Genomic DNA, 56,914 nt, shown 5'->3' with positions numbered 1-56,914 from the left:
TCTCGGATATTTGTTTTAATTCTTCTAACATATCATGAATAGATAATACCTCAAATAAAATAATAGATTCACTTGAAAAATGGTGATGATAATGATTTGGTTTATAATCTTTTAAATCATTTTTATAACTCCAAGTTGGGATGTTAAAAAAATCACAAACTAACACTGTAAGAAAAACTGCAATCCCAGTTTTAATCACTCTTCCTCCAACGATATTCCATTTTCTATCTTGATTCATTTTTTATATCCTTCATTCCTGTTTCATTTTATATACATATATTATATATTGTTAAAATAAAAAAACCTACTACTTGAATATTCAAGAGTAAGTTTTCTATCTCATTATAGGTAAATGCATTATTATTTGTTGGCCAATTGGTCCCATTCTTCTAAAACCTTTATCTTGGAAACCAACTTTTGCATATAAATTTTGTGCAGGAATATTTCTTTCATTCACAGCAAGTACAACTTCATTTTTTATTGGAAAATAACGTTTTACAAACTCTTGTAATAGTGACAGTGATTTTTTAGCATATCCCTTCCCTTGTCTATTGTGATTTATAGAAAATGAAGTTAAAAGTAAAGCATCCTCATTATCTGTGAACTCCTTTACTCTATCTCCCGTTTCCAATGCGAAAAGACCCACCGGTACCCCATTGCGATCTAAAATAACAATCACATTTTTTGTATGATCACTTTTTGCTTTCTCCAGTAATGCGCTTGGATCTGATGTAAACTGAACTTGTTCACTTGGTAAAGTAAATGTTTGTATAACTTCTTTATATTTCTCCTTATACGGAGCTAATTGAATTTCCCCTGTGTGTATGTTCATGCTAAACTCTCCCATTTTTTAGCTTATTAACTTATACCTTGCTGTGCTTTTGAATGCACTCTTCCATCTAAAAAGGTAATTTCAACAAATGAATTTGGATCGTTCCCTTTCCAAGCAAAAATTTGTTTAATTTGTGTAGAATGCTCTACCCCTTCTTCTATAAGTAAATCTCCTTCAAAACCAATTAAATCTTTCACTTCTGTATAAGTCATTCCTTCATTTATACTCGAGAAATGATTTATATTGATAGACTCTTTCTGTTGCCTTTCCATCACAGTAGAAGAAGTTGCTGTTTGGTTTTTCACTTCTTTTCTCTGTTCACACGCTGTCATACTGAAACCTAAGCATAAACTAAACAATATACATGCGCTTTTTTTCATCATAACAGTTGTCCCTCCCATCATAATTAAACCATATATTCCCTTAAAAATAAACTGAATATTTAATATTATATTTAAAAACCTCGTACAATTAAGTACGAGGCTAATTTCATTTATTCAAATGATTATTTGATTGATCATCCTGTTCTTTTCTTAACTCTTGTTCTTCATCTTTTGGTAATTGTTTATCATTATCTTTAATTGGATTCGTTTCTCTATTTTCTATCATATCATTTGGAACTTGTGGCATTACTCGGCCCACAATAGCGGCTAATTCATCTAGTATACCTTCACCTGTTTTTCCTTTTTTAATTTGCTTTCCGATTTGTTTGAGGCGTTCATACGTATCAACATCTGCTACAACGACTGCATTAGCACCGTCAGGGTCATTTTTTAAACTTTCTGCAACAGAGTACTTAATTGATTCAACTCGAGTTCGATCAAGTTTTGCTTTTACATCAATACCTACAATAGCATATTTTCCAACAACGACCGCTGTTGCATCATTCACACCTGGCACACTTGCTGCTAAAGATGCTAAATGATCTGCTGCTTTTTCATTTGGCTTATTTGATTTATTCGTATAATTAACATTTTTCATTGAAACATTTTTTTGTTCCGGCTTTTCGTTTGGATTGTCTTTTTTTCCAATACTGCATCCAGTTATAACGAAGCAAAGCATCAATATATATATTAGAGTTTTCATTATTTTCACCACTTCACTATTAAGGTTTAATCATAAATTTTTTCAACAGCTTGCATTTTCTTTACCTTTTCCTCAGCCCCGCTATTAGCATTAATGAATATTTGGTACGTATCTTTTCCTAAAGTGCCTACAAATTCATAGCAAAGTACTTCATTATGCAAATCATTGACTACTAAAGCTTTACGTTCTTCCATAACTTTTACATCCGGATTGATTTTCTTTCTTGCTTCTGCTGCAGTTAGCTTTGCCGATGGAACTGTTCGCTTTTGATGTGACGCTAAGTATTCTTTTGCGGAGAACCCAACGATAGAACCATCATCTAAAGCAATTTTCATTTGGATTGCTTCTGGATAAATTCGTACTCCATTTTCATTTACTACATACGTAAATACACCAACATTATCATATTGAGAGCTATCATAAAGCTCCATATTATTAAACTTATGGTCCTTTAAAAATTTCAAACCTTTACTACCTGCATCGTTTAAACTAACTTTCTGTTCTTTAATTTCGCGGTTATTCATAACCCAAATTGGATATCCGCCTTTTCCGGTAATATCCATATAGAACTCATTGTTCGTTGCTTCATCTTTAATTTTCACACTATAGAAGGATTCTTTCGCACCTTTTCCGCTTTTCTCAACATCTACTTTTTCATTTCCTTTTAAATTCAAAAACGATTTGGCAATTTTCGCCGCTTCATCTTTAGAAATTGCCTTTCCTTCCGCTTCAAATCCACCTTTTTTATTTTTTTGCGCACTTGTAAAGGTCGGTCCGAAGTTTGTAGAAGAATATGATGTTACGTTTTTCTCTACAGTTTTCAATCCATCAATAATTGTGTTATCTGCTGGATCGCGATTTGATGCAAGTGCCATTTCTACATCCATCCAGCGTAAATTATTTTTCAAAACAAGATGTTGTACTTTTCTTAGTTCATCTTGTATATTTCCTGCATTTGAATATAAAGTTTGTAGCGTTTTATATTCTTGCTCATTTAACGGCTCTTTTTCTAAATCACGAATGGCTGCACGGTAACTGAAATCACCGATATTCGCTAAAAATTCTTCCGTTTTATTAAATGGCATTAATGTTAAAGGTAGTTGTCCTACATCTGAGCGAGCTTCAGATGTTAAACGCCATACATCCGCTAATGCAGGTGATAAAGATGATCGTGAATTCATCGCAAGTGTTGTGCCAATTTTATCGTGTAATAAATCGACTTCGTATGCTAAATCATGGAATGCACGTTGATAGCTATTTTCCGCTCGAATTAAAACTGCATTTTTCTCTTGGTGCTCTTTATAGCCCCAATAGCCTGTTCCTACTACACCGACTGTTAATAATACAATGATAATACCTCGTAACATTGTCCCACCTCCGCTCTATTTACAGAAAATATGTTTACCGATTTTTTTAATTTGTGGACGAGTCCAAATCCATTTACTAGTCGCAGTATCTGGATTGAAATAATATAAAGCATTTCCTGTTGGATCCCATCCGTTAATCGCATCTAAAACTGCTTTTTTTGCTGTTTCATTTGGTGTTAAATATATTTGTCCATCGGCTACCGCTGTAAATGCTCTAGGTTCAAAGATTACACCTGAAACAGTATTTGGGAATGATGCACTTGTAACACGGTTCAAAATAACAGCAGCTACTGCAACTTGTCCTAAATACGGTTCACCACGTGATTCTCCGTATACTGCGTTTGCCATAAGCTGAATATCATTTTGAGAATAACCGTTCGGAACATTTGTCCCTTTATTTTGAGGTGGTTTATTCTCTTGTGCAGTTCCGCCGCTATTTCCTTTATTTGTTGTCGTCCCTTTATTAGCAGTTGACTTGTCATACTTCGTTGCCTTCACGAGCATTTGCTTCGTTTTAGCTCCAGCTAAACCATCAACGGGTAATCCGAATTTCTCTTGAAAATTCCGAAGTGCCCAATATGTACCCCATCCGAAAACACCATCCACTTTTCCCGTATAAAACCCGTTATATTTCAAACGAGATTGCAGTTCAATGACATCTTCGCCAGATGCTCCTCTTTGAATAACTTGATTAGAAAAAGCTTCTACATTCTTTAGTTGTATACTACTGACCATTAAAGACAGTCCTATGAACGCAAGTAAAACTGCTATTTTAAAAATAGCTTTTTGGCGCATAATTTTCCCTCCTTAATTACGGAAATGATTTCTTGGTTATGTTTTGTAAAAGCCTCGCTTTTATGTAAAGAAGACAAAAAAATCCAAACTAATATCGTTGAAAAAATATGTAAACAATATAAAAAAAGGATAAAAGGAGTTCATCATGAAGAAATCTTTAAAACACATCGCACTCGTCATTCTGTTCCTAACAACATGTTCAAATATATATACAGGCTCATCAATTGTTCATGCGCAGCCACCGTATGCCAAATGGGGTAAACTTGCCGTAGAAAAGACGAAAGAACAATACCCAAAAGCAGAAATTATTGACTATCTTCATATAGGTAGAAAACCAAAAACAGTTCAAATAACTGTTGAAAAATTTAAATTGTGGTTACGTGAGAACGGAAAAGAATACGGTGTTTTTGTTGATGTAGAATTTGAAACGAAGACGGAGAAATTTATAAAGCTGTCGTTTCAGAAGACGAGTAGATAAAGTGAAACTTTAATCAGTGGGGGTTTTGTTCATCTCCCACTGATTATCAGCCCTCACCAATCGGACTTTTACGGGCAGCCCGACAAATAGCTGGATAAAGTGAAACCCCCACTGTTAAAAACAGACACAGTGGGGGTTCTTGCATTTCTAAAATTCTTTTCTAAAGTTTCGATTCCCTAAAAATCTTACCAATATACAAATAGCACCAATTACAACTGCTATCCCTATACTGTATAAAAGTACTTTACCATATCCACCTATTCTCGGATCTAAAAACGGATATGGATACCAATTCACGATTGGACCACGTATTAAGCTATATACAACGTAAAAAAATGGGAATAAAAGCCAACTTGCAGCTTGTTTCCAAGTGATTTTCTTAATAGGTGGATTTAAAATCCAATCTAAAAGCATTGTAATCGGCATGATATAATGTAGCACAGTATTTACCCATGGTATTGCCGTTTGAAGTGATTCTTCTAACCCTCTTAATAATAAAAAATAAATGAGTCCAGTCGTAAGTATGTATACCGTTGCTGCACCACGAAGTATACCAAACTGTTCTGAGCGACCAAATGTAGCTGTTCCGATACTACTTAAAAGGAGAATACATGCAACTAAAATGTTACTTTCGATAGTGAAGAAACTAAAAAAGTTAACTGGGTTGAACGGTTTCACTTGTGCCCGTATTATAAATTGCGTAATGATTGTACTAAATGCTAGAAGGCTTAAACATAGTCTAAATAAAGATAAAATTTTTTCATCTTTCATACATTCCCTCCTTTTCTTATATATAATTAGAATTTCCCTGTACATGCTCAATAAATAATTTTAACGGAACGAGCCCACGTTTTGGCATATGACTACTTATAATAGCTACTACTTCTAATTGAGGAATGATAACGATGTATTGTCCGCCGTATCCCATAGCAAAATATATACAATACGGTATGTGAAATCTTTCGTTATGTAATACCCACCAGTGATACCCATATGCGCCGACATGTTCATATGTTTCAAATAGAGCCCTACTTGACTCTTCTAACCATTTCGCTGATACAATTTCTTTTTCATTCCAATATCCATTTTGTAAACATAATTTTCCTAATTTTAACAAATCGGTAGATTTCATTTTCATACCGAAGCCACCTACATATATACCCTGCGGATCTTGTTGCCACTCGTATTCGTTAATTTTTAATGGATCAAATAAATATTTCTTTGCAAACCGCTCTGTCGACATTCCAGTAGCTTCTTGAATAATATAGCTCAGTAAATGAGAAGAACCTGAATTATAATTCATTTTTGTAGCAGGTTCTTCAATTATTGGCTTCTCTAATATGTACTGTACCCAGTTCTCTGATTCTACAAAGTCATTTGGGAATACTACTCCATTCCCAAACTCTTTCCAGCCCTCACCAGTAGTCATTGTTAATAAGTGATATAGCGTTAAATCATGTTTTTCCCCAGGTACATTTTCAATCCACTCTGTAATTGATGTATGTATATCATTTATATAGCCCTTATCAATTGCAATACCAATTAATAAAGATACGATACTTTTTGTAATCGAATTTATTTTATATAAATTATTTGCACATTCGGGTGTTTTATAATACTCAGTTGTTAATTCCCCTTTTTGATAAACAAGAAATGTATTCACTTTTTTCTTTTCGAATTTATTTTCTAGTTGCTTGAAATCCAAAAACTTTACCTCCATTTAAATAGTTACTCCATTTATTATATCTTGTTCCTTCATTTTAAACATAATTGTGCTCAAATAAAAATAAACCTGTCAGCCATAATGAACTGACAGGTTTATTTTTATAATTTTGTACGAACATTCCAAAGCTCCGGGAAGAATTGTTGATCAAGTACTCGCTTTAAATAAGAAACACCGGAGGATCCACCTGTACCCATTTTATGTCCAATAATTCTTTCTACTGTTTTCATATGACGGAAACGCCATTGTTGTAGCCAGTCTTCAATATCAATCAATTTTTCAGCAAGCTGATATAAATTCCAATATTTTTTCACATCCGCATACACTTCCAACCATGCTGCTTCTACTGTTGCATCTTCTTCATAAGGCTGCGTAATATCACGGTTTAACACATCTTTATGAATAGGGAATCCTTCTTTTACTAATGCTTGAATCGCGACATCATATAGACTTGGTGCATGTAGCGCTTTATGAAGTCGTGCATGTAATTCTGGATCCTTTTCATAAATTTTTAATGCGTGTGGCGTTTTATAGCCAAGTGCATACTCAATCATACGATATTGATACGATTGAAAACCTGAAGCTTGACCGAGTGAGTCACGAAACTCAATATATTCTGATGGTGTTAATGTCGCAAGAATATCCCAAGATTGAATAATTTGAGACTGAATTTTTGATACACGTGCTAACATTTTAAAAGCTGGTTGTAATTTATCTTGTTTAATAGATTCAATCGCCGCATTTAGCTCATGTAAAATGAGCTTCATCCAAAGCTCACTTGCTTGGTGAATAACGATAAATAACATTTCATCATGATGGTCCGATAATCTTTTTTGAGAAGATAGTAAACTATCTAATTGTAAATACTCCCCATACGTCATATTCTCTTTAAAATCCGTATGAATCCCTTTTTCCATAATTACTTTTTCATTTTCTCTCATATTAGCCAAACGCCCCTTTTATATGATTCTACTTATATTGGTCTAATAACGGCTCGAACTGGACTTCCATCTGCATCAGTTAATGCAAGTGGTAATGCAATAAGTTCATAATCACCGTCTGCTACATGATCTAGTACGACATTTTCTAAAATATGAATTCCATGTTTAAATAATTGATGATGCGCTGCTAATTCTTTATCATCTAGCGGATCAACTGATGGTACATCTACTCCGATTAAACGAATACCTTTCTCTGAAAGAAACGACGCTATGTCTGCACGTAAATGAGGGATCACCTCTGGAAATTCTTCAGCTTTTCCATGTGAAGATGTACGTAATAATAATCGTTCTACACCTTCTAAATGAAAGCTTTCTAATTCCTTTTTCCCGATGCTTTCAAGATTAGAAACGTCAATAATCCGTGCTGGGCCAACATAAACTTGAACATCTAAATCCAATACTTTCTTTCCATCATTATCAAAATGAAATGGTGCATCAATATGAGTGCCTGTATGAATACTCATCGTTAACTTTCCGACATTTACTGAGCCACTTTCTTCTTTTGACCATGAAACTTCATACGAGAACGGTGTGTCTCCTGGCCACGTTGCAATATTATTATTTAGCGGTTGTGAAATATCAATCCACTCTGATGTTTTCATATTTATGCCACAACCTCTCGCTTATTTTCAAACTGCTTATACTCTTCATTTTTCATAATTTTCTTTAATATTTGTACAGATTTCCACACTTCTTCGTATGTGTTATATAAAGCGACCGGCGCAAGTCTCACCCCATTTGGCGCTCTAAAATCTGGGATTACTCCATTTGCTTTTAGTGCTTTACATATACGTGCTGCTTCTGCATGCTCTAAATAAATGTGCCCGCCTCGTTTTTCATCCTCTAATGGATTTCCAATTGTAAATTCGAAATCTTTTAATTCATGTCCAATTAAATTCAGCATGTATCTCGTAATATGTAAAGATTTCTCACGTAAACGTTCAATACCAGCATCTTTGAAAATTTCAAGTGAACCAATTAATGGTGCTGTACTTAATACGTGCGGTGTACCAATTTGATAAGCACCTGCATGATCAGCAGCTGTTAATGTATGCTCCATATCAAACTGTTTATCTTTTCTAGAACTAAACCATCCAGACAATCCTGGCAGTCTATTAAAATGTTTACTATTTACATAAAGGCCTGCAACACTACCCGGTCCTGCATTTAAATATTTATAATTGCACCAAACAGCAAAATCGACATCCCAATCTTTGAAATGATGCGGAATAGATCCTATTGAATGGCATAAATCAAATCCAATGTGAATGCCGCGTTTATGAGCTTCCGTTGTTAAACGTTTCATATCAAGAATTTGACCACTTCTATATAAAACAGAAGGTAATAAAATTAAAGCGATATCATCTTCCATCGCATGGATAATATCTTCTTCAGAAAGTGTTCTACCATCTCGGCTTTTCACTCTTACTAAATGCTCCTCTGGATCTAATCCTTTTAAACGAATTTGACTTTGAAGTGCATAAATATCTGATGGGAAAGTTAATTCATCCGCAAGTATTTTTGTACGTATTCCTTTTGGTTCGTAAAACGTCGCAATAACTTGGTGTATATTTGTAGTTGTAGAACCGGTTACAATAGTTTCTTCCGGTAAAGCACCAATAAGAGGGGCTGTAAGTTTACCTAATTTCTCTGAAAGGAAAAACCACGGGTGCTCACCTTCTGTCCAGCCGTCAATGCCATACTCTTTCCACGAATCTAGCAACGTAAGTAATGATTTCTCTGCTCTTTTTGAAAGTAGCCCTAATGAGTTTCCATCTAAATATATAGTACCTTCTTTTTTATAGAATTCAGTTTGAAAATCTTTCAGTTCATCATGTTTATCACATTCAAGCGCATACTCATAAGTTGGTTGAAATGGTTCTTTATACATGGTGTCACCTTCTCTTAATTTTCTTTTTATTCTAACTAGTTGAAATATATCACCTTAATTGATACAACGTCAATGATATTATGTCAGTTGACTTTATATATGAACTTCTTTTACAATACAGTTATATTTTCAGATATTTCAGTATAAAGAGGTGATTCTTTGAAAAACTCTACTCTTTCATCAAGAAAACACCGCTCCTTAGAAACGAAGAAGAAACTATTACACTCTGGTTACACTATTTTTATAAATAATGGATTTCAAAAAACGACAATTACACAAATTATTAAACATGCAGAAACTGGTTACGGAACAGCATATGTATACTTCAAAAACAAAGATGATCTCCTAATTAGTTTAATGGAAGATGTTATGAATCGTTTTTATAATATCGCTGAACGCTCTTTTTCTCCACAAACAAAAGAGGAAGCACGTATAATGATCCAAAATCAAGTTAGAGCATTCCTGCAATTAGCAAATGAAGAACGCGCTATTTTGCAAGTTGTAGAGGAAGCGATAGGATTATCAAGAGAAATACGGCAAAAATGGGATGAGATTCGGGAACGTTTTATAACAAGCATTAAACAGGATATTACTTACTCTCAAGAAAGTGGATTAGCACAACCTAATTTAAATAAAGAGATTGTAGCACGCGGTTGGTTCTCGATGAATGAATCGTTTCTTTGGACTATTACGCAAAATGACAAAAAGATTAACTTAGAGGAAATTGTGTATACGTTAACGGAGATGTATACGACCGGGTTATATAAATAGCACACCTTCAATAAGTAAGGTGTGTTATTTTACATCTATAAAAATATATTATCTGGGTATGGTAGTGCTAAAATTCAGATTTTCGGTTATATCGATGGCATTCCGACTTCTATAAATGATAATGTTTTAAAACAATATTTCCAAGGTAAGAAAAGAGAACAAATCATTACATCTTCTGAACTTAATTATTGGATAACAGAAAGATTTTGTGTTGATAAAGAAATATATGAAAGAGCTATTGAGATTTTCAATGAAAAATCTTCAAACAGTAAAAGCGTTACTCATGAGATTGAGTAACGCTTTTACCTTAATATATTTTTAATATTAATCTTCTTTATGATAAGCAGCTTCTACACATTCTGCTAGACGCTCCATTTGTTCCATAGTTAAACCTCGTGATATCCAGCCTGTTAACTTATACATCATTTTATAATAAAAATTACTAGGTTCATATTCTGAAATTAATGTTAGTGCTGTACCTTCCTCATCTTCTTCTAACATATAAGTCATTGCTGAATATCCTTGCTTCATTTCACTACCAAGTGAAATAATATGCGGTGCATCGTATTCAAGGATTTCTACTTCAGCCTCGAATATTTTCTTACCGACTTTTTGAACAGTAATATATTTATCTCCTACACGTGGATTCTCTTTATCCATATTTGAAGGATAGCGATTTTCTATTATAAACGTATTCCATTCTTTTATTTTTTCATCTTCTATTATATAGTCACATACAATATCCATTGGTGCTTTTATTACTATTTCAATTGCAAAACTCATTATACTGCCCCTCTCAAATACCCTATCCATTTCTATTTAACTAAATCATTATGCCATATTTTATATAGTGAAATACAAGTGGAATTTTAACTTTTATTGCGAGAATGTTTTTCGTAATAAGAAAATCATGAATAAATAATTTAAATACTTATTCATGCAAAATGTTTTACTAACAATACAACAATTAAATATAACGCAACGAGTAGTCAAGCGATGCCCATACTTTTATTTTCTTTATTTTTAAAATTTTGCACTCCTAAACTAACTAACATAATCCCTATAAGCGTTTGTAAAATTAGCATACTCTGTTCCGAAACATCATTCCAACTATAAATGGAATACCTCATTACAATAATTGCAAGTACAATCGTTAAGATCCTATTCATATGAAAATCCTTCCTATAAAAAAAGAAGCCACTAAGTTTCCTTAGTGGTTTTATTAACAATTTATATTTAGTAAAATTACTTTTTATGAGTTTGATATAAGTCAATAGAATTTCCTGGCCAATATAACTATGTATGTTAGCACACTTTTTCTTTATTCAGTCTACTTACAATTCCAACTATAAATTTATATTCAATCCTCTTCTTCTTAATCTTTTTAAATCCTTCTTTCGTATCAAAAATTAAACACGTTTTCCGAAACCACATTCGTACATATAGTGACTCAAAATAAATAGGTTTTATAATTCCTCGTTCTTCAAATTCAGTTCCATCTTTATTTTCGGTTTCTGTTCGAACGAACCACCTATTTCCGAAGCCAATTTCAATATACTTCACATAAGTCCCCCTTCCGGGAATTATTTTCTAACAATTCTATTATTTCCCCGGTAAGCGCACATTCCGACAGAACATGAGTCCACAAAGAAAAAGTAGATTACAAAAATCTACTTTATAGCTTATATTTCTGCATTCGTTTATAAAATGTACTTCGAGGAACATTTAACAGTTTTGCGGCTAACGAAACATTTCCGTTCGTCTTTTCTAACGCTTCAATCATGCTATCACGCTGTATTTTTTCGCGAAAATTCAATGTATGTTCTGTTTTATTTTCAACTTGTAACTCAAGTTGTTGTTGATTTCCCGTCATTGTTTGTATCAAAAAAGCGACTTGCTTTTCGCATATTTCCCGTCCTTGCGACAAAATGTAAATGCGTTCTAATACATTTACTAGTTCCCGAATATTTCCGGGCCATGTATGTTGTAAAAATTGATTGTATATACTCTTTGGAAATACAACATTCCAATTCTTCCGTTCGCAAAAGTGTTGTATAAAATATGGGATATCCTCTTTTCTTTCTATTAACGATGGAACATATAACGGATAAACGTGCAAACGATAATATAAATCTTGACGGAATTTCCCTTCTTCTACTAACCTTAGTAAATCTTTATGTGTGGCAGTAATAATACGAATATTTACTGGTACCTCTTTTGAACTTCCTATTGGAGTTATTGTGCGTTCTTGTAAAACACGCAATAAGGCTACTTGCATCTCTGGTGGTACTTCGCCAATTTCATCTAAAAACAGTGTTCCTCCATTCGCTTGTTCAAATTTCCCTTTATATCCTTGACGTCGCGCACCTGTAAACGCACCTTCAGCATAACCGAACAATTCACTTTCCATTAATTCTTTAGGCAAAGAACCGCAGTTAACAGCTATAAAGGGTCCGTCTTTTCTTGGACTATTTTCATGAATCGCTCTCGCGACATATTCCTTTCCTACTCCTGTCTCACCACATACATACACACTAGCATCAGTCGGTGAAACAAGCTTAATTTCTTCTAGTGTGTGTTGAAATGCTTTACTTGTCCCGGTAACTCCTGGAAAAGTAATTCCTTTTATAAATGTGAAAGCAGAATATGTATTCATTTGTTTGTTTTCCTTTAAATACATACATTTCCCGATCATTCTTTCATTACTATATACCGGTATCTCTAATTTAGTTTCCAATCCATGGTGCACTAAATCTTCAAGTTTCATTCTTGACCAATTAGTTACTCGTTCCCGAACGCTCTTACTCGCAGAAACGATAACATCACGATGATTACAAATAACTACTTGTTCATCACTATCAATGACATCTAAAAAACGATGGATTAAGTGTAATTCATTTTGATGAACTCTTATGCTACATTCACGTTCAATCGCATGTGCAATTGAAGTTACCATACCGAGCATATATGGATGCGAAAATTCAATTGGACAGGAGAAATCTAGAATACCAATTAATTTCCCGTCATCGTTATGAATGGGAGCAGCCGCACAACTCCAGCTATGAGATACCACGGAGTAATGTTCAGTACCACTTATCATAATAGCTTCTTCAATTTCTAGCGCTGTTCCTATTGCGTTTGTCCCCACAGCTGCTTCCGTCCATTTTACACCTTCAATAAAATTAATATGTTTCGCTCGCTTTAACGTTTGTTTATTTCCACTTAAGGATAGGACATAACCATCTGGATCGATTAATAATGCCATCATTTGTAGTTCATCAATGGTTTTTCTCATATTTTGTATTTGGGGTAATGCTATATCAAGGAAAATTTCACTCTTTTTCTTTTGTTCTCGAAAAATATTAGAAGACAAAACTTTCTGACCTTTATTCATATGAGGATTAACATTAGCCTGTTTACATCGATGCCACGATTCTGAAATTCTTTGATTTATGCGATTTGAATCAAGAACACCTTCATTAACAAACTTTTTCCATGTATGTAAGTAAAACGGTGAAGCTAACATTGTATCATCTCCCTTTTAATTGTTTTGGAGATTTATAAAACATACTTTTATTATAAAACTGAATAAAAGCGTTTTCAATACAACTAGCAATACGACACAAATATGTTAATAATTTGAATATCCTAATGCACTTCTTTATTCTTTTTTAGTAGCACTATATTTTGTATAATGGACGCAAAGAAAATACATAACCAAAACCACTTTTGTGGATTACCATTTATAAAGAAAACAATCACGGCTATTGCAAATAAAATAGCGGATGCTAAACTAAAATATAATTTTGTTTTAATTTCTATTATCCCTCACCCCTCTGTTACTTTACAGTACATACTAACTCTTCATTTTTCATCTCTACTATGTACTCCTGTAAAACATATTCTTTCCCGCCATGGTTTTCATACCATTCATGCATTCTTTTAATATGCCTCTCGTCACTTCTAATTTTCAATTCTATTTCATTATACTGTTCATAACTATCATATTCCCATATGGCAAATACTTCATACGTACCATTCTTATTATCTTTCATCCAGCGTCCTATTAGCCTAGAACCATGCTTTAATTGATTAGGTAAGTTCGTATTATTGAAATGATCATTAAATACTTCTATAAATTCATTTTTCACTACATAGTACTTCCTTCTGTAAAACATACTTCTTCACCTCTTTCATGAAAAGTATTAGTAAATCTTCCCATCACTACCGTATTATAATACTTTCCATCCGATAGTCTTTTGTCATTTTTCAAAATGCCTTCTACTTCAAAACCTAATTTTTTATAAAGATGAATAGCTTTCTCGTTTGTCTCTAATACTTGTAAAGATATTTTATTCACTGCATTTTCGTCAGCCCATTTAATAGATTGTTGTAATAGGCTCTTCCCCATTCTATATCCCCAAAACTCTTTTAAAATGCAAACGCCAAACTCCACTTTATGAGATAATCTCTTAAAATTTGATCCTTCACATCTTGAAAATCCAACGATTCGATTGTGCACTTCTGCAACTAAAAAGAGATTCTTAGTCTCTTCACTATCTGTTTTTATTATTTTTTGAAATCCTAGATTATCTATAAATCCCTCTCCAGCATCTCTATCCATATTTTCAGTTTCTCCATCAATCTGAACTCTAATTTTCGATAACTGCTCAGCATCTTTCTCAGCTGCAGAACGAATTGTATAAGTTAATCCATTTATATAAAACTCTTGCTCTTTTACAATCATGTCAAACTCCTTTCAAATGAATATAATGGCACTATTACAACTTGTTTACCTTGTTTCTCAAAGTCCTGAACAGTTTCTTTACTAGCCTCTTCGTCAGTTATAATAATGTCAATTTCTTTTAGAGACTCTCCTCTTATAAAACAATCTATTCCAAGTTTATTATGCGGAACTAAACAAATATTTCTTCTAGCAATTTCACTTACTCTTTTACTAAAATAAGCAACTTCAGGTGTTGCAGTACTAATACCTTGTAATGAAATGCCTCCACCTGTAGAGAAATAAAGATCAATAGAAAATCTACTTATCAATTCAGAGGCAAGTGTATCAGTAATATTCCCTGAAGGTTTTACTTTTCCGCCAATTAAATACGTATCAATATTCTTATATTCTCGTAGATAACCAGCTATTTCTATAGAATTCGTAATAACCGTAAATGATACTTCTGGTAAATATTTCAGCATCGCATTATGAACGGAAGCCCCACCAATAAAAATTGAATCACCTTCTTGTATATAAGATACCGCAACTCTTGCAATTGTGTCCTCATATATTGAGCTATCACTATAACGTTTAGCTGGTTCCGCGGCTAAATTTCTCACTCGCGTAAGTTCAATTGCACCTCCGTGCGTTCTTTTTAATAAACCATCCTTTTCCATAATAGACAAATCTCTTCTTATAGAATCAATAGACATATCAAATCTTTCCGCAAGATCCTTTGCGATTACTCTTCCATCTGTATTAAGTAGTTCTAAAATTTTCTCTCGACGCTCTTCAGTAAACATGTTATCACCACCGTTATTGAAGATTCAGAAACTTAAACTTTATTTTAATTATATGCATGCCTCTTCCATTTTACAATATTTTCAATTCTTATTTATTCCGTTTTATACAGTCTTCTCCCTCTTTCTATCCTGTTAACTTGACAACCAAATAAATATATATCTGTATATTACGCAAAAATACTTCCATTCACCTTCCTATTGATGTGAAATTATTCCTATATTTTACTTTTTAACACAGAAAGGGATTACTATGAAATCATTAATCAAAACGACATGTACAGCATTATTATTTACTGGAATATTGACAGGATTTAATAGCAATACTACATCAAAACAAGAAAAGAGCGCTCTCGAAAAGAATGCAATGCACTATGGAGAAATAGTTAAAAACGAATACTATAGAGCGACAGTTGAAAATGCAAAGTTTGAAAAAATAGACAAAGAGCGGCGCCTTACTACTCGTGTTATGATTAATAATGTTCGGGACGATGGACAAACTATTGATCTTTCGGAAATGAAATATTTCATACAAGATGAAAAAACTGGTCAGAAATATGAAGGTGAAGCTCATCCGATAGATGACGAGCACTATAAAAATGTTCCACACGAATTCTCTTTAACTACTGACGTTGTGTTTGAACTGAAAACTTCACCAAAAGATTTAAATAATATGTATTTATACATAGATAGCAAAGCAGCGCCGTTAACAGATACATATTGGAAGCTTGATAATTTAGTATCTAAATAGAAAGACCAGTCTTACATGACTGGTCTTTTACATTCATACATTTAACTTTCATTAACACTTATAATAATTTTCTAATAACAACTTGAATAACATCAGCTAAACCAGTGTGCCCTTTCCCTTCAATTCGCTCTTGTTCGCCATTAAAGAAATGAATTACCTTATGCTCTTCACACCAAGTAAGGATATCAATTGGATCATACAGCATATCAACATCTTTTGGTCCACCAGTACCATAGTTTATTTGTTTTTTTGAGTAAACTTCAAACATAATTAAACCACCAGGCTTTATCGTTTGTATCATTTTACCTAATATCATTTTTTTATAATCATCATGAAAATGTCCAAATACCATAATTGCTGCATCATATTCATTTTCTGGCAAACTATCAGCTAATAAATCTACTTTTTTTGTATGCACGTTTACGTTATGCTTCTCTGCCAATTTTTTTGTCTTCTCTAATCCATCTTCCGAATAATCAATAGCTGTTACTTCGTTCCCTTGTCTTGCTAGAAATACAGCATTTCTACCTTCTCCCTCCGCGAAAGCTATTACTTTATTGTGATTTGCTAAACGAAATGCTTGTTCTTTAATAAATGTATTAGGTTCTTCCCCGTAAAAATATTCATCTGATTTATATCGATCATTCCAAAATTTAGTCATCATCTTCTCTCCTTCTTCATATCATTTTCTAACTACAATTAAAGATATCAAAGAGTCTTTTTATCCTTAATTAATTTAAAAATAAAAGCAGATTAAAAATCCACTTTTATTTTTTTCGCAAGATCTACGATTTTTTGATTTCGTAACTCTTCTTCCATTTTCTCTTCTGCTGCAAGCATTACTTCATTAATTAAACATCCAGGTTTGTCATGTAAACAACATTCAAACAATGATGTTTTACCTTCAATTGCATGTATAATATCTAAAAATGAAATATCTTCCCAATTCTTACTAAGCGAGTAACCGCCCTTTGGACCAGATGATGAATGTATCATCCCTTCCTTCGTCAACTTAGTTAGTATTTTAGACAAGTACGTTGGTGAAACATTTTGCATTTCTGCTAATTGGTGAACATTAACTAACTTATTTGGTGTAGCCTTTGCCAGAAAAAGCATTGTATGAAGAGCATAATTTGTAGCTTTAGAATATTTCATAGTACAGCCCCTATTGTAGACTTCATGTATCTACAATAACTTTATTTTTTTATTATGTCAAACGTTTGTAATGCTCCATAAAAAATTATTTCTTCACAAGTAATACATCTGTCGCACAAATCGTCACTTCTCTAAATGGACAGTCGAATAAAACACCTAGTTCAAAACCATCTTCAGTAAGAGCTATTTCATGATATAACCACCAAGAATTTTCAAAGTTTTCCGGCATAGAACACTTTGTTACTCCTATAAAGGTTACTTCAAATTTATCAAATTCACTAAAAGTACCACTGCAATCTAATACGATAGACAAAGTATCTTCTTTTACTACTTTAATTACACTGTCGTGTAATGATGTCTTGTGTAACTGAACGACATTTGACGGAAGTTTTTTCTCAATGGAATTAAAATATTCTACGTATGATTGATCTAATTGTGCCACTCTTTTCTCATAATCTGTTGACCACTTTCACATACGTTTTTTCAGTTCATCTGATGGGTATTCTGAATTAGTTGTGATGTTTTGTATAATTGAGTATATCGATTCAGGAAGGAACTTTAATAAATCTATTTTCCTTTTCTCAATTTCCTCCTTTAAACTTTCTATATCCATTTCCGACCATTCTTTTATAGAATCTATAAAACTTACAAATTCTAAAACTTGCATTTCTTTATACCAATCTCTTGTAAAATATTTCAATGACACCTCTCCTAAAACATCTTTACATCCAGTAAAAACAATATATCCACTTATTATATCATTCCAATAACCATTCTTTCTAAAGAAAAAATGTAAAACTGTAAATATTCCGCCTATTATTTCTAAAACTTCAGAATGTTTACAAAATTATAAAATTAGAATACATTTTAGCTGTACAAGATTCACCTGTACAAAAATTCAAACAAAAAGGGATGGTTATATGTTGAAGAAATTAGTAGCAGGGACATTAGTAGCAGGTTTTGCACTAACTGGAGGACTAGGTGCGGTAAGTGCTGAAGAAAAAAGTAACACAATTAAGTCATTTGATTATTTAAAAGTGGATGAACAAAATGTTAATTCATTTGCAAAATTAAGTGAGCAGGATAAGAAAGATATCCAAATTACTATGGTATTACCAGAGCAAAATGAAAATGGAGATTGGCTAGCTTATGGTTTTACTAGCCGTGAAACATTAGATGCGTATATTGAAAAGGATAAAAAAGCAATTAAAAATAAAATTAATCCTTTAGGTAGCGGTGCTGGTAGTACTGATTTTTATGAACATAAAGATAAAGGTGGACAATATATTTACTGGAGTAGCGGCTTTAAAAACTTACCATCTAGCTGGAATGACAGAATTTCTTCTGTAAGTACAGCGTCACCTTCTGCAAGTTATTCAACTACACTTTGGGAGCACACTTCAACACAAGGATATGGAAAAGGCGTTTTATTTAAACATGCTGATTGGTACGGTAAAACTGCTAATTTAGCTGCTGATTGGAACGATATTACTTCAGCGATTGAAATTAAATAGTAATAAGATATTTAATTTCTTCTATAAAAATTCAAACCACTATTCTCTCTTTCATTTAGAGAATAGTGGTTTATCATATTTTTATTTAAGCATGTACAGCATGTCCTACTGCTTGCATTAACGCTTCATGAATCGCCTCAGATAAAGTTGGCTGTGCTGCAATATAATCTCTCATTATATCAGCGGTAACTTCTGTATGAATCATTACGGTTCCTTGACCAATAAGTTCAGTTGCATAAGGACCGATAATAGAAATCCCTACAATTTCTTGGTATTTAGGTTCTACAATGACTTTTACTTTACCTACTTGTTCTCCTAAAATAAGAGCTTTTCCGTTCGCTGTAAAAGGAAATTCTCCGATGAGAATATCACCATATTGTTCTCTTGCACCTTTTTCACTTAACCCTACACTAGCTATTTCTGGAGCTGTGTATATACAACGGGGCACAGCGTGATAATTTACTTTCACGTCTTCTCCGCTTGCGTGTAATGCTGCTGTCGTTCCTTCATGGAAGGCAACGTGAGCAAGCTGAATTCCACCGATTACATCACCAGCTGCGTAAATATGCGATACGTTCGTTTGCATATGTTCATTCACAGAAATCCCTTTATTTGAAAACTGAACCCCTGCCTTTTCTAATCCTAATTGTTGCACTCGTGGTTTTCTTCCTACAGAAACAAGAACAAATTCTGGAGTTACTTCGTGAGTAATTCCCTCGTACTCAAATGAAGCTTGCTTCTTATAGTTATTTAATCCTTTTAAAACTGCTCCCGTAAAAATTTTCACACCATCTTTTTCTAATTTCTCTCTTAAAATATTCGCGATATCTTCATCTTCACCAGGTAGTAATTGCGGTGCCATTTCAACTATCGATACTTTTGTGCTAAGTCTACTATAAATACTTGCAAACTCACATCCTATTACACCACCGCCAACGATTAACAATGAAGATGGTACACTCTCAAGAGACATGGCATGGCTACTATTTAAAATCCATTTTCCATCGAACGGAGCGAATGGTAATTCTGTAGGTTCGGAACCAGATGCGATAATAAAGCTCTCTCCATCAACTACTTCTTCTTTATTTCCTTGTACAACTCGCACACGATGATCCGTTTCGAATTTCGCTTTTCCTTTTACAACTTTAATTTTATTTTTCTTCATTAAATATTGTATTCCTTGGACGAGTTGCATTACGATTTGTGATTTTCTCGCCTGTATTTGATCCCAATCAATTGATATACTTCCTGTATTAAGCGTAACTCCATAATCATTCGCTTTTCTCACAATGTCATGTATTTCAGCACTTTCTAACAGTGATTTCGTAGGCATACAACCAACATTTAAACACGTTCCGCCAAGTTCAGCTTCATCAATAAGAGTAACACCTTTGCCATTTTGAGCCGCGGTAATTGCCGCTACATATCCAGCTGGTCCGCCTCCAATTACAACTAGTTTACTCATTCTCTCACCTTCTCTTTATAAAAGAATTGTTATAGGTTCTTCTAAATAATGTTTAATTGTGCGTAAAAATGCAGCTGCTGGTGCACCGTCTAGTACACGATGATCGAATGTTAAACTTAAAGGTAACATACTACCTTTTTTTAATTTTTTCCCTTTATATACAGGAACATGTTCAATTGCGCCAATACCTAAAATGCCAGTCTCAGGTGTATTTAATACAGGTGTGAAATATTCAATACCAAAGCTACCTAAATTACTAATTGTAAATGTCGTTCCGTGCATATCATCACTACTTAAGCTACCTGCTCGCGCCTTTTGTGCCACATTCTTAATCTCTTTAGACAATTCTACTAAAGATAAATTATTTGCAAAGCGAATAGCTGGAACGATTAACCCTTTTTCTAATGCGACTGCCATGCCTAAATGCACATGTTCAAATTGATGAATTGCATCATCTATATAAGCGCCGTTCATTTCTTTATGCTCTCCAAGTGCTAATACAGCAGCACGCGAGACGAAATCCGTAATGGTTAATTTATTATCATATCTTTTTTGTACAACTTTCGCTATTTCTTTATGTAAAGCAACTAAATCTGTTACATCTACTTTCATCGTTAACGTTAATTGTGCGCTATTTTGTAAGCTTGCGTGCATACGATTTGCGATCGCTTTACGCATACCAGTAACAGGAATCACGTTACTTTCTTCTTGTTCAGATATTTCCGGAACGATTCCTCTTACCTCAAGTGCTTTTAATACATCTGCCTTTGTAATCCTTCCGCCAGGACCTGTACCAACTAATACCTTGATATCCAAATTTTCAGACTTCGCAATTTTCTTCGCTACAGGTGAAATTTTAATTCTTTGCTTGGCTACTTCTTTCCCATTTGGTTCTTGATTTTGTACATTTTGTACTTCTATATTAAATGTTTTTTCTTCTACCACATGTGTACTTTCCTGCATTTCTACTTTTTCATTCGGTTTACCGATGTAGCAAATTACAGTACCAGGCGGCACCCCTTCATCTTCACTTACAGCTATATCAAGCACCGTACCATCAGCTGGCGCTTCAATTTCCGTTTCAATTTTTTCTGAATTAATACTAGCAATTAGTTCTCCTTTTGCTACATTATCGCCTGCTTTAATATTCCAGCTCGTAATAATACCTTCTTTCATCGCCATACCTAACTTCGGCATTACAACTTCTACAGCCATGTTTCTCTCTCCCTTCTCATCGTTTTATTACACATGTAATAAAGATTGGTCTCCAATCATTTCTGATACAGTTTCAATTACTTTTTCTGGCGTTGGCAAATACAACTTTTCAAGTGGCGGTGAGAACGGAACAGGTGTGTGTGGTGCTGTAATTCGTTTAATAGGTGCATCTAACAAATCAAAACCTTTATCCGCTACAATTGCCGCAATATCTGTTGCCATACTACATCTAGGATTCGCTTCATCAATGACGATAAGACGATTTGTTTTTTCAACAGATGATAAAATCGTATCCTCATCAAGCGGTGATAAAGATCGTGGATCAATTACTTCTACTTCAAGCCCCTTTTTCGATAATTGCTTTGCAGCTGCAAGCGCTGTATGAACTTGCTTTCCGATTGCGACAATTGTTACATCAGAACCTTCCCGTTTAATATCTGCTTTTCCTAATGGAATTGTATAGTATCCTTCTGGCACTTCACCTTTCATATTGTAAAGTGTTTTATCCTCAAAGAAGATTACTGGATCATCATCTTCAATTGCTGCTAATAATAAGCCTTTTGCATCATACGGCGTGGAAGGAACAACAACTTTAATACCTGGTATGCTCGTAAATAATGCGTACAAACTTTGTGAATGCTGAGCTGCTGCACTAAAACCAGCGCCATGCATCGTACGTACTGTAACAGGTACTTTTGCTTTACCTCCAAACATATAACGGAATTTCGCACCTTGGTTTAATACTTGGTCAAGACAACTACCGATAAAATCATTAAACATTAACTCAGCTATCGGACGTAACCCAGTTGCAGCAGCTGCCATCGCGGCTCCCATATAACCCGCTTCAGAAATTGGTGTATCCAATATACGATTTCGGCCAAACTCTTGTACAAGTCCTTTCGTAACACCAAGAACACCGCCCCATGCTTCATCATCTTGCAAATGATCAACTTGTGCACCGCCTGCAACATCTTCACCTATTAAAATTACATTTTCATCACGACGCATTGAGATTTTCATCGCTTCATTAATTGCAGTTGACATACTTACTGTTCTAGTCATAATTTTTCACCCTCCTCTTATTTGTAAGAAACGTATACATCTTTTAATAATTCTTCATCGTCTGGGTATGGACTATTTTCACTAAATTCAATGGATCTTTGTACTGCATCATCTACTGCTTTTTCCATATCAACAAGTTCAGATTCCGTTAATAAACCTTCATGAATTAAATGCTTACGGAAATTCACAATTGCATCTTTTTCATTTAAATGTTCTTCTTTTTCTTCTGATGTTTTATATGTTTGCGCTTCACCTTCGAAATGACCATAATTACGATATGTCATACATTCAATAATTGTTGGACCATCCCCATTACGCGCACGTTCCACTGCTTCTGCAGCAGCTTTATATACAGCTAGAAGATCTTTTCCATCTACTTGAACACCTGGAATATTATAAGCTTTTGCGCGATCAGCGATAGAATCACAACTTGAAGCATATTCAAATGTAGTTGCTTCACCGTAACCGTTATTTTCTGCAATAAAAATAACTGGTAACTTCCAAATCGCCGCTAAATTAACCCCTTCATGGAATGTTCCTTCATTATTTGCTCCGTCACCGAAGAAGCAAACACTTACATCTTTTGTTCCTTTATATTTAGCTGTTAATGCTGAACCGCAAGCAAGTGGGAAACCCCCGCCTACAATGCCATTCGCACCAAGCATTCCTTTATCTAAATCGGCAATATGCATGGAACCGCCTTTACCTTTACATAATCCTGTCGCTTTCCCGAAAAGTTCAGCCATCATACCATTTAAATCACAACCTTTTGCGATACAATGTCCATGACCTCTATGTGTACTTGTAATACTGTCACTATCCGTTAAGTGGGCACATACACCAACTGCTACTGCTTCTTCACCTGCGTATAAATGAACGAAACCAGGCAAAACGCCTTGCGCGAACAATTCATGCACCTTATCTTCAAACTTACGAATCTCTAACATTTTTTCGTACATCCAACGAGCTTGTTCTTTCGTAATTTCATTCCCTTTACTTTCAGTTGTTTTTAACATGTCCAGCCCTCCTATTTTCTTGTTCGTCTTTTATATTGCAAGTACCGTGCCAAATTCTAATCCTTGCTTTAATAGGTTTTCGCTTTTCTTTCATAATAAAAAGTGGACAAAATGAGACATTTGTCTCGTTTTGTCCACTTTTGTTCACCTAATTTGAGAACTATTATCTTATTCATTATCAAAGCTCTGCTGTAATTTTCGGATGTAAATAATTTGCCCAATATGATATGCATTATGAGTTGTTACATTCGCTAACACTTCCCACCATTTTGCAGAAACGGGAAATCCCGCTACATCACTTTCAACCTTTTCTTCATTTATGAGAGTTTGCCATTGTAACAGTTTTTCTAGTAGCTTTTCCCGTAATTCATCGAAAGTTTGATTATCTGAAAGCATAAAACTTTTATTATTATCTCCTATAGCGGGTACTGCATTAACATGTGATTCTTTATACCTAGTTTGCCACGTAGAGTTCCAATACAGTAAATGTTGTACGATTTCGGCTATACTATTACACTCTTCATTCGGTTTCCAGAAAGCTTCCCTCTCAGATAAATCCTTAACTGCATCTGAAAATGGCATATACCAACTGGGATCATTCGCATTTGCTAATAACTGATCTGCTAATACATCTTTCACATGGACCATTTTTCTTCCCTCATTTCATTATCATATTAATATACACTACTCTATATACGCTCATTCCCTATAATCCCCTTTTTTACATACAAATTGATTTCATACTGAATGTAAGAATAATAGATTTTCTTATCATAACTCGTTATGATAAAAGAAAAAGAAAGCTGGCAGAAAATGAATAAAAAAATCGCAATAATTACAGGAGCCTCAAGTGGATTTGGACTATTAACTACACTCGAACTCGCAAAAAAAGATTATTTAGTTATCGCTACAATGCGAAACCTTGAAAAACAAGTGCGCTTACTATCTCAAGTTACTCAACTTAACTTACAGCAAAATATAAAAGTTCAACAATTAGATGTAACCGATCAAAACTCTATACATAACTTCCAATTATTTTTAAAAGAAATACAAAAAGTAGACCTTCTTGTTAATAATGCAGGATATGCAAATGGTGGCTTTGTAGAAGAAATTCCAGTAGAGGAATACCGTAAACAATTTGAAACGAACCTATTTGGAGCTATATCAATTACCCAGCTTGTCTTACCGTATATGAGAAAACAAAGAAGTGGAAAAATCATTAATATAAGCAGCATTAGCGGCCAAATTGGATTCCCTGGTTTATCTCCTTATGTATCTTCAAAATATGCATTAGAAGGCTGGAGTGAATCGCTTCGCTTAGAAGTAAAACCTTTCGGAATAGATGTTGCTTTAATTGAACCAGGTTCTTATAACACAAACATATGGGAGGTTGGGAAACAACTAGCTGAAAATCAATCTGATACAACATCTCCTTACAAAGAGTATATGGATAAAATACAAAAACATATTAATAGCGGCAGTGATACATTTGGTAATCCGATAGATGTTGCTAATAAAATTGTAGAAATTGCTGAATCTAAGCGTACAAATTTACGATATCCAATCGGTAAAGGTGTGAAATTTATGATCTTCGCGAAGAAGATTCTTCCTTGGAAATTGTGGGAATACCTTGTTTTGAGAAGCTTTAAGAAGATGTAATAAACTTTTTGAAAACTATTTTGAAAGGGATGCTAATTAAATGTTAGGTTTACCGTATGGGAAAGTGTTTTTAGTGCCGTGGACTGAAGAATGGGAAATTGAGTTTATGAAAGAGAAACAACTCATTGAGGAACAAATTGGCGAACATATTTTAGCGATACACCATATTGGTAGTACTTCTATTCCATATTTAAGTGCAAAGCCCATTATTGATATAGCAATTGAATTAGAAAATTATACGGACGGTATACATTGTATTAAAAAGTTAGAACTACTAAACTATAAATATAGAAAAGAAGTATTACCCGAAAGATACTATTTTAATAAAGGTGAACCAAGAACTCATCAAATTCATATGTATGAACAAGGGAATACATATTTAATAGAACAATTACAATTTCGTGATTACTTAATAGACAATAAAACTGCACGCATGCAGTATGAACAGTTAAAGATTCAACTTTCACAAGCTAATCCTACTGATAAACATAAGTATGCAGAGGATAAAACTAATTTCATTACATCTATATTAACTAAAATAAATGCTTAAATAAACAAGAAACCATTTAGTAGTAAATGGTTTCTTGTTTATTAGTTATTTCATTATTTGTACTATCAAATTTTTATTATACAACAGGTGGAAAGAAGTAAAATAGTATCGAAGTCATAAAAATAAACGTGAATACCCCAATTACCGAAAATATATATTCTTTCGACTCTCTATCATACTTCCATTCCATCAATGCTCTTAAGATTAACGTCCCACCTAAATAAGTAAAAATGACATAAGCAATATTAATACTTTCAAATTTAAAGATAAATATAAAGCTAGTTATTAAATAAATAAAAAGTAGTCCTATTTCCAATTTTTTATGTAAACTATTTACATGTTTCTTATATCCCCAAAAACCACCCTTGGGCATATTCAATTTTTTTCTTAAAAACTTATCGAGAAAATAGATAGCTATACAAAAAACAATAGTTATAATCCAAAAAGTAGAAGCTCCCATTTTCACCCCTCCTATTATTTCATTTAATTACTTGAAATAAATTGGACTATATTACGGTTATCCCCTTCTAAATAACTTATGATGCCTTGAGGATATGTCGGCTTCTCCTGTAATTCCTCTAGACTTTTCCAAATTAATATAATATCCTCATGCTCTTTATGCCTTATTTCATTTGTAATGATTTTTTCAACAGTCCCCCAATGTATCAATGTACAATGATGACCTTTTTCGTTATCCCACTCAAAAATGTGTTCATTTACAATTGCTAACTCTTGAACATCAACTTTCAAATCGTACTCTTCTATTAACTCTCGAATTATTGCTTCTTTTGACGTTTCACCAAATTCAATAGAGCCACCTGGAAAACGATAAAATGATTCATTTTCATCGCATTGTACAAGTACTTTAGAATGATCTTCATTTAAAATCATTGCTTCAGCACGTAATTTAGGATTTTTCATTTTGTCTCCCCATTCATTCCACATATAATTAAATCCACTAGGTATAAAAGAAAAGATTAAGCATAATTCCTGTTATTACTAATAGCGGAACCGCTCCTAAAGAAATGACATATTCCCTCGATTCTTTATCAAATTTCCACTCCATAAATGATTGAAGGCAGTATAAAGTTATTAAAAATAAAATGGGTAAATTACTAATATAAACGGGATTTAAAGTAGCACATATCATCGTAACAATTATATAAGAAATAATAAGAGCCCTAGTGCCCCATTTATGAAAGTTGTTTACATATTTACTATTCCAGTCTGTTTGTTTCGGTATATTTAGTTTTTTCCTCACTACTTTTTCAAAAACAACTAAGGATATAATCCATACTATTAATAAAATTCCTTTAACCCAAAACAGTGATGTTTCCTCCTTTACCTTTTCTCCGGCTGATCACTCGGATACGTAGCATTCCTTTTATTTTCTACGTCCCAACTAATAATTGTCGCACTATCACGTCCCAACTGATGATGCACGTGTTCTAAAACATTGTGAATATTTTCTTTAAGTGTTTTATCATTTCTATTCATAGCATTATACAAATTTACAGGTGTTTCATATCGGCGTTCCCCGCATTCTAATACACCATCTGTCACCATTACAATTCGGTTCTTTCCAGTACGTAATTCACGAATACCTGATGAATAGCAAGGCACAGGTAAATCAAATGTGTTTACATTTCCAATCCATTCGTAAAAATGACGTTGATTTAATGCATATTGTCCTAACTTATGTAACTCTTCATGAAATACATACACTAAACAATCACCGATAGAAAGCCACCATATATAATTTTCTTTCCTTACACATAGTAAGCAAGCTGTTTCACCTTTAATTTTTTTGCACTTTTCCTTAAATGAAGATGACTGAAAAATTGTCAGTATATGATTTTCAATAGATTGAAACACTGTATTAATTGATTCATTCAAAATTACTTTTATATTTTCATATTCTTTTTCGATTGTATTTACTACTAAATCAACACTTTCTGCACTATTATGTCCATCTAATATAGCTGCAAATTCCCAATCACCATTTGACCAAACTAACGCACCATCTTCGTTCTTTTTTGCTCCGGCACTAATATTCCCACCATATGCACCGAGCACGATATCACCATATTGCTTTACCGAAATTTCGTCTAAACACATTTCTCTACTTCCAACCCATGAATGTTGTCTATTATTTGTTGTATGCATATTCACTCACCATATACTCTCGTATTCTTTCGCATAGTTTTTTGATTTTCGCTGCTTCACCATATGGTGCGCCGGTCCATTTCGCTATCTCGGTTGGTGACCAAAACTCTTTTGGTGTATTTGCATAACGCGGTATGATATGCATATGTGGTACACCATTCCCTGAAACAAAAGTGTAAATATGCTCTGCACCTTCGCTTTCTTTTAGCGCTTTACTTACTCTACTTGTTATAAGTCCGAACGCTTTCGCTTCTTCATCTGTTAGTTCAGCGAGGCCAGGTACATGCCTTTTTATATCTATCATTACATAACCCAAGTATGTTTCTTCACTATCCCAGTGGACATGTCCAACGTAAAGCAGTTCATCTTCGTAAATAGCTCCACCTGGAACTATAATATTTCCTTTATGCTTTTCACAAATAAAACAGTTTAGTTTTACTTGATCGTTCGTTGACATATTCATCACCATCCTTTTCATATATAATATCATAAAAAAAGGAAAAACAGGATTTATATTCCGAAGATTCACTCTTTTGATACAGCAATTTTTGAAATGAATTTAAACCTCATTATTTCTTCAAAAACGCAATCCCAATTACGATCCCAATCACAATTCCGATTACTAAATTATTTGTAAAATAACCTTGGAATACACCGATTACAACTCCTATACCAATACCTATTGCCAAAGCATCATTTCTTTTTTTATTTTTAGCCAAAATTGCATCTCCTCCCATCATTTCTCGCTAAACAACATACACTTACTTGAATGTATTAATATATTCACTATCTCACTTGAACATTTCAAAAAAATGTACTTTAACTTCACATATAATATTTTCCATTTTCTGTACATACTCCTTTTATATTGAAAAATTTTCAAGTAACTATTAATTATACATAGGCATTTACTATAAGAAAGCTTCGTAATTTATTGAAGGAGGAACAATTCAAATGTATCCTCATTGGAATCCAAATATAAATCAACAGTATGTTTATTCCCCCCATCCCGCAAGGAATACATTGCATCATGATTCACAATATATGATGCATCATATCGCAAGTCTTGAAAGTCAATTAACTAAATTAATCTCATTAATCGAGGAAAATAATCAATTCATCAAATCAATGGAACAACAACAAAACCAAGTTTGTGCACCAGCTGGAGGTTCTGTTATCGTTCATATGTAATCTAGATACAATAAAAAACACACTTTGTATTATAAAAGTGTGTTTTTTGGTCATTATTTTCTTTTCGTATGGAACCCTTGTGTAATTCGATCTAATATAATTGCGATTACTACGATAGCTAATCCAGCTTCAAATCCCATTCCGATATTAACTTGTGTTACAGAGCGATATACATCAACTCCAAGCCCTGGAGCTCCTACAAGTGATGCTGTTACAACCATCGATAACGAAAGCATAATGCTTTGGTTCACACCAGCCATAATCGTTCCGGTTGCAAGTGGTAATTGTACTTTAAATAGTTTTTGTGATGCTGTGGATCCAAACGCATTCGCTGCTTCAATTAAATCTTCTGGAACTTGTCTAATTCCTAAGTCAGTAAAACGAATTGTCGGTGGCATTGCAAAGATTACCGATGCAATAATTCCAGGTACTACACCAACTCCGAAAAATGTAATCGCTGGAATGAGGTATACGAATGCCGGCATTGTTTGCATAAAATCTAATGTTGGCTTTAAAAATTTTGAGAAACGCTCATTTTGAGATGCTAATATACCAATTGGAATTCCGACAATAATTGAAATAATAACAGACGTAAGTACGAGTGCTAATGTTTGCATCGTTTGTGCCCAGTAGTTAATATTCAAAATGAATAATAATCCAATAAGCGTAAAAATGACTAAAGATAATTTCCTCGTTGTGTACCAAATGAAGAAACACAAGATAATAATCATCAATATGGCAGGTATTATTGTTAAAAAATTAGTGAGTAAATCAACGAATCCACCAATAATATAAGAGAATCCTCGGAATAAGCCTTCAAAGTGCTCATATAAACTTGCAACAAATGAGTCGACCCATTCCCCTAATGGAATACGTGGTATACTATTCATCGTCTTTCACCTCTTCCTCAATGTTTCCTGCAAGAGCTTGAATGACACTTTCACGTTTAATAATTCCTCTTAGCCTTTTCTTCTCATCGATTACTGGTAACGGATATTTCATCTCTGCCATTTTTGCATATGTCTCTTCCAGTAAAGTATCCAAATACGCATGCGGAATATCATTAAGTAATAAATCAGCAATCGGCCACTGTTTTTGTACTGCTTTACTCGCATCATCCGCAGTTAATATACCTAAAAACTCATACTTTTTGTTTACAACATATACAGTTGAGACGCCTGCATTCCTCATAATTTGAAGGGCCACACGAGGTCCACGATCAATCAATAAAGTTTCTGGTCGTTTTAAAATAGACTCAGCCGTAATTACTTTTCCTAAATTCACGTCCGCAACAAACTTTTCTACAAATTCATTTGCGGGGCTCATCATAATTTCTTCTGGCGTTCCAATTTGGACGATTTCTCCATCTTTCATTAATGCGATACGATCTCCAATTCGAAGCGCTTCATCTAAATCATGCGTAATAAATATAATCGTTTTTTCCATTTTATCTTGTAACTCTAACAATTCATCTTGCATTTCTTTTCGAATAAGTGGATCTAATGCACTAAATGACTCGTCCATTAGTAATACATCTGGATTATTCGTTAGTGCCCTTGCGATTCCAACGCGCTGCTGCATACCACCACTAAGTTGACTTGGATAATTATCTTTATGATGATCGAGTCCTACTAACTGTAGCGATTCTAACGCTTTTTTCTCTCGCTCTTCAACCGGAACTCCTTGTATTTCTAAACCATATGCAACATTTTGTATAACTGTACGATGCGGAAATAGAGCGAATTTCTGAAATACCATACTCATTTTCGTTCTTCTTACTCTCCGTAACTCTTCTTTTCCCATCGTTGCGATGTCTTCACCATCTATGTATATATGACCTGCAGTTGGTTTAATCAATTGATTTAACATACGAACTAGCGTAGATTTCCCGCTACCAGACAAACCCATAATAACGAAAATCTCTCCAGAGTAAACTTCAAACGTTGCTTTTTTCACCCCAACGTTCATTCCTGTCTCTTTTAAAATTTCCGATTTACTTTTTCCTTCTTTTAATAAGGAAAGGGCTCTTTGCGGATGTTTCCCGAATATTTTTGTTACGTTTTCAACACGCACCTTTGTATTATCCATGTCACTACTCCTTTTCTACCCATCTATTCACATAGTGTTGCGATTTTACAAAGAAATATTACATAAAAATGACATTCATAAGATTTCTTTAAAATTCTCGTTTCCGTTCATAATAAGAATGCTTACTTATACATTTATTTTATAAGGCAAACGTTACTTAGGAGGTTTTCGATGCGAAAGAAAATTTGGTTTATATGCCTTGCATTATTTATTACTATGATTTTCACTTCATGTAATGCAACAAATGCAAATTCGAAAGGAAAAATTAAACTTGGTGTAACAAGTTGGAAAGAAAATATTGCAACTGCAAACATGTGGAAAGTTTTATTAGAAGAAAAAGGCTACAAAGTTGAGCTCATGTATTTAGAAAAAGCCGCAATTTGGACTGGTGTCGCTCGTGGCGATGTTGATGCGAATTTAGAAGTATGGCTACCAGTTACAGATAAACCGCTAAACGATCGTTATAAAGATGATATTGTCTTAAAGTCAAAATGGTACGAAGGTACTGGACTAGGTTTAGTCGTCCCTTCTTATATGAAAAACATAAACAGTATCGAAGATTTAAATGCTCATAAAGATGAACTAGATAATAAAATTGTCGGTATCGAACCCGGTAGTAGTCTTATGAATTTAACGAATAAAGCAATGAAAGAATATGATATAAAACTAAAACTTGTCCAATCTTCTGAAGCTGCGATGATGAGTGAACTAAAGAAAGCATATACAAAAAAGAAACCAATCGCTGTTACGCTTTGGAATCCGCATTGGGGTTTTTCAGAATTTGACTTAAAATATTTAAAAGACCCTAAGAAAGTATATGGTGAAAAAGATGACATTTATTACTCCGTTCGTAAAGGTTTCGAAAAAGATCACCCAGATGTTATAAAATACTTTGATAAATGGAAAATGAACGATGAACAGCTCGGTACGTTAATGGTCATGTTAAATAAAACAAAAGATCCTGAAGAGGCTGCGCGAAAATGGATTAAAAAAAATCAAGCATTAGTTGATGAATGGGTAAAGGATTAATAAAAAGGCTAGAGAATTAATATATCCTCTAGCCTTTTTCATCTTATTTTTTCGTAACAACGTCATCTACAATCCCATATGCCTTCGCTTCTTCTGCAGTCATAAAATAATCTCTTTCTGTATCATGTGCTACTCTTTCAATCGGTTGGCCTGTTTTTTCTGCAATCATTTTATTAATATCATGCTTTAACTTTAATATTCTTTTCGCAGTTATTTCAATTTCTGTTGCTTGCCCTTGTGCACCACCAAGCGGCTGATGAATCATAATTTCACTGTTAGGGAGCGCAAACCGTTTTCCTTTTGCTCCTGATAATAATAACAATGCACCGAATGATGCCGCAAAGCCCATGCATAGCGTTTGCACATCTGGTTTAATTAAATTCATCGTATCTAATATTGCAAAACCTGCTGTCGTTGAACCTCCTGGGCTATTGATGTATAAATATATATCTTTTTCTGCATCTTCTGCTTCTAAAAATAATAATTGCGCTACGACACTACTCGCTACTTGATCGTTAATTTCTGAGCCGATAATAATAATGCGGTCTTTTAATAACCTTGAATATATATCATAGGAACGTTCTCCTAATTTTGTTTGTTCTACTACATATGGAATTGTATTCATTTTAAATTCCTCCAATACTTGTTATGCTGCGCAAAGCATACAACTGTAGGAAGAAGGGTTTATCACATTAAATAATAACACTGGCTGTTTAGATGGTAACTTAGTAAAATCTATTGTCGGAAGAAGTTTCGTTAACAATTCTGGTCTTTCCTCACGAATAGATGTTACAACAACTTCAATATCCTCTGTGAATTCGACTATCTCAATCCCTTCTTCACTTACAGTTTTCAGCCTATTTCTACTTCGAAATAAAGAAGCCTTTACTGCACCTTCTGATACAAAACACACTTTAGCAATATCAGCGATACTATATTGAAAAACATCTTTTAATAATAAAATTGCGGATTGCTGTACATTTAATGAAGACAATACTTTCCCTACCATTTCATGCAAATCTGCAATGTTCTCATGTGGTTCTTCAAAAGTGATTTGTTCTCTTATTTTTTCATGAACAGACTTAGACTTCATCTGATCTAACCAACGATTTCTTGCTATTTTATAGACGAGTGTCATACAAATATCTTTATTTCTATATTTTTGAAGCACTTTACACACTGTTTCTTGGGCGAGATCTTCCCCATCCCATTTGTTTTTCGTTAAAAAAGTACAGTATCTTTTTAACTCTCCATATTGTTCAATTAAAAAGTTTATATTTGAATGATTCATATCGATATGGTTCTTTAAAACATGAGTTACTTTTGTGCACAAAATAACCACTCCTTTTCAGCGCTTACTTAATAAACGATTCAACATTTAAAAAAGTTACGGGGATATAAAAAAATAATGTTTATGTTCAATAATTCGCGGTCATAAATATGTTATGTACAATTTTACGTGAGGAGGAACAAATTTGCCAAAATTAACAATTGAAGGTGCGGGAACTTTTGATGTGAAAGAAGGAACAAAGTTAGTATTAGCAATTGAAGATAGCGGTGTCAACATTCTTCATCGTTGCGGCGGGAATGCACGTTGCACAACTTGTAGAGTAGAAATACTAGCAGGTGATTTCTGTGAAGCGAGTGCGAATGAGAAACATGCAATGACGGAAAAAGGAATTGAAGATCATTTACGATTATCTTGTCAAATGCGTGTACATAAAGATATAGTCGTTCGTCCGGTACTTACAGTTGAAAATTCAGGTCTTGATGCTGGGCCACGTCCGGCGGAGTAAAGCGATGAATTTAAAACAGCTCGCTGGCGAATATGCTGCTAACTTTGTAAACGATGGCATGAAAATTGGGCTTGGTACAGGTTCTACTGTATATTGGACAATACAAAAATTAGGTGAGCGTGTAAAAGAAGGATTATCATTTCAAGCTGTACCAACATCAAAGGAAACTGAAGCATTAGCACAGCAACTAAATATCCCCCTAATTTCGTTAAACGACGTACAAAGTCTTGATCTTACAATTGATGGAGCGGATGAAATTGATTCAAATTTACAACTTATAAAAGGCGGTGGCGGTGCATTACTTCGTGAAAAAATCGTTGCCTCTTCCTCTAAAAAACTAATTATCATTGCTGATGAATCGAAACTTGTAACACATTTAGGTACTTTTCCATTACCTATTGAAATCATCCCTTTTTCATGGAAACAAACCGAAAATAAAATTCAGTCTTTAGGATGTCAAACAACATTACGTTTGAAAAACAATGAAACCTATATAACCGATAACAATAACATGATTATCGATTGTATATTCCCTAATCATATTTCTAATCCTGCCCATTTACACACTCAATTAAAAATGATTACTGGTGTAGTTGAAACAGGGTTATTTATAAGTATGACGAGTAAAGTAATTATCGGCGCTAAAAATGGGATAAAGGAATTGTAATAAAAGCTAACTTTTTAAAGTTGGCTTTTTAGTATGTTCTTCTCTTTATAGCGCTTTATTATGATATACTATGAAAACACAAGCTGATTACATTAGAAAGGACTGAACATTTTGCAATCCAAACTTATAACAGAACTTGCTGATTTAGAAACTGCCTTTCATATTCGAAAAGAAGTATTTGTAAAAGAACAAGGTGTCCCTCTTGCAGATGAATTTGATACATTCGATGAAATCGGAGAGCAATGTAAACATATTTTAGTTTATTATCATGAGCTTCCTGTAGGCACAGGGCGTATACGATTTGTTGATGGTGTCGGAAAATTAGAACGTATTTGTATTTTAAAAGATTATCGTACATACGGATTAGGTAAAGTCATCATTCAAACGTTAGAAGAACTTGCTCGTAACAAACAAGTTACAAAAGTAAAACTACACGGTCAAACACAAGCTGAAGGATTTTATACAAAACTAGGTTATCAAACTTCTTCTGATATATTTATGGAAGATGGCATTCCACATATACTTATGACGAAAGTATTATCATAATAAAAAGGTAGTGTATGAATCTTATGTATTCATACACTACCTTTTTTTATTAATAGAAAAGTGAATTCTCAAGATTCCCTTTTGCATCAAAGCCCATCATCTCTTAGTTCATACCTAAGTAAAGCTTACACTGTTTTCCATAATGATAATGCATAAATCCAGTTTGGATCACCATTTCCTTGATAACTCTGGACTGCTTCATATACTTTTCCTTCGTGCAGAACTCTATCTCCCTTTTTATATGCTTTTTTTGCATCCCACGCTTCATATGAAGCGTTTTCAGTTTTTGTAGTAATTGTGAATATATTACTCTGTACGGATTCATTTCCAGCTACATCAACAGCTTTCACTACATATTTATAAGTAGTATTAGCGAGCAGATTTTTATCCAAATAAGAAGTTGTATTGGATGTTGCAATCTTTTTCATTGCCCCTTCTGTTTCTCTATAAATATCATAATGGTCTACACCAATATTATCGTCAGATGGACTCCACATTAAATCCACACTTGACGCTGTCGTTCCCATACTATGTAATCCTTTTGGTTGTGTTGGTGCTTCTGTATCAGGAGTCTCAACTGTCGTTTTTACTGTAAGCGCTGCACTTTCTTTCGATACATTTCCAGCTGCGTCAATTGCTTTTACAGTATAAGAGTATTCTGTACTTGGTTGTAATTTCTTATCAATAAAATGAGTGCCTAGTACTGTATCAATCATCTCTCCGTTACGGAAGATTTGATATCCTTTTACCCCTACATTATCCGTAGAAGCGTTCCATGTTAGTTCTACACTATTCGCTGTTACTTTTTGCGTCTGAAGTCCATTTGGAATACTTGGCGCTTCTATGTCTGGTTTCACATCATTAATAAGATTAACATCAATTACATTATAGAATGCATTTGCTGTATCAGCTACATCCCATACTGCTAAAATCACATGATATCCACTACGATCAGTAGGTACATTGATTTTATGAGTTAAATTATTTGAAGCTGCAGAACCATCATGTTGTACTGTTCCAATTGGTTCAAAATCTGCTCTTGTTAGCGCTTTATTTGGATTCCATCCTTTTTTAGTAATATAGTAATGCCACTTACTCGTTAAGTGAGGCGCAGTATACTTCCAAGTAAATGTATTTTCCCCACCAGTGATTGTATTTTTAAACCAACGATTTGCTGTTTGTTGATCTAAAATACCACCAAATTTTCCGCCTGCTGAAGCAATTTGTCCATCTACTGGACCACCTTGTGGGAACCCTTTTGGAGCTTCTAAACTTTGTGGTTCATACATAACACTTCCACAGTTTACATTTAGCGCACCATAAGTTGGACTACATAAAGCAGATCGGCTACCAGGCTTTTCAACAAAACCGTGCGCATAAGCATTTTGAGGAATAAGTGTCGTACTAATAATTCCAGCTGTTAATGCTACAGCTCCTAAACTTTTTTTGTTCATTTTCATATTTTGTAGTTGTTTTAAAAATCGATTATTCATGTTCATGTCTCCTTCTTGTTATACTTTGTAGTGGAATGTGGGCTTTGATGTAAAAGAATAACAAGAGACAAACTTGTACCGATGTATGTGTTAATTATGCATACACCGCAGTGAAATTATATTTTTCTTGTGAAATATTTCACTTTATGAATATATCATGACATAGAAATTACCTGAGTATGTGCAGAAGTTGTGCAGAAACAGTGAAATTATTACTAACATGTAAAACTAAGTCCTAACATTTTAAAATAAAATTTGAATATATTTATCTATCATCTTTACTTCATAATTGACAATACATTTAACTAGTTAACTTTTATTCTTATACTTATATCTCTCAGTGCCTTAGTTTTAACCATACTAAATATTAAAAATAAGAATTATAAAGTTAAATAAAAAGCATCCTATTTAGATGCTTTTCTAATGTATAATTTCATTTTTTCACTGACCTACAAATATAAAAATTTCATCAACAGCTTCCTTATATCCACCTGATTTTTGGAAAGATTTCTTCAAATTCAAAGCGACTTCTTTAAATGACGGATTATTTAATACCATTTCTACACTTTCACTTAGTTGATCCGCAGTTAATCCTTGCATTTGTAATTTTATTCCTGCTCCAAGACTCTCCACTTGCTTTGCGACTACTGGCTGATCTGCACTTTGCGGTATTACAACGAGCGGAATCCCGTTATACAGTCCTTCATGCGCACTGTTCATCCCGCCGTGTGTAATAAATAGTTTCGTATATGTAAGCAGCTCAGTTTGGGGTACATAGTTTTTCACAATGAAGTTTTTAGGAATTTCGCCTAGATCACTTATTTTTGTTTTACTACCAATAGACATAACAATTGTATGCTCACTATTCTCAAAGGCCTTCATACACAGTTTATAAAAGTCAATCGCTTCATTAAAAACAGTACCTAATGAAATATAAATCGGACTTTTTTCTTCAATTGAAGTAAAATCAACGTCTCTGTTTTTCATTTGTGCAGAGATAGATGGTCCTACAAATTTATATGTTTCATCAAACGTATCACCAAAAGGCTGGAACTCCTTAATTGTATATACAATAGTAAGGGGTGCAGGATTACAGAAAACTTCATACGATGATTTTATTTCAACACCATATTTTTCAGCAATTCCCTTCGTTAAGTTTTGAAAATCATTCTGTATTTTATCATAAATTTCTACTGGGATATTTTTTGATAGATGACCTAACATTTGCTCAAAGGATTTTTCATCCTGCGCAAAAGATGTGCATGAATTTATGGCTGGAAGTTTAAGGATTTGAGCAATTAAATGGCCACAGCCAAACATAGAATCATGAATTATGTAATCAAAATGTTCACCTTCAATTTTTTCTAGAACGCTAGGTATGACAATATCCGCTGTATGTAGAAGGCCATTTATTCTCTCCTGTAAATAATTTCTGCCTCCAGATAGAAACGCTTTTATAAATTTTTGATCATCAATCGTTCGTACAGTAGCACCTGTCTTCTCAATCCGCTCCCTGAAAGCTTCTATTGAAAAATAAACGACCTCTTCACCACGAGAAATCAATTCTTCTACAACTTGTAAAGTTGGATTTATATGTCCTTCTGATCCAGCGTTAATAAATAAAACACGCGCCATAATAAACACTCCTTACGTTAAATCGTTTCTATGTTGGCAAGAGTACGGATTCTCTCCATACTCTTTTCCTAGCTGTTCGTAACATGTTCCTACTAAATTGACCTAGCAAGTCTAAAACCGAGATCATCTATATGAAATGTAGGATGGCTTCGACGACGACAAGTAGCGCCGCATCCTCTCGCTGTTTCAGCCCAACTACCACCACGAAAAATGCGGTATGATCCGTACACTGTTTCATCATACAAATCATAACACCATTCCCAAACGTTCCCTAGCATATCATAAAGCCCCCATGCATTCGGTTCTTTTTGGCCAACTTCATGAATCTCTCCATTTGAATTTTCATTATACCACGCTATATCATGGAGTTTCCCGTATGTATATCCGGTTGTACTTGCTTTACATGCATATTGCCACTCTGCCTCAGATGGTAATCGGTAGCCATTTGAATCTAAATTACATTTCACAATTTGACTACCATCACTAATAGAATAATATTCTTTTAATCCCGCTTTTTTTGAAAGTACATTACAAAACGCAATGGCATCGTTCCATGAAATATTGACAACTGGTTTATGATTTTTATCAAAATTATTTAATGTACTATTTGTAATAGCATCATATAGTTCCATTGTTACAGCATACTTTGCAAGAAGAAATGGTTGAATTTGTACTAGCCATTCTTTTTTTATTCGATCATCTCTTAATACTACCTCTCCAGCTGGAATATTGACCATTAATGAATCGATTAGTTGAATTAAATCGTTAGTCATTTTCTATTCCTCCAAACGTTCATTTTATATGAACTTAAAGTCATATACTCATTACAAAATACAATTTTCAAAAAGCGTTAAATTTTTCATAATAAAAAACGATTAGTTTTATTAAACTAATCGGTAAGATTCACAAAGAATTTTTGTGTTACAGTCTATAATTATATGTGCTCTAAAAATTTCCGAACCTCATTTGGAGATTTTAAAACAATAACCTTTTTCTCTTCGGACAATTGCTCTAACCCTTTTAAAATTGTAGGTCGTTTAGTATTAGGATATTCCCATATCCATTTAAAGAATTGCAAATCAAATCTTTCTTCACATCCCGCGCCCATATCTGGTCTTGTTTTATTCCGGTATTTTACAATTCTTTTAAAAGCACGATAAATACAAATTGTTCTATGCATATCAAGGAAGATAATTGTATCAGCTGCATTCAGTCTGATACCCATCGTCCCGCCATAATTCCCATCAATAATCCACTTCTCATCTTTAATTAAGTTATTTTGAACTGCTATTTGTTCTTCTCTCGGAACACCTTCCCAATTCGGTTTCCAAAATAATGCATCAAGATGATGCACCTTAATATTTAATTTATTTCCTAACTGCCTTGCTAATGTGGATTTTCCTGAACCGCCAGAACCAATTAATATTATTTTTTTCATAAAGGGCTCCTTTTTAAAATCGATTATTTCCTCCGTAACATAAACTCACAAAGTATTCCCACTCCAACACCAATTGTATAAGCCACTAAATCACTCCACAAAAAACCGTATCCCAATACGAGTCCGCCTAAAGTCGTTGCACGAATGCTATCTATCCACTTCGCATGATACAATTGGCTCACTTCAATCCCATAGCAAAACATTAAACTAATAAAAGCCAACTTCTTCGTCTCTGTTTTAGGAAACAAAAATCCAAAGCCAGTAAAAATCATTAATGCCCATAAAGCATCACCTAAATAATCATTTAATAGATGTGGTAGTGCAAAAGCAAACTTTCTTGAGCTAAGACCTAAAATAATAATAACTATAGTAAATAGTGCATATACTACTCTATTTCGTTTCGTATTCATTTTAAAGTCCCCTAATATGTAATGTAAAACTGTAAATAGCTAGTAAAACAAAGTTATTTTACTAGCTATTTATTAGTTGCTTTAATGATAAGAAAATGTGGATTCGTATTTAGATAATAATATGATTTCTCGTCTACTTCTTTCATTTTTTCAATTGCCTTCGGTTCTACTATCTCTTCTAATACAAAATAATTTGTAGTTTCATTTAGTATGTCTTGTAATGATCTTCTAAAAAACTTGACTTCAATAGTAATATTCGGTTTAACCCAAGTATCTATTAATAACTGTTTTTCAAAATAATTTTCACATGGAAACTTTGTGAAATCCATAAAAGGATGATGAATAGAATAAATAAGTTCCCCACCTGGCTTCAATACACGACGAAATTCTTGAAATACTTGATTCCAATTTTCTAAGTAATGAAGAGTTAACGAACTTACAATCACATCATACGTATTATCTTCAAATGGCAATGTTTCTTGCAGATCATGACAAAGGAACGTTGCTTCTTCTCCTATATTTTCTTTTGCTGCTTTTACCATTTCAGGACTTACATCAATTGCTGTAACATTTGCTCCTCTTCCTATGAATTGAGAAGTATACCATCCAGCTGCACATCCAGCATCTAATATCTTTTTTCCTTCTAGTTCCCTTGGAATAAGCTCCATCATCGCCGGTCTTTCATAATAACTGTTATATGGATTTGCAAAATCTAGATTTTCTTTATATGTACTCGCTAATTTATCATACGTATCTTTAATCGAATCTTTCATTACACACACTCCTAATACATATTAATCCATTAACTCCTGCTGCTTTTTCTTTGAAAATGATTGTAGTACTAGATCATACGACCAATCAATCATTTTATTAATTTGCTCCTGCTCTATACCCTTATGAATATAAACGGTATTCCAATGTTTTTTATTCATATGATACCCTGGAATAATTGTTTCTGGATAATCTTCTCTTATTCTTAATGCGACTTCTGGATCACACTTCAATGTAATCGCAGCTTTTTCGCCTTCTTCATGATTTACTATCGCAAATATTTTATTATTAAGCCTCATACATGTTGCACTCCAGCCATCTGGAGAATCTTCTGTCGCTTTTCTTTTCGATAAACAGTACGCTCTTGTTGCATTCATTTTAATTGGCACCTCTTATTCTTTCCCTGTTTGATTACGATGCATCACAATTTGCTTCGTTGCTTGAAATTGCTGCTCACCGTAAAACTTTATTAGCTTCTCACCGCAAAATAGACTAACAATATCAATATGAGATATTTCTCGAAGTAATATTGTAAGCATTTTCTCTCCAATACCTTTATTTCTTACACTCTCATGTACGACAACATCTTCAATGTATGCTCGAAAAGCACCATCAGAAACGACTCTAGCAAATCCAACTAATTCATTTTCTTCCCATACTCCAATGCCTATACTATTCTTTAACATTTTTTCAATATCGACTTCTTTTCTTTCTGGCCACCAACCGACAGAATCATAAAGCTTCTTTATTTTTTCTGCACAGATTGGTTGTTCTTGTTGCAATTTATACGTGTACATATGCTTTCTCCCATCAGCCAGTATACATAATACTATTATAATCTCTTTTCAAAAAAGTGCTGACTATGACCTTTCGGATGATCTTCAACGACACCATACTCCCTGTAACCGTGCTTTTTATAAAATTCTGGCGCTTGAAAACTAAATGAATCTAGCAATATTAATCTGCACTCTTTTTCCTTCGCAATTTCTTCAATTTTATGTAAAAGTTGGCTACCATAACCGTCATGACGAACTGATTTATCAATCCATAAAAAGTCGATATGAAGATGATAAAAATACATCGTACCTGTTACACCACCAAATATTTTTCCTTCTTCATTTTTTACTACGAGGCTTACTTCTTCCATCGGCTGTTTTACTTCATCTGTTAAGATGGACATATTATATTGAATAACTTTATTTTTAATGTATTCTCCTTCAATACGTGTACCGTTCTCTATATGTTTCATATACATTGCTTCCTTTCAACTTAGTAAGCTACATTTTGTTTTTCCCCTTTAAAATACTAATCAAAACGAATCCACCATATGTAACAAAGCATGAAAAGCCAATTATCCCTGGTACAGAGACATAGCCTACCCTTATGTAACTTATAACTGCAAAACAAGCGATAGACAATAAAATAGATGGCCAAAATATAACAGCTATTTTTCTTCGTCCTCGTTTCGATGTACTTTCTTTCTCTTCAGAAACACGTGTGCCAAAAAGCAATACAATACAAATAAGGATCGCTGCAAAGTAAATTGTATCTAATGACAAATTGTGATCATATAGTGCGATTCCAACTTCAAGAACAATAATCGTTAAAATTAAAATAATGATTGTTGAAGTCTTTAAGTTTCTTTTCAATCGCTCACTCCTAGCATGCTTTCACTATATTCTTTGTATATGTACTTTAAAACTGCTGCAAAAGCTTCATCTACCTCTTTATTTTCACGTCGATTCGGTAAATCTTTTCCCCCCATCACATAAAGAAGCGGAAATTCGTTAAACATTCCTATTATACCAATAAATTCAATATCGAATATAAAAAACTTTTCGGCAGCTCATATCAGCTATTTAAATAAGAAAAAGGTAGCATGAGTTTTTTCTTGCTACCGAAAAATATTTATTCTTCTATAGGATTTTCAGGACCGTTAAGTTCCAGCTGATAAAAAGCTAAATCTAGCCATTTATTAAACTTATAACCAGCTTTTTTTATTGTTCCTGCATGAACAAATCCATAGTTTTGATGCAAGGCAATACTTTTCTCATTCTCTGCATCAATTCCAGCAATTAAGGTCATATACTCTCTTTCCTTTGCAATTTCGATTAATGTTTTCATTAAAGACGTCCCAATCCCATTTTTTCTATAATCCTTATCAACATACACCGAATGCTCAATTGAATATTTATAAGCAGGCCAGGCTCTAAATGGTCCAAATGTCGCAAATCCTACTACTTTATTATCTAATTCGTATACGAAAATGGGATAACCGTCAGCCTTTTTTTGTTCATACCAATCTATTCTATTTTCAAGGGTTACAGGTTTATACGCATATACAGCTGTTGTATAAAGTATCGCATCGTTATAAATATCTAAAATGTATGCTAAATCTCTTTTCGTTGCTTCCCTTATCATTGTTTTCTTCCTTTCATCATGTTCATCTTATTTCACTATCTTTTTAATAGTTTTATTTTATCGAAATTTCCGATTTTTATCTACATACGAATACTAGCTTTTCGGAAACCATCAAATATATTTATTGCAGCAGATAATGTGTAGAAGAAAATTCCTCCCCCAATGAGCCACGTTTTAAATCCCTCTGGGGAAATAGTAAATGCATTTGCCAAATACGTAATAAACCCTGCGTTAAATACATGTGGATTTACTACAATTACAATGAATACTATCGTCCCAGCTATTTGAAGAATAGCATTCCCAATCGCCAATCTTTGAGTCCATTGTCCCTGCACCAATTTATAAAGGGATATACATATTTCAAAAACGATCATAATTATAACGATTGGCCAGTACTGCAATAAAACATCTTGATTAAAAGTTGGCGAAACAAACTTCAGTCCATTTGCCGTACCGTTATATACGCCAACAAGATGATTCGCATAAAAGTAAAGTGTAGCCCAAACTGCTGTCCACATTAAACCTGCAAAAACTTCAAACTTCGAGATTGCTTTTTTCTTTGGGATATACGAGATGTTTTTCAAATCATCTGGTGTCCATTTTTTTAAACTTGTCGTCAACGGCTCGATACCTTTGTCTTTATCTGTTCTTTCTAAAATAACAAACACAAGTGTCAACCAGAAAAATACATGGAGGCCCACTTCAAAAATTTCCCCAATGCCTTTACCTATCAATTGCAAAATAACATTTAATATCGCTTGATCACCACTATAGCCTATAAAATTTTCTGCAACCACTGATATGAGTGCAATGACAGCTGCGATTGGTATAATCATTTTTAACAACGTTGTATATACATCAAAATAACGTGGTCCAATTAAATGCATCGGTCTATCCAAATAACCATTAGCCAATGAAACCGGACTCCCCAATTTTTTGAGAACGCTCTTTACATCCTCCTCACTATAATCTTCAGGTAACATATCCTCTATAGTTGACCTTAGTTCAAGTGTAATATCTTCACTATTTTTTTCAGGTAATCTCTTCGCAACCTCTTGGATATAGAGATCAATTAAATTCATTCTCTTCCTCCTTTAATAAGTTATAAAGTTCTTTCGAATCCTTTATCCATTCTTTTTTCAACTGCAAAAATATTTCTAATCCATAATCACTTAAAACATAATACTTACGAGGTCTACTCTCCGTTTTATCCCAACTACTCGTCACTAATTCCTGTTTTTCTAATCGGCGAAGTAGCGGATATAAAGTACTTTGATCAATTGTAATCCCTGATTGCTCCAATAACTGGACAAGTGAATATCCGTACTGCGGCGTTCTTAATTGACTTAAAACGGCTAACGTTAATGTCCCTCTTCTTAACTCAGTAATTAACGAGTTTAATAAAGTATCCATTTACTCACCTCATTTCCATTACTATATGTCATACAGTATGTGTTTTATACTATGTATCGTACAGTATTAATGTGACAAAAACTATATTTTTTACCGAAAAACGGATAATGAAAAGCGCAAATTATATGATTTGTACTTTTTTAGCTAAGTTATATATATAACACTTTAAAAGATAGCAACCTTAACTACTAATTTTGAAGTTGCAGTAATGCTATATTAAGTGACAACTATCGTATACATATGATGTGAACATAACATCTCACTATAGGAAGCTAATAAAACGGAAAATTATCATGGTTGAATGATTCCTGTTTTATTCTTTAGGCACTGTTGATTTCACACCGTTTTCAGCACCTAATCAACGTTACTTCCTTCATTAACTTCATCTTGTTCAAAATCTTTATTTTTGTTTGGTTTATTAGAGAAAAATAAAAAAACAATTAAATTAGGTTAATTGTTTTTCAAATGCAAAATCTTTATTTTTTTAAATAATCTATGATATTCGAAAAGACAAATTCTCCAAATGCAAGTGGTATATAAATAAACCATAACTTTAATATTGCCTTTGTTTCTTTGTGATCAGAATCCCCCATTAAAACCAACCCTATCCTTTTTCTTCAAATATTTTCTTTTTAATTCCAATAACAAGGAAATTATACCATTTATTAATGTTGTAGTCTATTTTTTCTAAAAATTAAATAAATAAAATTCTTGTATTCCTTCAATATTCAGATAAACATAATAACTTTTTACGTTTCATCTTCAAAGTCAATAATGAGTCCTGTTAGAACCGCTACATTACCAATCGATTGGATCCCGTGACCAATAAAATCCACCTTAAATTCTTCCCACTTTAATTTATGTAATGATATAATAACACTAAATTTTCAACACGTGCTTAATAGATTGGGGACTTATAATGGATAAAACTCTCACTGCATTACAAACTATTATTATACATATGAATACAACTGAGCATTGGCATGATTTTATTTGTTACTGTCAGCATCGCGAAGCGGGACTTCGAAAATTAGCTTATAAACATTTAGAGACATTTATTACAAATGCAAAGAAATGGGAATCAAAAGATCAAGAGGAGTTTGCCATTTCACTGTTTACTATTTTAGATGCATCAAACGAAAAAGATGAGGTGTTAACTTTCTCACTAAATAGTTTTCTAATTGACATTCTATATAGATGGACAGAAAACACCCCATTTGATTCAAGACCTTTTAGATGGATAGGAATTTATATGGACTCTAGCAATAAAGAAGACGATTTAGAAAAATCCCTTCGAAAAGCGATTGAATTAGGTGGTGATACCGAACAAGAAGCCATGATATACCTAGTTTCTAATTACATCAATACTTTAGATTTTGGTACACATGAATTACCGTCAGGTTATTGCGGGGATTTAGGCGAATGTATAGAAAAACTTCCCTATATGCTGCAATTAATTGATAGAATTCAGAATAAGAACATAAAGGAGCAAAACATTGGGCAAATACAAGAACAACTACACCTTATTCTAGATTGGTTAAAACATACACAAATTCCAGTAGATGCTGTTCGTATATGGGAAAAAGAACAAACTAAGGAATTAGAAAAAAGCATCGTATATCATTTAAACAACAGCTCAAGTCGTTAATTCATCGTGTACAGAGATAATAAAGTTGTTTAAAAAACGCCAGTCATGTTATTCAACAATCGGGCTATATAACGGAATAAATCCTTGTAAAAATTAAAAATATTTGAAATAATCGTCATTAAGTTGAAGTAGAGCGATTGCAGAAAAAGGTGATACGACTTTTTCTTACTTAATAATTGCACGATAGTTAAAAAATTCAACTAATTATATTCCGAAAGGGTGTGTGTAGTATCTTATCAACTAATGTTTTTACTTATAAATCTAAGGATGGAAAAACAATAATAATTAGAGAAGCTAAAGAACGGGATGCAGAAAGAATACTAGATTCTGCTTCAAAAGCTTTAATAAACGCTCCATACATGCTAAGTACGGTTGAGGATGTAAAAAAGGTGCGTATCGATGCTATTCAAAAAACGTTAAAAGCTTATCATGAAAATCCAAATTATGTACAGTTTATTGCTGAAGTTGATGGTAAGTTAGTCGGTACAATAGATTTTAAGAACGGAAACAAAGAAAAAATTAGTCATCAAGGGGCTTTTGCGATGACCATACTACCCGAATATCGAAATTATGGTATTGGAAGAGCTCTTCTAGAAACGTTAATCAATTGGGCTAAAAATAACAGTAAGATTGAAAAAGTTTGTCTTGAGGTAATGGAAGATAATCTAGGTGCAATCCAGTTATATAAGAATCTAGGCTTCTTTGAAGAGGGTAGAAAAGCAAAGGGTGTAAAATTGGATGGTGGCTATCAAGATTTAATATTAATGGCTTTATTCGTTTAAAATTGAACATTATTCAAATGTAGTGTAGTGCTTTGATAAAAAGGATAAATCTTTTACAAAAAATACCCCCCTACTTTCTAAACCACGAGTAGGGGATTATGGCGTTTTACTAGACTTAGGAAGATAGATACCATTCGTTGATAATAGGACCATCATCCGTTGTGGATTTGAAATAAAGTTTGATTATTTTTTATCTATTTTATGCCACAATCGCACCCTTTAGTTGAATAAAGGAACAATTATCTATGCAGTGATCCTTTCTAGTAGTATAAAATTAAATGTAAATTAAGCTAAAAGTCATTATATTTCGTTATCACTGATTTTGCCCTTTCAATAAGCTTATTTTTTATACAATCAGGTTCTATTATTTCTGCTTCTTGTCCAATATTCCAAAGTAGTTCAACATAAAACCACTCTTCTGAAGGGTTAATATTCTTTGTTATTTTCGCGGTTCCATCTGAATTGTATTCCATATTATCTCTTAACCATGATATGCTCTCAGCTTTTCTTTTTCCTTCTTTGCTTAAACTCACTTCGAGCTTTATGAGATTAGATTCACACTCAGAATACAGCCATTCTTTAACATTCGAATGGACATTAGTGGAATGAGAAGTAGAATTAATAATTGTTTTTTTTATTCGATCTACTCTGAAAAGCCTTATGCCTCTTCTCATTCTACAGTAAGCGGGACAATACCAATACCCGTTATATACGTATAAGCCCATAGGTTCTATCTCTCTATAGATTTCATCTTCAGTTGTTTCATATAAGATATTAACAGTTTTCTCTTCTACAGATGCATCATAAAGGTTTCTTAGGACCCTTTTATCTACTTTAATATTTGGTTGCCACATCAAGATTTTGTCTCTAGTATTCTCAATTGCATCGGAAGTTTCCTGAGGAATCATATTGAACAATTTATTTAAAATTACATTATATGAAGTAGAAAAAGGAGTGGCGCCAACATATTGCATGGCATCTATTGCAAAAAATAAAGCTATTATTTCATCCTCACTAAACCAAATAGGAGGGATCATTTTATTTTTTAGTGTACTAAATCCTCCATTTCTACCTCTTTCTGAATAGACTGGAAAGTAAATTTCACTTAGCTCCTGTATATCTCGGAGGATTGTTCTCTCTGAGACTCCTTCGGATTTAGCAAGTTCCTTTGCAGTAATGGAATTATTATTGTTTAATGCCAGCATGATTCTAATGATGCGTTTAGTTTTAGACATTTAATCACCTTTTTCATAAAATATGACAAAATCTGTCTTATTTATAGTATAAGCTAATTTTAAACTAAGTGAAGGAGGCTAATGCAAAAATGAATACCATCGAATATATTACTGAAACGAAAGAAGTATTATTTTCACGTAAAAACTTAAAAAATGAAGAGATATCTGCGAGATTAATAACTGATTACATTGTAAGTAATGGTGTAGTTTACGAGAATATAGGCTCTTGGGTTGATGATGTAGTGAGAATTAAACTTAAAAAGTTGAAGGAAGAAACAACTTACCTAACTCAATCAAAGAAATACAACTTTAGATGTGTTGAATACCGAAAATATGAAGATGAACCATCGCAAAGAGAGGTGCTTCATGTTCTTGAGAAAGAAAGTACTTCTGACTTACTACCTCATCTTTTAATTTTTAATCCTTCTCTACAGGCGAGACCATTAAAAAGATGTGCATCAGAAATAGACGAAGATCGGGAAATATTTGTTGTATATTATTTAGATGATTGTGAATGTGAAAAATAAAGTGTATGCTAAAGAACCTACTTTCTCGATATTGAGAAAAGGCTTTTATTTTTTAGAACTCACATTTAAAAATAAATGTACATTTGTTCTCATTAAATTATATATTAATCATTATCTTTATTCATTATTATTTATTTCTACAGCTATAAATTAAAGACTTAAATTAGCAGCATGTAGTCTATTAAAAAGTACATTTTTTTCTTAAAGCACTACAGAATCGAAAATTAAATAACTTTATTGTCATTTTACACGTCTACCATTTTAATATAAAAAAGAGGATCTTCATACAGTACTAGAAAATCCTCTTTTTATATTTATCCCACATTAGCTTGCAGTAAAACTTCCCACTGATTATAGTTTTACTTTATTTTAATCCTTTAATTAAAGGTGACGCTTCCCCACCATGGAAAATCCATAAGTCATGAAGTGATCTCGTACATCCGACATATAGTAACTTTGCATCATGTTTTGTGTTTTTGTAATGTTCTTCATCCACATCAATTAAAAGCACCGCATCAAATTCTAAACCTTTCGCTAAATAGACAGGTACTACTGATATACCACCTTCATATTTACTTTGGTTTGCTTCAATTACGTTTACCGTTAATCCTGCATTTGTTAATTTCACATATATATCACGGCATTCATCTTCTGTTCTTCCGATTACCGCAATTGTTTTCACATCTGCATTTTGCAAATGTTTTACCGTCTTCACAATTTCAGTAAATTGATTTTCTGCATGAATTACTTTCACATCTTCTCCACTGCGGAAGACTGGTGTTGCGAGTCCTACTGGGATTTCTGCATTTTTAATTATTTCATTTGCAAATTCAATAATTTCTTTTGTAGAACGATAACTTCTTGTCAATTCATAATAACCGGTTTCTTGGAATACTTCCTTAAAAGCATTCCAATCTTCAATTCCTTGGTAATCATAAATCGCTTGCGATAAATCACCTAATATAGTGAAAGAATTACCTAATGTAATTTCTTTTAATACATAAACTTGGAAAGGCGAAAAATCTTGCGCTTCATCAATAACAACGTGATGAAACTTCTGCCCGATTTCGATCCCTGTTATACGATGATGTATGTATATTAAAGCTGGTAAATCTTCTACACACACTTCTTTTTTACGACAACTCTTTTCTGTTTCTTTAACAAGTTCTTCAGGTAATACCTCAAGTATTTCTTTACTTTTTACTATTGAACTATACAGTGAAAGAGCACTCATTTTCGGCCAAAACTTCATATATGCGTTCAGTCTCTTAGTCGCTTCTTTTTTTAGTAATTTTTTCTCGTTTGTTTCCCCGAATTTTTTAAGTTCAATTTCAATCCAGCGCTTCATTCGTCCTACTAATCGTTCTCTTCTTTTCTGTAAAGGATAATGTTTATATTCAACTCTCATCCATTTTTTAACATTTTCTAATGGAATAATCGCTCTATCCCACGCCTCAAAATCTTTTGTCGGAACTAACTCATTTTCAAATTGGATCATTCTCTCTTCAATAAACGTCTTAAATTCCAACGTACCCTTTAATTTACCTAGCATTACCTTCTTTTCATCACGATTAATTGAAAATGCTTCTTTCAATTTTTTTTCTGTCTGCTTTAGTTTCACTGAATCATCTAACGTACGTAATGCCCAATCTGGAAACGTTGTTTGACTAATATTCCCTACACCTAATTCAGGAAGTACACTCGAAATATAGTCTAAAAACAGACTATTCGGTGCAAATACGATCATTCTTTCTGCTTCTAGTTGTTCACGATATTCATAAATTAAAAAAGCAAGGCGATGTAAAGCAATTGTTGTCTTTCCACTCCCTGCAACCCCTTGAATAAGTAATGGTAAATTTCTTTCCGCTCGAATAATATCATTTTGTTCCGATTGAATCGTTGAAACAATATCCTTTAGCTTATTATCTTTATTCTCACCTAATCGATATAGAAGAAAATCATCGGCATGTGATACATCTTCATTTCCTTTTACATATGTATCAACAACACGTTCAAGTTCTCTTTTTCGAATGGAAATGTTTCGTTTTAAATACACATCACCTTCTACTAACCCATCTGGTGATTGATAAAATGCTAATTCTTCTCCACCGGTAAATGAATAAAACATACTTGCGACAGGCGCTCGCCAATCAATAATGATTGGCTTCATCGTGTCCATATCCGAAACCCCTACTTTTCCGATATAAATCGGCATAACTTCTTCTTTTCCATCTTCCTGAAAATCTAACCTTCCAAAGTACGGCTCTTGCACACCAATACGTAAGTTTTGTCTATTAGACTCCCTCATACTTTCAAGAATTTGCTCTTTAAAATCTTCTCCATAATAAACCGGGATTTTTTCAAGCCTATCCAATTGCTCATCCATCGTATGTAAAGTATCCTTCATTTTTTGTAACTCATCTTCAAATATGTTGCTCATTTCGACGATTCCCTCCTGTCCGTTCTAATTTTTCAGTCGAAGTATCATTGTATTAAAAATCCAATCATAAAGTCAATAGTTTCCATTTAAATTTTCCGAAAAAACTTACTTTTCATCTTTCTAATTTAAAAAGAATATGCAACATCTAAATCACACACATACACATATAGTATAGTGATGCATGTAAAAGATACTTCTTTCTATTTGTCTCCTATTTAATTTATCTATTAAAAAACATTGTAAAAATTAAAGACTTTAATCAATGGGCGTTTTACTGCCCATAAATAGTAGGATAAATAAAAGTAAAGGAGGCTCTTCAAATGAATATTTTGAATCTATCTCAAGATTAAATATGCTTCTATCTGGCTGTATCCTTATGGTTTGTTGGTCAATTATGTATGTTGAAATATATAGACTTACAAAATCCGTCTGGCCATGTATTATCATGCATACGATCGAGGATGCTGTTCCTACTGTTTTAGTTACAATAACAGGGATTATTACTCTTACAAACAGTAGTGATTTTTGGTTAAATCCTACTAGCGGGGTCGCTGCTACTGTTTTATTTCTCGGAATTGGAACCGTACTAAGAACTATAAGAATAAAAAGAGAACGACAATTATTCACACAATAAAAAGCAGATAATGAATTCGTCATTATCTGCTTTCCAATTTTTAAAACTACCTTATTATATTTTTTGATACATAAGCCAGTCACCAGAGTCTATCACTTTCTTTAACATCTTTTTATCCTGAGCGATATACACATATGCCTCAATTTCCCCATCAGCAACATATACTGTTTGCGTGATTCGATCATATAAATCAGTCTCCGCATTGCCTCTATATTCTTCTAGTTCATCTAACTTACACAATATCTCATCATTTACTACATAAACTTCTCCATACACCTGTTCTTCAATCGAATAAGTCATGGCCGGATATCCTTCGTTCGTATCAAATAATTTTCCATATGTCCAAGCTCTGTCTGTGATACATGTTGCACCTAGCATATAATGAGCATTCGTTTGTCCTCTTCTTAACGTGCCATAAACGAAAACATGATACATAAATTCTTATCCCCTTTATATGCCTCTACTTTCTTATTTGTAAATAAGCACGAATCATAAAGTAACTCACTTCATTCGGAAGCTGTTCTTTAATAGATTTCAGACCACCATCTGCATTTTGAACGGCAGTTTCAATAAGAGATTCATACTCTGCTGGAACAAAGCTGTGCCAATCTACTTCCATTCCATCCTCATAGCAGCGAATTAAATGGTTTTCGATTGTTTGTCTTGATAAGTTACGTTCTTTTGCAATCTCATTCAAATCAATACCTTGTTTATACATTTCATACGTTTCTAAATGAGAATTTGCGGACGCTTTTCCTGACTTTTTACGCTCTGAAACTACTTCTGTCTTAATCGTTTCAGCATAATTTGGATTTTCCTCAATAAAATGCTGAACTGCTTGTAAGAAGTGCGAACCATATTTCACAAGTTTGTGTTCTCCGATACCTTTTACCGTCAACAATTCGGAATCACTTTGCGGCATTTTCACACACATATCTTTTAATGTTTGGTCAGAGAAAATAACGAACGGAGGTACACCTTCTCCTTGTGCAATTTCTTTACGTACTTCACGAAGCACTTCAAATAAAGGATGGTCTTGAACAATTTGTCTTGTCTCTACTCGTTCTTTTCGTAAAACATTCTCTTTACCAAGTAATACTTCTTTCCCTTTTTCAGTTACTTTTAACGTCGGATAAGTGCCATGTTCAACTGCAATTAACTCGTCTGAAATTAAAAACTCGATAAACTCACTGACCTCTTTTACACTACGGTTCGATAAAAGCCCATACGTTGGTAAAGTATGAAAATTAAATTCAATAACTTTCTTATTCTTCGACCCAGTTAATACTTGCGCTATCATTTGCTTTCCAAAGCGTTGGTTCGTTCTAATCATGCATGATAAAACCATTTGTGATTCCCTTGTCACATCGATGCTCTCGCGATTGTCTGTACAATTACCACAGCGTCCACAATCTTCTTTCGGTTCTTCTCCAAAGTATTGCAAAATGAATGATTGTAAACATTGTTCTGTATGACAGTAATCGGTCATATTTTGCAATTTTTCAAGTTCATTTGAAAAACGTGATTCTCCAGTTGATTGATCAATTAAAAAACGCTGTACTTGTACATCTTGAGAAGAATATAACAATATACATGTACTATCTAATCCGTCACGACCAGCACGTCCTGCTTCTTGATAGTAACTTTCCATATTTTTTGGAAGCTGATAATGAATTACGTAACGAATATTCGATTTATCAATACCCATCCCGAATGCAGATGTTGCTACCATTACACTTACTTCATCTCGTAAAAAGAGTTCTTGTTGCTCATTTCGATCAATATCACTCATACCAGCGTGATATTTTGATACAGAAACTCCTGCCTTCATTAAATCTTCATATAACTGATCGACTACTTTTCTAGTAGCTGCATATATAATCCCAGATTCCTTTTGATTTTGACGAATATAATCCGCCAAATATGCATTTCGATCTTGCCCTTTAATAACAGAAAACGATAAGTTCTCACGCTCAAACGTTGTCATAATTGTATTTTCTTGATTAATTTCAAGTGTATTACAAATATCATCACGTACTTGCGGTGTTGCTGTTGCTGTTAATGCTAATACAAGCGGCTTTTCTGGAAGATAATCTAATATGCGATGTATATGTAAATAACTTGGACGGAAATCATGTCCCCACTGTGAAATACAGTGTGCTTCATCAATCGCAATCATAGGGATTTTCATATCGATAAGTTGGTCAACAAACTCCATCGAATCAAGACGCTCAGGCGCGACATAAAGTAATTTGTAATGTCCTTGTTTCGCTAATTGAATTCGCTGATTTGCTTCAGCAATAGAAATAGAACTATTAATATATGTAGCTGAAATGCCATTCTGTACCAATGTATCTACTTGATCCTTCATAAGTGATATTAAAGGTGATATAACCAACGTCGTTCCTTCAAATACTAATGCCGGAATTTGATAACAAATCGACTTACCGCCACCCGTTGGCATAATACAAACCGTATCTTTCCCATCTAATACGTTTTTAATTGTTTTATCTTGTCCTCTTCGAAACGAAGAATAACCAAAGTAGGACGCTAAAAGTTCTTGTGCTTTAGTAAACAAAAAAGAGTCACCTGCTTTTCTTTATCTTTCATCTACTTCTATTATATCAATCACTTATGCGACTTGAAAGGGATGATTAGATGCTTATTGTTTTTTCATTATTCTATGTTTCTCCACTTATTTAATACTAACTAGCATCATTATTTTATATGTTTTACAACATTTATAATATAAATCCAGTACACAAGAAGAAAGAGTTTCAATTTAAACGTTCATTTTATTTCCCTTTCTTGAATACTACTAATCGTATACATATAAATTCAGGAGGTTACTATATGAAGCATCGTAATATGAGTTCCATCACGGCGAAAACGAAAACACAAAAACTCCAATTCTCTAATAATGATGCGTGGAAATATGAATCATACTATAAGTATCAGCCATTATTCTCTTATAAAAAGCTTTTTAATTTTCTTTCTCAACTTTTTAGACGTTAATATATGCGCAAAAAATATATCATTCACAAAATTTTTCTCAATATTAAATGTATAGACTTACTACAATTCAGTTGTTACCATATATAATAATCTGTTGGATAAACCCCTTAAGTTGACCTGCTTATATTAGCAGGTCTTTTTCATGATTACATACTTCTGTGTACCTCGATCTCACTTCCAAGTCTTTTCTCCATTTTATAACCATATTTAACTCCCAACAATTCATGATTATCATGAATTGTTGGGAGTTAAATTGTTCACATATAATTATGCAATTCTTCTTTCTCAATACACAAAAGACATTTTACTTGTTACTATAAAAGTACTCCAGATGAGTTTTTTGCTCATCGACATTATCTAGTTATTGGGGCCTGCCGCGGGAAGCAGGTCCTTTTGACTGTATGAAGGTCCTAATTTCATTTGGACACATTTACCAGGTTTTTTCAAAAGAATTTTATGATAACATTACGTAGTCGAGTCCGACATCTCGGCAATACCCTTTTGAGGGTCTGCAACTTCCCTTGCAGCCCCTCTTTTACTTTATATTCAATTTATTCATATATACCACAACATCATTCACCTAATTTCTCCATTTCAAATTCCCTAAAAATAATCTAGGACACGTAACTAAAAATAAATCTTCATCATACTTTGAGTTATACATGTTCAAAGGAGTGTTACTATTTATGTATTCTTATTGGCAATCGTATTACTCCCCCTACCATAACCCTTATGTAAACTATGATTTATCCGTACGGAACTACCGAATTAGTAAAAATGAGAATTTTTTAAAAGGGTATATGCGTTCTTTATGGGAACAACACGTCGCTTGGACGAGATTGGCTATTATAAGTATAGTCTTTAATTTACCAGATGTTAACGTTACTGTTGGACGACTTCTACAAAACGCAACACATATGGGACTATCACTTGAACCATTTTACGGTGAGGATGCAGTGAAAAAATATAGTGCATTAATTAAAGATCACTTAGTAATTGCAGCGGATCTTGTTAAAGCCGCAAAAGCTGGTAATCAAAATGCAGCGGCCGCTATAGAGAAAAAATGGTACGCTAATGGTGATGAAATTATTGAATTTCTTAACAGTATCAACCCATATATAGATAAAGAAGAATTTAGAAAAATGTTTTATGAACATTTAGCACTAACGAAAGCAGAAGCACTTGCCTTCCTAAATAAAGATTATGAAGCAGGAGTAAAACTTTACGATAAAATTGAAAAAGAAGCATTGGAAATGGCCGACATGATAACAAACGCAATCGTAAAACAATTCCCGCAAGTATTTCAATAAAGTGAAACTTTAATCAGAGTAGGTATTACTACTAAGTAATACTTGATAAAAATAAGTCGATTTCCAAACATAAATCGGCTTATTTAGTTTTCTCTCTATGATATTTCACCTCTCCTCTTTACATTTAGCTTATATCGATATATTTTATTAATATCCGTTTTTTATAGGAGGAAATAGTTTGATTAACGCAATTGGTCTCGTTTTTATACTTACAAATAAACACGAGAAAAAAAAGAAAGTTTACTTAAATGAAAAATTTGCACTAATAGATATTATTGATTCTAAAGAAGTATTTGATGATGAAGGGAATCCTTTAGTAGAACTAACATGTAAATACAGTATATATTTAGATGAAAAATATTACTGTAAATCTCTCGATGATTATACCGGACAAGTATTTCC

At 33.4% G+C, this 56,914-nt stretch carries 68 protein-coding genes and 6 pseudogenes (1 of these 74 running past the window's edge); 19 read left to right on the top strand and 55 right to left on the bottom strand.

All coding sequences use genetic code 11. From position 1 onward, the window contains the following. Positions 1–166: 166 nt before the first annotated feature. The 6 genes and pseudogenes from GBN91_RS29480 to sleB all read right to left on the bottom strand — a co-directional run. Positions 167–238, bottom strand: a pseudogene (locus GBN91_RS29480) (hypothetical protein); the annotation flags it as partial. Positions 239–334: 96 nt separating this feature from the next. After that, a complete protein-coding gene (locus GBN91_RS18160) occupies positions 335–847 on the bottom strand; it encodes a GNAT family N-acetyltransferase (protein WP_002024242.1) in 513 nt (170 codons plus the stop codon). A gap of 11 nt (positions 848–858) precedes the next feature. Continuing rightward, entirely contained in the window at positions 859–1,215 is a 357-nt protein-coding gene (locus tag GBN91_RS18155) for a hypothetical protein (protein ID WP_000976446.1), read from the bottom strand. A 106-nt stretch (positions 1,216–1,321) separates the two neighbouring features. Continuing rightward, a complete protein-coding gene (locus tag GBN91_RS18150; RefSeq protein ID WP_000854053.1) occupies positions 1,322–1,918 on the bottom strand; it encodes a YhcN/YlaJ family sporulation lipoprotein in 597 nt (198 codons plus the stop codon). Between the two features lie 26 nt (positions 1,919–1,944). Continuing rightward, entirely contained in the window at positions 1,945–3,285 is a 1,341-nt protein-coding gene (ypeB, locus tag GBN91_RS18145; RefSeq protein ID WP_000943727.1) for a germination protein YpeB, read from the bottom strand. Positions 3,286–3,300: 15 nt separating this feature from the next. After that, the gene (gene sleB / locus GBN91_RS18140) at positions 3,301–4,080 is read right to left on the bottom strand and encodes a spore cortex-lytic enzyme (protein WP_001249053.1); all 780 of its coding nucleotides are present in this window, start codon (positions 4,078–4,080) and stop codon (positions 3,301–3,303) included. 145 nt (positions 4,081–4,225) lie between these two features. Between sleB and GBN91_RS18130 the strand changes: the two genes are divergently transcribed. After that, complete coding sequence (locus GBN91_RS18130; protein WP_000749105.1) at positions 4,226–4,558, top strand: DUF3889 domain-containing protein; 333 nt, start codon at positions 4,226–4,228, stop codon at positions 4,556–4,558. A 147-nt stretch (positions 4,559–4,705) separates the two neighbouring features. On the opposite strand, the gene GBN91_RS18125 is transcribed toward GBN91_RS18130, so the two are convergent. The 5 genes from GBN91_RS18125 to kynU all read right to left on the bottom strand — a co-directional run bounded on the left by GBN91_RS18125 (position 4,706) and on the right by kynU (position 9,173). Continuing rightward, positions 4,706–5,329, bottom strand: a complete 624-nt coding sequence (locus GBN91_RS18125; RefSeq protein ID WP_000650958.1) for a Pr6Pr family membrane protein — start codon at positions 5,327–5,329, stop codon at positions 4,706–4,708. A gap of 16 nt (positions 5,330–5,345) precedes the next feature. Beyond that, positions 5,346–6,263 carry a serine hydrolase domain-containing protein gene (locus GBN91_RS18120; protein ID WP_000346254.1) on the bottom strand — a complete coding sequence of 306 codons (918 nt, stop codon included), beginning with the start codon at positions 6,261–6,263 and terminating at the stop codon, positions 5,346–5,348. 119 nt (positions 6,264–6,382) lie between these two features. After that, positions 6,383–7,222, bottom strand: a complete 840-nt coding sequence (gene kynA / locus GBN91_RS18115; RefSeq protein WP_152121915.1) for a tryptophan 2,3-dioxygenase — start codon at positions 7,220–7,222, stop codon at positions 6,383–6,385. A gap of 32 nt (positions 7,223–7,254) precedes the next feature. Further along, a complete protein-coding gene (gene kynB, locus GBN91_RS18110) occupies positions 7,255–7,884 on the bottom strand; it encodes an arylformamidase (RefSeq protein ID WP_000858074.1) in 630 nt (209 codons plus the stop codon). Positions 7,885–7,886: 2 nt separating this feature from the next. Then, the gene (gene kynU, locus GBN91_RS18105) at positions 7,887–9,173 is read right to left on the bottom strand and encodes a kynureninase (protein WP_000276298.1); all 1,287 of its coding nucleotides are present in this window, start codon (positions 9,171–9,173) and stop codon (positions 7,887–7,889) included. Positions 9,174–9,332: 159 nt separating this feature from the next. Here kynU and GBN91_RS18100 point away from each other — a divergent pair, with 159 nt between their 5' ends. Then, positions 9,333–9,944: a TetR/AcrR family transcriptional regulator gene (locus tag GBN91_RS18100; protein ID WP_000798542.1), complete on the top strand. Its 612-nt coding sequence runs from the start codon at positions 9,333–9,335 to the stop codon at positions 9,942–9,944. Between the two features lie 69 nt (positions 9,945–10,013). Beyond that, positions 10,014–10,241, top strand: a pseudogene (locus tag GBN91_RS18095) (hypothetical protein); the annotation flags it as partial. 27 nt (positions 10,242–10,268) lie between these two features. Here the strand turns inward: GBN91_RS18095 and GBN91_RS18090 are convergent. The 7 genes from GBN91_RS18090 to GBN91_RS18060 form a co-directional block, all read right to left on the bottom strand. Beyond that, entirely contained in the window at positions 10,269–10,727 is a 459-nt protein-coding gene (locus GBN91_RS18090) for an SRPBCC family protein (protein ID WP_000006415.1), read from the bottom strand. 206 nt (positions 10,728–10,933) lie between these two features. Then, the gene (locus GBN91_RS18085) at positions 10,934–11,113 is read right to left on the bottom strand and encodes a DUF3953 domain-containing protein (RefSeq protein ID WP_001079917.1); all 180 of its coding nucleotides are present in this window, start codon (positions 11,111–11,113) and stop codon (positions 10,934–10,936) included. Positions 11,114–11,249: 136 nt separating this feature from the next. Further along, positions 11,250–11,507, bottom strand: a complete 258-nt coding sequence (locus GBN91_RS18080; RefSeq protein ID WP_000873828.1) for a DUF3977 family protein — start codon at positions 11,505–11,507, stop codon at positions 11,250–11,252. A 112-nt stretch (positions 11,508–11,619) separates the two neighbouring features. Beyond that, the gene (locus GBN91_RS18075; RefSeq protein WP_000881435.1) at positions 11,620–13,470 is read right to left on the bottom strand and encodes a sigma-54-dependent Fis family transcriptional regulator; all 1,851 of its coding nucleotides are present in this window, start codon (positions 13,468–13,470) and stop codon (positions 11,620–11,622) included. Between the two features lie 313 nt (positions 13,471–13,783). Beyond that, a complete protein-coding gene (locus GBN91_RS18070) occupies positions 13,784–14,122 on the bottom strand; it encodes an NIPSNAP family protein (RefSeq protein ID WP_149149695.1) in 339 nt (112 codons plus the stop codon). Continuing rightward, positions 14,095–14,691 carry a GNAT family N-acetyltransferase gene (locus GBN91_RS18065; protein ID WP_000635684.1) on the bottom strand — a complete coding sequence of 199 codons (597 nt, stop codon included), beginning with the start codon at positions 14,689–14,691 and terminating at the stop codon, positions 14,095–14,097. The genes GBN91_RS18070 and GBN91_RS18065 overlap by 28 nt, the downstream gene beginning before the upstream one ends. Beyond that, a complete protein-coding gene (locus tag GBN91_RS18060) occupies positions 14,688–15,473 on the bottom strand; it encodes a DeoR/GlpR family DNA-binding transcription regulator (RefSeq protein WP_049108039.1) in 786 nt (261 codons plus the stop codon). Before GBN91_RS18060 ends, GBN91_RS18065 begins: the two co-directional genes overlap by 4 nt. A gap of 250 nt (positions 15,474–15,723) precedes the next feature. Between GBN91_RS18060 and GBN91_RS18055 the strand changes: the two genes are divergently transcribed. Then, entirely contained in the window at positions 15,724–16,221 is a 498-nt protein-coding gene (locus GBN91_RS18055; RefSeq protein WP_152121913.1) for a hypothetical protein, read from the top strand. A 58-nt stretch (positions 16,222–16,279) separates the two neighbouring features. On the opposite strand, the gene GBN91_RS18050 is transcribed toward GBN91_RS18055, so the two are convergent. The 3 genes and pseudogenes from GBN91_RS18050 to GBN91_RS18040 form a co-directional block, all read right to left on the bottom strand. After that, entirely contained in the window at positions 16,280–16,885 is a 606-nt protein-coding gene (locus tag GBN91_RS18050; RefSeq protein WP_049108040.1) for a class I SAM-dependent methyltransferase, read from the bottom strand. 89 nt (positions 16,886–16,974) lie between these two features. Then, positions 16,975–17,376, bottom strand: coding sequence for an Rrf2 family transcriptional regulator (locus GBN91_RS18045; RefSeq protein ID WP_152121911.1), 402 nt, complete (start codon positions 17,374–17,376; stop codon positions 16,975–16,977). A gap of 85 nt (positions 17,377–17,461) precedes the next feature. Then, positions 17,462–18,076, bottom strand: a pseudogene (locus GBN91_RS18040) (DUF4085 domain-containing protein). A 220-nt stretch (positions 18,077–18,296) separates the two neighbouring features. Between GBN91_RS18040 and GBN91_RS18035 the strand changes: the two are divergent. Beyond that, positions 18,297–18,890, top strand: a complete 594-nt coding sequence (locus GBN91_RS18035; RefSeq protein WP_000914443.1) for a hypothetical protein — start codon at positions 18,297–18,299, stop codon at positions 18,888–18,890. A gap of 85 nt (positions 18,891–18,975) precedes the next feature. Here the strand turns inward: GBN91_RS18035 and lpdA are convergent, their stop codons facing one another. The 5 genes from lpdA to GBN91_RS18010 form a co-directional block, all read right to left on the bottom strand. Further along, positions 18,976–20,355, bottom strand: a complete 1,380-nt coding sequence (gene lpdA / locus GBN91_RS18030; RefSeq protein WP_152121909.1) for a dihydrolipoyl dehydrogenase — start codon at positions 20,353–20,355, stop codon at positions 18,976–18,978. A gap of 15 nt (positions 20,356–20,370) precedes the next feature. Continuing rightward, positions 20,371–21,570 (bottom strand): dihydrolipoamide acetyltransferase family protein, encoded by a 1,200-nt coding sequence (locus GBN91_RS18025; protein ID WP_152121906.1) that lies wholly within the window; start codon positions 21,568–21,570, stop codon positions 20,371–20,373. Between the two features lie 27 nt (positions 21,571–21,597). Next, entirely contained in the window at positions 21,598–22,632 is a 1,035-nt protein-coding gene (gene acoB / locus GBN91_RS18020; RefSeq protein WP_000198901.1) for an acetoin:2,6-dichlorophenolindophenol oxidoreductase subunit beta, read from the bottom strand. Between the two features lie 17 nt (positions 22,633–22,649). Further along, positions 22,650–23,648 carry an acetoin:2,6-dichlorophenolindophenol oxidoreductase subunit alpha gene (acoA, locus tag GBN91_RS18015; protein WP_000921275.1) on the bottom strand — a complete coding sequence of 333 codons (999 nt, stop codon included), beginning with the start codon at positions 23,646–23,648 and terminating at the stop codon, positions 22,650–22,652. Between the two features lie 168 nt (positions 23,649–23,816). Further along, positions 23,817–24,296 (bottom strand): DinB family protein, encoded by a 480-nt coding sequence (locus tag GBN91_RS18010; protein ID WP_000233791.1) that lies wholly within the window; start codon positions 24,294–24,296, stop codon positions 23,817–23,819. Between the two features lie 165 nt (positions 24,297–24,461). Between GBN91_RS18010 and GBN91_RS18005 the strand changes: the two genes are divergently transcribed. Further along, entirely contained in the window at positions 24,462–25,307 is an 846-nt protein-coding gene (locus GBN91_RS18005) for an oxidoreductase (RefSeq protein WP_226800167.1), read from the top strand. 40 nt (positions 25,308–25,347) lie between these two features. Further along, positions 25,348–25,857, top strand: a complete 510-nt coding sequence (locus tag GBN91_RS18000; protein WP_000901213.1) for a GrpB family protein — start codon at positions 25,348–25,350, stop codon at positions 25,855–25,857. 76 nt (positions 25,858–25,933) lie between these two features. Here GBN91_RS18000 and GBN91_RS17995 read toward each other — a convergent pair whose 3' ends face one another. The 6 genes from GBN91_RS17995 to GBN91_RS17970 form a co-directional block, all read right to left on the bottom strand. Continuing rightward, the gene (locus GBN91_RS17995) at positions 25,934–26,317 is read right to left on the bottom strand and encodes a DUF4181 domain-containing protein (protein ID WP_000501286.1); all 384 of its coding nucleotides are present in this window, start codon (positions 26,315–26,317) and stop codon (positions 25,934–25,936) included. Between the two features lie 23 nt (positions 26,318–26,340). Then, positions 26,341–26,778, bottom strand: coding sequence for an NUDIX domain-containing protein (locus tag GBN91_RS17990; RefSeq protein WP_152121903.1), 438 nt, complete (start codon positions 26,776–26,778; stop codon positions 26,341–26,343). Between the two features lie 37 nt (positions 26,779–26,815). Continuing rightward, complete coding sequence (locus tag GBN91_RS17985; protein ID WP_078214853.1) at positions 26,816–27,145, bottom strand: DUF4181 domain-containing protein; 330 nt, start codon at positions 27,143–27,145, stop codon at positions 26,816–26,818. A gap of 53 nt (positions 27,146–27,198) precedes the next feature. Then, a complete protein-coding gene (locus GBN91_RS17980) occupies positions 27,199–28,023 on the bottom strand; it encodes a PP2C family serine/threonine-protein phosphatase (protein WP_152121901.1) in 825 nt (274 codons plus the stop codon). After that, positions 28,007–28,492: an HIT family protein gene (locus tag GBN91_RS17975; protein WP_152121963.1), complete on the bottom strand. Its 486-nt coding sequence runs from the start codon at positions 28,490–28,492 to the stop codon at positions 28,007–28,009. The genes GBN91_RS17980 and GBN91_RS17975 overlap by 17 nt, the downstream gene beginning before the upstream one ends. 100 nt (positions 28,493–28,592) lie before the next feature. Then, positions 28,593–28,760, bottom strand: a complete 168-nt coding sequence (locus tag GBN91_RS17970; RefSeq protein WP_000508397.1) for a glycine zipper domain-containing protein — start codon at positions 28,758–28,760, stop codon at positions 28,593–28,595. Between the two features lie 217 nt (positions 28,761–28,977). Between GBN91_RS17970 and GBN91_RS17965 the strand changes: the two genes are divergently transcribed. After that, entirely contained in the window at positions 28,978–29,214 is a 237-nt protein-coding gene (locus tag GBN91_RS17965; RefSeq protein ID WP_000283219.1) for a hypothetical protein, read from the top strand. A 53-nt stretch (positions 29,215–29,267) separates the two neighbouring features. On the opposite strand, the gene GBN91_RS17960 is transcribed toward GBN91_RS17965, so the two are convergent. Next, positions 29,268–30,104: an ABC transporter permease gene (locus tag GBN91_RS17960; RefSeq protein WP_001084759.1), complete on the bottom strand. Its 837-nt coding sequence runs from the start codon at positions 30,102–30,104 to the stop codon at positions 29,268–29,270. After that, positions 30,097–31,302: a quaternary amine ABC transporter ATP-binding protein gene (locus GBN91_RS17955; RefSeq protein ID WP_152121899.1), complete on the bottom strand. Its 1,206-nt coding sequence runs from the start codon at positions 31,300–31,302 to the stop codon at positions 30,097–30,099. Before GBN91_RS17955 ends, GBN91_RS17960 begins: the two co-directional genes overlap by 8 nt. A 171-nt stretch (positions 31,303–31,473) precedes the next feature. On the opposite strand from GBN91_RS17955, the gene GBN91_RS17950 reads away from it, so the two are divergent. Further along, complete coding sequence (locus GBN91_RS17950) at positions 31,474–32,331, top strand: glycine betaine ABC transporter substrate-binding protein (RefSeq protein ID WP_001227615.1); 858 nt, start codon at positions 31,474–31,476, stop codon at positions 32,329–32,331. Positions 32,332–32,374: 43 nt separating this feature from the next. Here GBN91_RS17950 and clpP read toward each other — a convergent pair whose 3' ends face one another. Together clpP and GBN91_RS17940 are read right to left on the bottom strand one after the other, a co-directional pair. After that, complete coding sequence (gene clpP, locus GBN91_RS17945; RefSeq protein ID WP_001092372.1) at positions 32,375–32,956, bottom strand: ATP-dependent Clp endopeptidase proteolytic subunit ClpP; 582 nt, start codon at positions 32,954–32,956, stop codon at positions 32,375–32,377. Positions 32,957–32,977: 21 nt separating this feature from the next. Next, positions 32,978–33,664 (bottom strand): RNA polymerase subunit sigma-70, encoded by a 687-nt coding sequence (locus GBN91_RS17940; protein WP_152121897.1) that lies wholly within the window; start codon positions 33,662–33,664, stop codon positions 32,978–32,980. A 142-nt stretch (positions 33,665–33,806) separates the two neighbouring features. Between GBN91_RS17940 and GBN91_RS17935 the strand changes: the two genes are divergently transcribed. The 3 genes from GBN91_RS17935 (at position 33,807) to GBN91_RS17925 (ending at position 35,340) form a co-directional block, all read left to right on the top strand. Further along, on the top strand, positions 33,807–34,127 hold the full coding sequence (locus tag GBN91_RS17935; protein ID WP_001125388.1) for a 2Fe-2S iron-sulfur cluster-binding protein: 321 nt from the start codon (positions 33,807–33,809) through the stop codon (positions 34,125–34,127). A gap of 4 nt (positions 34,128–34,131) precedes the next feature. Then, positions 34,132–34,794, top strand: coding sequence for a ribose 5-phosphate isomerase A (gene rpiA, locus GBN91_RS17930; RefSeq protein ID WP_001049991.1), 663 nt, complete (start codon positions 34,132–34,134; stop codon positions 34,792–34,794). Positions 34,795–34,905: 111 nt separating this feature from the next. Further along, positions 34,906–35,340 (top strand): GNAT family N-acetyltransferase, encoded by a 435-nt coding sequence (locus GBN91_RS17925; RefSeq protein WP_001190865.1) that lies wholly within the window; start codon positions 34,906–34,908, stop codon positions 35,338–35,340. A gap of 125 nt (positions 35,341–35,465) precedes the next feature. Here the strand turns inward: GBN91_RS17925 and GBN91_RS17920 are convergent, their stop codons facing one another. From GBN91_RS17920 to GBN91_RS29720, 15 genes and pseudogenes are all read right to left on the bottom strand, one after another. Then, positions 35,466–36,833, bottom strand: a complete 1,368-nt coding sequence (locus GBN91_RS17920) for a lytic polysaccharide monooxygenase (protein ID WP_152121895.1) — start codon at positions 36,831–36,833, stop codon at positions 35,466–35,468. Between the two features lie 441 nt (positions 36,834–37,274). Continuing rightward, a complete protein-coding gene (locus GBN91_RS17915) occupies positions 37,275–38,468 on the bottom strand; it encodes a macrolide family glycosyltransferase (RefSeq protein ID WP_152121893.1) in 1,194 nt (397 codons plus the stop codon). A 92-nt stretch (positions 38,469–38,560) separates the two neighbouring features. Further along, on the bottom strand, positions 38,561–39,241 hold the full coding sequence (locus GBN91_RS17910; protein ID WP_000180347.1) for a formylglycine-generating enzyme family protein: 681 nt from the start codon (positions 39,239–39,241) through the stop codon (positions 38,561–38,563). Positions 39,242–39,402: 161 nt separating this feature from the next. Then, a complete protein-coding gene (locus GBN91_RS17905; RefSeq protein WP_016122657.1) occupies positions 39,403–39,906 on the bottom strand; it encodes a DNA topology modulation protein in 504 nt (167 codons plus the stop codon). Positions 39,907–39,929: 23 nt separating this feature from the next. Next, positions 39,930–40,316, bottom strand: coding sequence for a ribosomal maturation YjgA family protein (locus GBN91_RS17900; protein WP_061113045.1), 387 nt, complete (start codon positions 40,314–40,316; stop codon positions 39,930–39,932). A 65-nt stretch (positions 40,317–40,381) separates the two neighbouring features. Next, positions 40,382–41,089 (bottom strand): class I SAM-dependent methyltransferase, encoded by a 708-nt coding sequence (locus tag GBN91_RS17895; RefSeq protein ID WP_025709473.1) that lies wholly within the window; start codon positions 41,087–41,089, stop codon positions 40,382–40,384. Positions 41,090–41,110: 21 nt separating this feature from the next. Beyond that, on the bottom strand, positions 41,111–41,464 hold the full coding sequence (locus tag GBN91_RS17890; protein ID WP_000994622.1) for an MmcQ/YjbR family DNA-binding protein: 354 nt from the start codon (positions 41,462–41,464) through the stop codon (positions 41,111–41,113). 15 nt (positions 41,465–41,479) lie between these two features. Beyond that, a complete protein-coding gene (locus GBN91_RS17885) occupies positions 41,480–41,884 on the bottom strand; it encodes a GNAT family N-acetyltransferase (protein ID WP_025709475.1) in 405 nt (134 codons plus the stop codon). A 35-nt stretch (positions 41,885–41,919) separates the two neighbouring features. Further along, the gene (locus tag GBN91_RS17880; protein ID WP_152121891.1) at positions 41,920–42,336 is read right to left on the bottom strand and encodes a GNAT family N-acetyltransferase; all 417 of its coding nucleotides are present in this window, start codon (positions 42,334–42,336) and stop codon (positions 41,920–41,922) included. A 28-nt stretch (positions 42,337–42,364) separates the two neighbouring features. After that, entirely contained in the window at positions 42,365–42,736 is a 372-nt protein-coding gene (locus GBN91_RS17875) for a hypothetical protein (RefSeq protein ID WP_025709477.1), read from the bottom strand. After that, a pseudogene (locus GBN91_RS29275) lies at positions 42,733–42,897 on the bottom strand (serine hydrolase); the annotation flags it as partial. The pseudogene GBN91_RS29275 and the gene GBN91_RS17875, both read right to left, overlap by 4 nt. A 98-nt stretch (positions 42,898–42,995) precedes the next feature. Beyond that, positions 42,996–43,508, bottom strand: a complete 513-nt coding sequence (locus tag GBN91_RS17870) for a GNAT family N-acetyltransferase (protein ID WP_025709479.1) — start codon at positions 43,506–43,508, stop codon at positions 42,996–42,998. A gap of 80 nt (positions 43,509–43,588) precedes the next feature. Then, on the bottom strand, positions 43,589–44,590 hold the full coding sequence (locus tag GBN91_RS17865; RefSeq protein WP_152121889.1) for an HAAS signaling domain-containing protein: 1,002 nt from the start codon (positions 44,588–44,590) through the stop codon (positions 43,589–43,591). Next, positions 44,577–44,921: a PadR family transcriptional regulator gene (locus GBN91_RS17860; protein WP_000380294.1), complete on the bottom strand. Its 345-nt coding sequence runs from the start codon at positions 44,919–44,921 to the stop codon at positions 44,577–44,579. Before GBN91_RS17860 ends, GBN91_RS17865 begins: the two co-directional genes overlap by 14 nt. 752 nt (positions 44,922–45,673) lie before the next feature. After that, positions 45,674–45,748: pseudogene (locus GBN91_RS29720) on the bottom strand (DUF6944 family repetitive protein); the annotation flags it as partial. Positions 45,749–45,840: 92 nt separating this feature from the next. On the opposite strand from GBN91_RS29720, the gene GBN91_RS17855 reads away from it, so the two are divergent. Both GBN91_RS17855 and GBN91_RS17850 read left to right on the top strand, forming a co-directional pair. Next, positions 45,841–46,569, top strand: coding sequence for a hypothetical protein (locus tag GBN91_RS17855; RefSeq protein ID WP_152121887.1), 729 nt, complete (start codon positions 45,841–45,843; stop codon positions 46,567–46,569). Between the two features lie 221 nt (positions 46,570–46,790). Further along, positions 46,791–47,351, top strand: a complete 561-nt coding sequence (locus GBN91_RS17850; RefSeq protein WP_193222119.1) for a GNAT family N-acetyltransferase — start codon at positions 46,791–46,793, stop codon at positions 47,349–47,351. A gap of 290 nt (positions 47,352–47,641) precedes the next feature. Here the strand turns inward: GBN91_RS17850 and GBN91_RS17845 are convergent, their stop codons facing one another. Beyond that, on the bottom strand, positions 47,642–48,586 hold the full coding sequence (locus GBN91_RS17845; RefSeq protein WP_006923931.1) for a helix-turn-helix transcriptional regulator: 945 nt from the start codon (positions 48,584–48,586) through the stop codon (positions 47,642–47,644). Positions 48,587–48,675: 89 nt separating this feature from the next. Between GBN91_RS17845 and GBN91_RS17840 the strand changes: the two genes are divergently transcribed. Beyond that, positions 48,676–49,113, top strand: a complete 438-nt coding sequence (locus GBN91_RS17840) for a hypothetical protein (protein ID WP_006923929.1) — start codon at positions 48,676–48,678, stop codon at positions 49,111–49,113. 364 nt (positions 49,114–49,477) lie between these two features. On the opposite strand, the gene GBN91_RS17835 is transcribed toward GBN91_RS17840, so the two are convergent. Then, the gene (locus GBN91_RS17835) at positions 49,478–51,553 is read right to left on the bottom strand and encodes a HelD family protein (protein WP_152121885.1); all 2,076 of its coding nucleotides are present in this window, start codon (positions 51,551–51,553) and stop codon (positions 49,478–49,480) included. A 319-nt stretch (positions 51,554–51,872) separates the two neighbouring features. Here GBN91_RS17835 and GBN91_RS17830 point away from each other — a divergent pair. Further along, positions 51,873–52,187 (top strand): annotated as a pseudogene (locus tag GBN91_RS17830) (CPBP family intramembrane glutamate endopeptidase); the annotation flags it as partial. 54 nt (positions 52,188–52,241) lie between these two features. Here GBN91_RS17830 and GBN91_RS17825 read toward each other — a convergent pair. Both GBN91_RS17825 and recQ read right to left on the bottom strand, forming a co-directional pair. Continuing rightward, the gene (locus GBN91_RS17825) at positions 52,242–52,622 is read right to left on the bottom strand and encodes a gamma-glutamylcyclotransferase family protein (protein ID WP_006920961.1); all 381 of its coding nucleotides are present in this window, start codon (positions 52,620–52,622) and stop codon (positions 52,242–52,244) included. Positions 52,623–52,647: 25 nt separating this feature from the next. Continuing rightward, on the bottom strand, positions 52,648–54,765 hold the full coding sequence (gene recQ, locus GBN91_RS17820) for a DNA helicase RecQ (protein ID WP_152121883.1): 2,118 nt from the start codon (positions 54,763–54,765) through the stop codon (positions 52,648–52,650). Between the two features lie 275 nt (positions 54,766–55,040). On the opposite strand from recQ, the gene GBN91_RS28915 reads away from it, so the two are divergent. From GBN91_RS28915 to GBN91_RS17810, 3 genes are all read left to right on the top strand, one after another. Next, the gene (locus tag GBN91_RS28915; protein WP_000682743.1) at positions 55,041–55,202 is read left to right on the top strand and encodes a hypothetical protein; all 162 of its coding nucleotides are present in this window, start codon (positions 55,041–55,043) and stop codon (positions 55,200–55,202) included. 686 nt (positions 55,203–55,888) lie between these two features. Beyond that, positions 55,889–56,512: a hypothetical protein gene (locus GBN91_RS17815; protein ID WP_000287728.1), complete on the top strand. Its 624-nt coding sequence runs from the start codon at positions 55,889–55,891 to the stop codon at positions 56,510–56,512. A gap of 178 nt (positions 56,513–56,690) precedes the next feature. Next, a protein-coding gene (locus GBN91_RS17810; RefSeq protein ID WP_000606231.1) for a hypothetical protein crosses the window boundary here: on the top strand, positions 56,691–56,914 show its 5' portion. It continues 133 nt past the right edge of the window; only the first 224 of its 357 coding nucleotides appear in the window; its start codon is at positions 56,691–56,693; the stop codon falls past the right edge of the window.

Origin of the sequence: Bacillus sp. B1-WWTP-T-0.5-Post-4 (assembly GCF_009183795.1) — a bacterium.
Classification (GTDB): Bacteria; Bacillota; Bacilli; order Bacillales; family Bacillaceae_G; genus Bacillus_A; species Bacillus_A cereus.
Note: the sequence above shows the minus strand (reverse complement) of the source record. Positions and strands in the feature narration are given on the sequence as shown.

Coding starts and splice junctions, on each gene's coding strand:
- GBN91_RS18160 (WP_002024242.1), bottom strand. CDS start 847: ATGGGAGAGTTTAGCATGAACATACACACAGGGGAAATTCAATTAGCT.
- GBN91_RS18155 (WP_000976446.1), bottom strand. CDS start 1,215: ATGATGAAAAAAAGCGCATGTATATTGTTTAGTTTATGCTTAGGTTTC.
- GBN91_RS18150 (WP_000854053.1), bottom strand. CDS start 1,918: ATGAAAACTCTAATATATATATTGATGCTTTGCTTCGTTATAACTGGA.
- ypeB (WP_000943727.1), bottom strand. CDS start 3,285: ATGTTACGAGGTATTATCATTGTATTATTAACAGTCGGTGTAGTAGGA.
- sleB (WP_001249053.1), bottom strand. CDS start 4,080: ATGCGCCAAAAAGCTATTTTTAAAATAGCAGTTTTACTTGCGTTCATA.
- GBN91_RS18130 (WP_000749105.1), top strand. CDS start 4,226: ATGAAGAAATCTTTAAAACACATCGCACTCGTCATTCTGTTCCTAACA.
- GBN91_RS18125 (WP_000650958.1), bottom strand. CDS start 5,329: ATGAAAGATGAAAAAATTTTATCTTTATTTAGACTATGTTTAAGCCTT.
- kynA (WP_152121915.1), bottom strand. CDS start 7,222: ATGAGAGAAAATGAAAAAGTAATTATGGAAAAAGGGATTCATACGGAT.
- kynB (WP_000858074.1), bottom strand. CDS start 7,884: ATGAAAACATCAGAGTGGATTGATATTTCACAACCGCTAAATAATAAT.
- kynU (WP_000276298.1), bottom strand. CDS start 9,173: ATGTATAAAGAACCATTTCAACCAACTTATGAGTATGCGCTTGAATGT.
- GBN91_RS18090 (WP_000006415.1), bottom strand. CDS start 10,727: ATGAGTTTTGCAATTGAAATAGTAATAAAAGCACCAATGGATATTGTA.
- GBN91_RS18085 (WP_001079917.1), bottom strand. CDS start 11,113: ATGAATAGGATCTTAACGATTGTACTTGCAATTATTGTAATGAGGTAT.
- GBN91_RS18075 (WP_000881435.1), bottom strand. CDS start 13,470: ATGTTAGCTTCACCGTTTTACTTACATACATGGAAAAAGTTTGTTAAT.
- GBN91_RS18070 (WP_149149695.1), bottom strand. CDS start 14,122: ATGTTTTACAGAAGGAAGTACTATGTAGTGAAAAATGAATTTATAGAA.
- GBN91_RS18065 (WP_000635684.1), bottom strand. CDS start 14,691: ATGATTGTAAAAGAGCAAGAGTTTTATATAAATGGATTAACTTATACA.
- GBN91_RS18060 (WP_049108039.1), bottom strand. CDS start 15,473: ATGTTTACTGAAGAGCGTCGAGAGAAAATTTTAGAACTACTTAATACA.
- GBN91_RS18055 (WP_152121913.1), top strand. CDS start 15,724: ATGAAATCATTAATCAAAACGACATGTACAGCATTATTATTTACTGGA.
- GBN91_RS18050 (WP_049108040.1), bottom strand. CDS start 16,885: ATGATGACTAAATTTTGGAATGATCGATATAAATCAGATGAATATTTT.
- GBN91_RS18045 (WP_152121911.1), bottom strand. CDS start 17,376: ATGAAATATTCTAAAGCTACAAATTATGCTCTTCATACAATGCTTTTT.
- GBN91_RS18035 (WP_000914443.1), top strand. CDS start 18,297: ATGTTGAAGAAATTAGTAGCAGGGACATTAGTAGCAGGTTTTGCACTA.
- lpdA (WP_152121909.1), bottom strand. CDS start 20,355: ATGAGTAAACTAGTTGTAATTGGAGGCGGACCAGCTGGATATGTAGCG.
- GBN91_RS18025 (WP_152121906.1), bottom strand. CDS start 21,570: ATGGCTGTAGAAGTTGTAATGCCGAAGTTAGGTATGGCGATGAAAGAA.
- acoB (WP_000198901.1), bottom strand. CDS start 22,632: ATGACTAGAACAGTAAGTATGTCAACTGCAATTAATGAAGCGATGAAA.
- acoA (WP_000921275.1), bottom strand. CDS start 23,648: ATGTTAAAAACAACTGAAAGTAAAGGGAATGAAATTACGAAAGAACAA.
- GBN91_RS18010 (WP_000233791.1), bottom strand. CDS start 24,296: ATGGTCCATGTGAAAGATGTATTAGCAGATCAGTTATTAGCAAATGCG.
- GBN91_RS18005 (WP_226800167.1), top strand. CDS start 24,462: ATGAATAAAAAAATCGCAATAATTACAGGAGCCTCAAGTGGATTTGGA.
- GBN91_RS18000 (WP_000901213.1), top strand. CDS start 25,348: ATGTTAGGTTTACCGTATGGGAAAGTGTTTTTAGTGCCGTGGACTGAA.
- GBN91_RS17995 (WP_000501286.1), bottom strand. CDS start 26,317: ATGGGAGCTTCTACTTTTTGGATTATAACTATTGTTTTTTGTATAGCT.
- GBN91_RS17990 (WP_152121903.1), bottom strand. CDS start 26,778: ATGAAAAATCCTAAATTACGTGCTGAAGCAATGATTTTAAATGAAGAT.
- GBN91_RS17980 (WP_152121901.1), bottom strand. CDS start 28,023: ATGCATACAACAAATAATAGACAACATTCATGGGTTGGAAGTAGAGAA.
- GBN91_RS17975 (WP_152121963.1), bottom strand. CDS start 28,492: ATGGTGATGAATATGTCAACGAACGATCAAGTAAAACTAAACTGTTTT.
- GBN91_RS17970 (WP_000508397.1), bottom strand. CDS start 28,760: ATGGGAGGAGATGCAATTTTGGCTAAAAATAAAAAAAGAAATGATGCT.
- GBN91_RS17965 (WP_000283219.1), top strand. CDS start 28,978: ATGTATCCTCATTGGAATCCAAATATAAATCAACAGTATGTTTATTCC.
- GBN91_RS17960 (WP_001084759.1), bottom strand. CDS start 30,104: ATGAATAGTATACCACGTATTCCATTAGGGGAATGGGTCGACTCATTT.
- GBN91_RS17955 (WP_152121899.1), bottom strand. CDS start 31,302: ATGGATAATACAAAGGTGCGTGTTGAAAACGTAACAAAAATATTCGGG.
- GBN91_RS17950 (WP_001227615.1), top strand. CDS start 31,474: ATGCGAAAGAAAATTTGGTTTATATGCCTTGCATTATTTATTACTATG.
- clpP (WP_001092372.1), bottom strand. CDS start 32,956: ATGAATACAATTCCATATGTAGTAGAACAAACAAAATTAGGAGAACGT.
- rpiA (WP_001049991.1), top strand. CDS start 34,132: ATGAATTTAAAACAGCTCGCTGGCGAATATGCTGCTAACTTTGTAAAC.
- GBN91_RS17920 (WP_152121895.1), bottom strand. CDS start 36,833: ATGAATAATCGATTTTTAAAACAACTACAAAATATGAAAATGAACAAA.
- GBN91_RS17915 (WP_152121893.1), bottom strand. CDS start 38,468: ATGGCGCGTGTTTTATTTATTAACGCTGGATCAGAAGGACATATAAAT.
- GBN91_RS17910 (WP_000180347.1), bottom strand. CDS start 39,241: ATGACTAACGATTTAATTCAACTAATCGATTCATTAATGGTCAATATT.
- GBN91_RS17905 (WP_016122657.1), bottom strand. CDS start 39,906: ATGAAAAAAATAATATTAATTGGTTCTGGCGGTTCAGGAAAATCCACA.
- GBN91_RS17900 (WP_061113045.1), bottom strand. CDS start 40,316: ATGAATACGAAACGAAATAGAGTAGTATATGCACTATTTACTATAGTT.
- GBN91_RS17895 (WP_025709473.1), bottom strand. CDS start 41,089: ATGAAAGATTCGATTAAAGATACGTATGATAAATTAGCGAGTACATAT.
- GBN91_RS17890 (WP_000994622.1), bottom strand. CDS start 41,464: ATGAATGCAACAAGAGCGTACTGTTTATCGAAAAGAAAAGCGACAGAA.
- GBN91_RS17885 (WP_025709475.1), bottom strand. CDS start 41,884: ATGTACACGTATAAATTGCAACAAGAACAACCAATCTGTGCAGAAAAA.
- GBN91_RS17880 (WP_152121891.1), bottom strand. CDS start 42,336: ATGAAACATATAGAGAACGGTACACGTATTGAAGGAGAATACATTAAA.
- GBN91_RS17870 (WP_025709479.1), bottom strand. CDS start 43,508: ATGATAAGGGAAGCAACGAAAAGAGATTTAGCATACATTTTAGATATT.
- GBN91_RS17865 (WP_152121889.1), bottom strand. CDS start 44,590: ATGAATTTAATTGATCTCTATATCCAAGAGGTTGCGAAGAGATTACCT.
- GBN91_RS17860 (WP_000380294.1), bottom strand. CDS start 44,921: ATGGATACTTTATTAAACTCGTTAATTACTGAGTTAAGAAGAGGGACA.
- GBN91_RS17855 (WP_152121887.1), top strand. CDS start 45,841: ATGGATAAAACTCTCACTGCATTACAAACTATTATTATACATATGAAT.
- GBN91_RS17845 (WP_006923931.1), bottom strand. CDS start 48,586: ATGTCTAAAACTAAACGCATCATTAGAATCATGCTGGCATTAAACAAT.
- GBN91_RS17840 (WP_006923929.1), top strand. CDS start 48,676: ATGAATACCATCGAATATATTACTGAAACGAAAGAAGTATTATTTTCA.
- GBN91_RS17835 (WP_152121885.1), bottom strand. CDS start 51,553: ATGAGCAACATATTTGAAGATGAGTTACAAAAAATGAAGGATACTTTA.
- GBN91_RS17825 (WP_006920961.1), bottom strand. CDS start 52,622: ATGTATCATGTTTTCGTTTATGGCACGTTAAGAAGAGGACAAACGAAT.
- GBN91_RS28915 (WP_000682743.1), top strand. CDS start 55,041: ATGAAGCATCGTAATATGAGTTCCATCACGGCGAAAACGAAAACACAA.
- GBN91_RS17815 (WP_000287728.1), top strand. CDS start 55,889: ATGTATTCTTATTGGCAATCGTATTACTCCCCCTACCATAACCCTTAT.